Origin of the sequence: Paraburkholderia heleia NBRC 101817 (assembly GCF_000739775.1) — a bacterium.
In the GTDB taxonomy this organism is placed as follows: Bacteria; Pseudomonadota; Gammaproteobacteria; order Burkholderiales; family Burkholderiaceae; genus Paraburkholderia; species Paraburkholderia heleia.
On record NZ_BBJH01000008.1, the window covers coordinates 111,863 to 169,146 of the forward strand.

Sequence of the window (57,284 nt, forward strand, 5' to 3'; positions counted from 1 at the left end):
AGCGCGCAGCGTCGTGTTCCGATATCCAGCAGCAGGTAGCTCACGGTCCATGTGGCGGGATCGAAGAACCCTTCGACGGAAAATCTGCAGGCAGACATTGTGGTGATTCCTCGCAAATGACGGACGCTCGGTCCTGGCGAGGAAAGACAATCCAATAATCGTGCCAGCCTTGCTAGCCGCGGCGCTATTGATTGTTAAATCCATGATCTACATCCGCTTTTCGGTGCATGGCGATCGGCGCACGCGCCGCGTCGCGTGCGCATGCGTGCGACGCGAATGACAGCGGGGACTGCCAAATGGCAGTCAGTGGCATAATTGGCAGTCTGAAAATATCGGCTGCAAGAGCCGGGACCGACGACCATGACTTTGCCTGACCTGACACCGACCGGTTCGCCGTTGCCGGACATGGCGCCGGATGTCGGCGCGCTGGTGTCGTACCTGGAGTACGATCCGCTGCCCGCTATCGTGCTCGATCCGCAGTACCAGATTCTGGCCGCGAACCGGGCGTATCAGCGGCAATTCGGGGTGGAGGGGCAGGCGCACGTTGGCCGCCGGTGCTACCAGGTTTCCCATCATTACGATGTGCCCTGCGATCAGGCCGGTGAGCACTGCCCAATGAAGCGTGCGGCCGAGAGTCGCGGCGCGGACCGCGTGCTGCATATTCATCACACACCGCGCGGCCCGGAACACGTGGACGTCGAGTTGCGGCCGATTATCGATGCCCGCGGCGAGATCATCGCGTACGTCGAGCGGCTGGCGACCGTCCGGGGCGCATCGGCACGACCCAGTGCGGAAGGCCTGGTCGGTCGCGCGCCGGCGTTCAATGAGGCGATCTCCGCCCTGCAGCGCGTCGCGCCGTCGACGTTGCCGGTACTGCTGCTCGGCGAGTCCGGTACGGGCAAGGAACTGTTCGCCCATGCGCTTCACGAAGCGAGCGACCGGGCGCAACGGCCATTCGTTGTCGTCGACTGCTCGGGTATTACCGAAACGCTCTTCGAAAGCGAGTTGTTCGGGTTCGAGAAGGGGGCGTTCACGGGCGCCACCAGTCGAAAACCCGGGCTGGTTGAAACGGCCCAGGGCGGCACGCTGTTTCTCGATGAGATTGGCGATGTGCCTCTAGCGATGCAGGTGAAGCTGTTGCGCCTCATCGAAACCGGCACCTTCAGGCGTGTCGGCGGCACCGAGGTCCAGCGTGCCGATTTCCGGCTCGTCGCCGCCACACACAAGCCGCTCGAGCAGATGATCGCGGCGGGCCAGTTTCGCGCCGACCTCTATTTCCGGATCAGTGCTTTCCCCATTCATTTGCCTGCGGTGCGTGAGCGTGTGGAAGATATCGCGCTTCTCGCCGACTCCATTCTGGCGCGCATAGCCTCAGCGGGACACGGCTCGCCACGCAAAGCCCTGATTTCGCCGGACGCGCTTGCACTGCTGCGTGCGTATTCATGGCCGGGCAACATCCGCGAACTGCGCAACGTGCTCGAGCGGGCCAGCCTCCTCGCCGACGATGGGGTCATTCGGCCCGGCCATTTGCCGGAGTCACTCAGGCGCGAAACCACGGCGCCGCCCGAACGGTTGCCCGCAACGGCTTTCGTTCTGCCTCGCAAGGTGTCGGACGCGGAACTGGCGCGCGCTGCCGCGGAATCGGGCGGCAAGCGCAGTGAACTCGCTGCCCGGCTCGGGATGAGCGAGCGCACGCTGTACCGTCGGCTCAAGGCGCTCACGGACGCCGGCAAAGTCTGACGCCTGCGTTGTCGATCGGGCAACGACTCACGGGCGCAGACTCGCGCCCGCCTGCCTGCAAGCCTTGTGCGATTAGCTTGACGTCCGACTTACGTGTTGGTAGATCAAGCGCCTGGCTGCCGCGCCAACTCGATGCTGGAAAGCGCAATCCCATGACGTTCACGCGCCGTTTCACGCGTCGCGTCAATTTCCTGCAGCGCGCGTGCCGAATCCCATCCCAGCGCCTGTGCGGCAATGGCGGAGACTTCCAGCAACAAGGCGTGAGTCAGATGCCCTGAGATCGCGATGGTCGTGCGGCGGAAAATCAGGTCGGCGAGATGCGTCACCATATCGTGTTCGCACAGGTATCGGATCTCATGTGCCGTGTAGCCCGACTCGCCCGGGAGCGAATGATCCGCGCATGTGTCGCGCGCATGGGCGCAATATGCGGCGACTGCCACCGCCGCTGTGCCGTATCGGGTGAAAAGCGTCTCGGCCCTTGCGGCTGCAATCGCGTGGCGTTGTGCGAGCGCGCCGATCCACGCGGCCCGTTTGTCTGCATCGCGCGGATAATCCCGGCCGCCGCCAATCGGCTCGTGGCGCGTGCCGATCTTGCGTGCGCGTCCGAGGCGTCTGAGCGTATCGTCGGCGACGGATTCCGCGAATCCGCGAAAGGTCGTCCATTTGCCGCCCACCAGGGAAAGCACCGGGACCTGCGTCCCCGGCAGGTGATCGACGCGCACCGCATGATCGCGGCTCACATCGCCCGGATTCGCGGCGTCTGAATAAGGCAGCGGCCGCACGCCGCTATAGCGAAAGGCGATGTCCGATTGCTTGAGATCCACACCCGGAAAGACTTCGCGCAATACGTCGAGCATGTAGGCGACCTCGTCGTCGTCGCAGCGCACGCCGTCCGGATCGTCGACGCGGATATCGGTCGAGCCGATGAGCAGCTTGTCCATGAACGGATAGATGAGCGAGATGCGGCCGTCCTTCGAGCCGTAGTACACCATGCGGCCGCGCAATTGCGCATGGAGTTCGGGATGGTCGACGATCAAATGCGACCCCTTCGTTCCGCCGATGTATTTCCGCTCGATTCCAAGCGCACCGTTGACGCTGTCGATCCACGCGCCGCCCGCATTGACGACGACAGCAGGCGCTGTGGCAAGGCGTTCCTGCGTCACGAGATCACGCAGCCATACGACGCCGTTCTCCACCCGATCGACACTCACGTAATTGGCCGCGGCAGAATGCTCGCAGGCGGCGAGGCCGTCGGCGACGAGTTCGAAGTTCAAGCGTTCGGCTTGCGTCACTTTGGCGTCGTAATACGTGGCAGTCGCCTTGATCGTCGGATCGAGCAGCGGCAAGCTCTGCAGCGATCGCTTCCTGAGCGCGAAACGGTGCCGCGGCATCGTGCGGTCATGCCGGCCGAGAAAGTCATACATCGCCAGACCGATCTTCGAGATGACCGCGCCGCGATCGGCGAGCTTTGCCTTCATACCGAAGAAACGGCGCGCGGAAGCGATCGTGCCGCCGAACCAGGAATGTATCGGCAATACGGTTTCGAGCGGCCGCACATAATGCGGCGCGTTTTTCAGCAGCAGGTTGCGCTCCAGCGTGGATTCGGCCACGAGGCGAAACTCGCCGGTTTCGAGGTACTTCACGCCGCCGTGAATGAGCCGCGACGGCGCGCTGCTCGCGCCGGCGGCGAAATCCGTCTTGTCGATCAGCAGGCAGTCGACGCCTTGCAATGAGAGGTCGCGAAAAAGGCCCGCGCCGTTGATGCCGCCTCCGATAATCAACACGCTGACCTTTGGTTGCTGCCTCAAGCGGTCGAGAAAGAATTTGCGGTTTCGTTCTGGCATCGATGTTTTCCTCCTTCAGTGCGCGACGGCAGCATGGTCGAGCGCGGGCCACAAAGGCTGTATGGCTGCCGCGAGTCGCGACCAGAGCGCATACGCCTCGTCGAGTCGGCTATGTCGTTCGATGTCCGGAACATACGTGTGCGCGACCCGGCACGCGCGCGCGGTCGCATCGGCAAGGGAGGCGAAAGCGCCTACGCCGACACCGGCGCACAGCGCAGCGCCAAGCGCGCTGGCCTCCGGACTCTCGGGAATATCGATCGCAACGCCAAGGACATCGGCGAACAACTGCGCAAGCAGGGGGCTCGACGAGCCTCCGCCGGTCAGACCCGCCCGACGCGCAGGAAACGCGCTCGTCAACGCTTCGACATGCCAACGGTGATTGAACACCATGCCTTCGAGCACGGCACGCGCCAGATGGGCGCGACGATGCCACGAGCGCAGGCCGAAGAACGACGCGCTCGCCGGCTGCTCGAACGGCGAGCCGAACAGGAAGGGATGAAACATGACCGAACTCGGCTGCGTGAAGGCCGCCTGCACTTCGTCGCCGATCAGGTCGAACAACGAACAGCCACGCCGCGCGGCTTCCTGCGTTTCGTGCTGAAAGAGTTCGCGCAACGCCCAGTCGACGTTGCTGGACGACGCGGGCGAGATGGACATGTTCATCCACTGGCCGGGGCGCGTGCCATTGCGGCACGACCAGCGCGGATCCCGGCGCGGTCGATCGGACAGGATTTCGTTGATGCTGAACGTGCCCGCCGTAATCGAAACAACCCCCGCTTCGATGTTGCCCATGCCGAGGGCGCTCGACGTGACGTCGTGCAGCCCGCAGGCAACGGGTGTGCCTTCCTTGAGACCGGTCTGCGCTGCGGCCTGCGCGGTGACCCGGCCGGCCGCCGCCGCCGAAGCGGTGATCGCCGGCAGCGTACGGCCGATCGACGTCAGGCCGTAGAGCGCGAGGACATCGTCGCTGTAGGTCTGGGTGTCGACATCGGTGAAGGACGAACTCGCCTCGGTCGGGTCGGTGGCCGGCACGCCGGTCAGGCAGAGACGAAGCCAGTCCTTGCAAAAGAGCACATGGCCGATCCTCGCAAAGCGCTCCGGCTCGTTGAGCTGGATCCACTTGAGCAGGCTCACGGCTGCGTAGGGATAGGGCTGCTGACCCGTCCGCGCCAGCGCTTTTTCGAGCACGCCTGCCTCGCGCCAGTGTTCGGTGACGTCGAATGCGCGACTGTCGAGCGACAGGATGCCCGGCCCGAGCGGTGCGCCGGCGCTGTCGACGAGATAGAGCCCGTCACCGTGCCCGGTCACGCCCACGGCCGCAACCGAGTTAGCCGGAATCTTGCTCAACGCATCGCGGATGGCGCCGCAGGCCGCTTCCCAGACCTGTTGCATGTCGCGTTCGACGTGCCGCGCGCGAGGTTGACGTTGCTCGACGCGCCGGCTTCCTAGCGCGACGGTGTGTCCGGATGTATCAAAAACGACGGCCTTGGTGGCGGTCGACCCACTGTCGACGCCGAGTAGATAGCGTTCCATCGTGTCTCCATGCTTGTTTTGGTGCGTTGCAACAGATCCCTTCCGGCCCCTTGAACAGACGAAGCCATCCAGGGTTATCGCGGATAGCAGTCGCCGAAAGGAATGCTTACCTTGAGGTCACTGAAATAAATTTCATCGCACGAAAAAAATATCACTTTTCGTGTGTGTATGGAGACAACATGACGAAAATCGCCGGAAAGCGTGACGCCGAGGACAGTCTCGCGATACGCGCGGCCTGGCTGCACTACGCAGCCGGGCAGACCCAGGCCGACGTCGCGTCGCGACTCGGCGTGAGCAGCGTCAAGGCGCATCGGCTGATCACGCGCGCCAATCAGAGCGGTGCGATCAAGTTCACCATCGACGGCGATGTCGCCGAGTGCGTCGTGCTCGAAGCCGAACTGGCGCAGCGCTATGGGCTGAGCTATTGCGAAGTGGTGCCGGATCTGCACGAAGGCGACTTGCCGCTGCGTGCGCTGGGCGTCGCTGGGGCCTACTTCCTGCAACGCGAGATCGCGGCGCGCCAGGACGGCGTGATCGGCATCGGGCACGGGCGCACGCTCGCCGCCGCGGTAGCGAACATTCCGCGCATGGACGCGGGCACGGTGCGCTTCGTGTCGCTGCTGGGCGGCGTGACGCGCAAGTACACCGCGAATCCGTATGACGTCATTCACAAGCTCGCCGACCAGACGGGTGCGGTGTCGTACGTGCTGCCGCTGCCGTTTTTCGCCAATACCGCGGAGGATCGCGAGGTGCTGCTCTCGCAGCGTGGCGTGCGCGAAGTGTTCGATCTCGCGGCGCATGCGGACTTGATGGTCGTCGGCATCGGCTCGGTGGACGCGGACGCGCAGCTTGTCGCGTCGCAGATGATCGAGCCGGGCGAAATCGAAGAAGTGCGCAGCAAGGGTGGCAAAGGCGAACTGCTCGGCCATTTTTTCAGCGAAGCCGGCGACTCCGTCGAAACGTCGCTGGCGGCGCGCACGGTGGCGCCCCCGTTGGCCGATCTGACGAGCCGGCGCATCGTGGCCATTGCCGGAGGCGCGTCGAAGATCGCTGCCATCCGCGCGGTCCTGAAAAGCGGCCTCCTTAGCGGCCTGATCACCGACGAGGCCACGGCGCTCGCGCTGAGCAGGGATCCTGCCGCGCAGGAAGCGCCGTGATGGATAACGGCATGGGCGAAGTCAGGGGCACAGTCAATGGCAGCGCGGCCCGAGATCTCCTCGTCGGCATCGACGCGGGCACCTCGGTCATCAAGGCCGTGGCCTTCGATTTGTCAGGACGGCAGATTGCCGTGGCCTCGCTGCCCAACCGCTACACGACCAGCGCCGACGGCGCGGCGGTCCAGTCGCTCGCGCAAACCTGGGCCGATTGCGCGCAAGCCGTGCGCGATCTCGGCGTGAAGGTCGAAGGGCTCGCGCAGCGCACGCAGGCGCTGGCGGTCACGGGCCAGGGCGACGGCACGTGGCTCGTCGGCGCGGGCAACCAGCCCGCAAGCGACGCGTGGCTGTGGCTCGACGCGCGTGCCGCGAACACGGTGCGCGCCTTGCAGGAGGGCCCCGCGAGTCGCGCGCGCTTCGAGGCGACCGGCACCGGGCTTGCCGCATGCAGCCAGGGCGCGCAGATCGCCCATATGGCCGCGACGATGCCTGACGTGCTGGCGCGCGCCGAAGTCGCGCTGCATTGCAAGGACTGGCTGTATCTCAATCTCACCGGCGTGCGCGCGACCGATCCGTCGGAGGCCAGCTTTACCTACGGCAACTTCCGCACGCGCCGCTACGACGACGCGGTCATCGACGCGCTCGGCCTGAGCGCGCGGCGTGGCCTGCTGCCCGAGATCATCGACGGGACCGGGCTCACGCATCCGCTCTCCGCGCAGGCAGCGGCAGCGACGGGCCTGCTGGCCGGCACGCCCGTGTGCCTCGGCTTCGTCGATATCGTGCTGACGGCGCTGGGCGCGGGCATTCACACCGAAGGCGCGGCGGGTGCGAGCTGCTCTATCGTCGGTTCGACGGGCATGCACATGCGGGCCATGCGCAACGAAAACGTGCATCTGAACGCGCAAGGCACGGGCTATGTCATCGCGCTGCCGTTGCCGGGCATGTCGGCGCAGGTGCAGTCGAACATGGCGGCGACGCTGAACGTGGACTGGGTGCTCAATCTCGCGTGCGATCTGCTCACGCAGTTCGGCACGAGTCTTTCGCGCAGCGACCGCATCCAATGCATGGACGGCTGGCTGCAGGAGGGGCGGCCGGGCTCGCTGCTGTATCACCCCTATATCTCGGATGCGGGCGAACGCGGGCCGTTTGTCGAGCCCAACGCGCGTGCGGACTTCATTGGACTGACGAGCGAGAGCCGGTATCCGGACCTGGTTCGCGCGGTGGTCGAAGGGCTCGGGATGGCCGCACGCGACTGCTACACGTCGATGGGCATTCCGATGCCGGACGAACTGCGCCTGACCGGCGGCGCGACGCGTTCGCGCGCCTTGCGCGGCGTGCTCGGCGCCGTGGTCGGCGCGCCCACGCGGATCTCCACCCGCGAGGAAGCGGGCGCGGCCGGTGCGGCCATGATGGCTGCGGTTGCGCTCGGCGTGTACCCGGACATGAATGCGTGCATCGCCGAATGGGTCACGCCGCTGCTTGGGCAGCCCGAGTCGCCCGATGCGGAGCTGACCCGGTTGTATGCGCAACTTTTTCCCGCGTATCGCCAAGCGCGCGAGGCGCTGGTGCCGACGTGGGCGGAAACGGCCCGCTTGCTGAAATCGCAGCATCGGCATCGGCCCGAGGCGGTTTCCGCAAGCCTCAACGAACGTCGAACATGGAACGTGAGATGAGCGAGAAGGACATGGTGGACCTCTGTGTCGTCGGCGGCGGCATCAACGGCGCGGGTATCGCGCGCGATGCGGCGGGCCGCGGGCTGTCGGTAATCCTGTGCGAGAAGGACGATCTGGCGCAGGGTACCTCATCGCGTTCCGGCAAGCTGGTTCATGGCGGGCTGCGTTATCTGGAGTACTACGAATTCCGGCTCGTGCGCGAGGCGCTGATCGAGCGCGAAGTGTTGCTCAACGCCGCGCCGCACATCATCTGGCCGCTGCGTTTCGTACTGCCGCACAGTCCCGGTGATCGTCCTGCCTGGCTCGTGCGCACCGGCCTTTTCCTGTACGACCATCTCGGCGGCCGCAAGCGGCTGCCGGGCACGCGCGCGCTCGATCTGTGGCGCAACCCCGAAGGGGCGCCGATCAAGGACGAATATCGCAGGGGCTTCGAGTACTCCGACTGCTGGGTCGACGACGCGCGCCTCGTGGTGCTCAACGCCATGGACGCCGCCCGGCGCGGCGCCGAAGTGCTCACGCGCACCGCGTTTGTTTCGGCGCGGCGCGAAGGCGCAGCGTGGCGCGTGGAGTTGCGCGACGCGCGCAACGGCTCGACGCGGGTGGTGAGCGCGCGGGCGCTGATCAACGCGGCCGGCCCCTGGGTATCCGAAGTGATCGCGCGCGCGGGTGCGCAGTCGACGCGCAAGGTGCGGCTCGTCAAGGGCAGCCATCTCGTCACGCCGAAGTTCTGGGAAGGTCCGCATTCGTACCTCGTGCAGAACCACGACAAGCGCGTGATCTTCATCAACGCGTACGAAGGCGACAAGGCCCTCATCGGGACGACCGATGTCGCCTGGGACGGCGCCCCGGAAACGGTGGCGATCACGAACGACGAGATCGACTATCTGCTCTCCGCGGTGAATCGCTATTTCAAGCATCCGCTGCGCAGGCAGGACATCGTGGAGACGTTCTCGGGCGTGCGTCCGCTCTACGACGACGGCAACGGCAACCCGTCGGCGGTCACGCGCGATTACGTATTCGACCTGGACGTGACCGGCGGCGCGCCGCTATTGAACGTCTTCGGCGGCAAGATCACCACGTTCCGCAAGCTCGCCGAGCACGCGCTGCAAAAGCTGCAGCCGGCCTTCCCGAAGATGGGCGCGGACTGGACCGCAGCCGCGACGCTGCCGGGCGGCGACTTTGAAGGCGCCGACGTGCCGCGTTTCATGGCGAAACTCCAGGCGCAGTACGAGTGGCTGCCGCGCAATCTGTTGCGCCACTACGCCCAGACGCACGGCACGCTGACGTCCAGCGTGATCAACGGCGCGACCTCGCTTGCCGGTCTGGGCCAGCAGTTCGGGCCGACCTTTCATGAGGCGGAGGCACGTTATTTGATGGCTAACGAATGGGCCGAGTCGGCCGACGACATGCTCACGCGGCGCACCAAGCACGGCTTGCACATGAGCGCCGCGCAAAAGGCCGCCTTCGGAGTCTGGCTCGACGGCCTCGTGAGGAAATCCGCGTAAGCGGGGCGGACCCCGCCGCGCCCCATACGACACGAGACGAACATGGCATTCACACTCGCACTCAACACGAATCCGCTGGTGAACCGCTTTGCGGAGCCGGGCGACCTGGTCGACGCCATTGCGCACGACATGAAGATCCGCGACGTGCAGTTGACTCACGAGTTCATCAATCCGTCGTGGCCGGCAGCGACCACGCGCAGGCTCACGCGCGAGATGCGCGCGGCGATGACGCGAACCGGCGTGCGTATCACGTCCGGCATGACGGGGCCCTACGGGCGGCTGAACCACTTCGGCCATCCGGATGCCGATGTGCGCCGCTATTACGTCGACTGGTTCAAGACCTTCGCCGATATCATCGCCGACCTGGGCGGCGATTCCATCGGCACGCAGTTCGCCATCTTCACCTACAAGGATTTCGACGACCGGGCACGCCGCGACGCGCTGATCCGGACCGCGATCGATTGCTGGGCCGAAGTCGCCGGGCATGCGAAGGCGGCGGGGCTGAAATACGTGTTCTGGGAACCGATGTCGATCGGCCGCGAATTCGGCGAGACCATTGCCGCGTGCATGGCGCTTCAGGACAAGCTGAGTGCCGCGAACATGGCGATCCCCATGTGGATGATGGCCGATATCGACCATGGCGACGTCACCAGCCCCAATCCCGACGACTTCGACCCGTATGCGTGGGCGCGCGCCGTGCCGCGGGTGTCGCCGATCATTCACATCAAGCAGTCGCTGATGGACAAGGGCGGCCATCATCCTTTCACCGCCGAGTTCAACGCGCGAGGCCGTATTCAGCCCGAGCCGCTGATCAAGGCGCTGCACGAAGGCGGCGGACGCGACAACGAGATCTGCCTCGAGCTGTCGTTCAAGGAGCGCGAGCCGGCCGACCGGCAAGTCGTCGAGCAGATCGCCGAATCGGTGGCGTTCTGGGCGCCGCATTTCGATTCCGGCGTTGCCGATCTGAATATCTGAGGAGATCAGACGATGCACGGCACGAGGACACAGAAGCTGATCAACGACGGCGACGCCGCCGTCGACGAGATGCTGGAAGGCATCATGGCCGCCCACGGCGATCTGCTGACGCGCAACGACAGTGCGCCGCGCGCGATCGTCGCGCGCAACGGGCCGCGCGCCGGCAAGGTGGCGCTCGTGATCGGCGGCGGGTCGGGCCATGAGCCGACGTTTCTGGGCTTCGTCGGCAAGGGGCTGGCCGATGCGGCGGTGATCGGCAACGTCTTCGCGTCGCCGCCGCCGCAGCCGGCCGTGGACGCCGCGCTCGCCGCGCATGGCGGTGCGGGCGTGCTGTTCATGTACGGCAACTATGCCGGCGACGTGATGAATTTCGATATGGCCACGGAGATGCTCGAACTCGAGGGTGTCGAGGCGCGCACGGTGCTGACGACCGACGACATTGCCTCGGCGCCGCGCGGGAAGCGCGCGACGCGGCGCGGCGTGGCGGGCAATGTGTTCATCTTCAAGGCGGCGGGCGCCGCGGCCGATCTGATGATGCCGCTCGACGAGGTGGAGCGCGTCGCGCGCCATGCCAACGCGCGCACCTACACGCTGGGGGTAGCGCTCGCGCCATGCTCGCTGCCGCAAACGCGTCGTCCCAACTTCGGGATCGCGCCTGGTGAAATGGAAATCGGCATGGGCATTCATGGCGAGCCGGGCATGCGCCGCGAGGCGCTGCGCACGGCCGACGCCGTCAGCGACGAAATCATGGATGCCATCCTCGCCGAGATGGAGGCCGCAAAAGGCGATCGCGTCGCCGTGCTCGTGAACTCGCTCGGCGCCACGCCGCTCATGGAGCTGTACATCCTCAACCGCCGCGTTGCGCAGCGGCTGAGGCAAGCAGGGCTCACGGTGCATCGCACGCTGGTCGGGCCGTTTTGCACGTCGCTCGAAATGGCGGGCGCGTCGATCACCGTGATGCATCTGGACGACGAACTTCAGCGTCTCATCGATCACCCGTGCGAATGCGCGATGTTTCAGCAGAGGGCCGCATGATGCCCGCGCTGACGACTGCCGATACGGCACGCCTCTTTCGCGCACTCGCCGGCGCCGTCGCGGAGGCGCGCGACGAGCTTTGCCGGCTCGACGGCGAGATCGGCGACGCGGATCACGGTATCGCGATGGAGCAGGGCTTTTCTGCGGCCTCGAAAGCGATCGAGACGCTGCCGGCACAAGCCACCCTCGCGGATCAGTGGAACGCGGCGGCAAAGGGTTTCCTGAACGCGGTTGGCGCTTCGTCGGGTCCGCTGTATGCCACCGCATTCATGCGCGCGGCGAAGGTGGCCGGTGCGCGCCAGGCGCTACCGCTGAACGAGGCGCCGGGCCTGATCGTCGCGATGGCCGAAGGCATCCGCTCGCGCGGACGGGCTGAAGTCGGCGAAAAAACGATGGTCGACGCCTGGGCGCCCGCTGCGGCGGCGATCGAGCAAGGCATGCAGGAGGGCTTGCCGGTGGGCGAGATCATGACGCGCGCGGGCGAGGCGGCAACGGCGGGCGCCGAGTCCACGATAGCGATGGTCGCGACCAGGGGGCGGTCGTCGCGTCTTGGCGAGCGCAGCATCGGACACATGGATCCGGGCGCGGCGTCGGCCGCGATGGTGGTCAATGTGATCGCAGAAAACTGGAGGAGACATGGCACAGATTGAATGGGCAGACGAACGGCAATGCCGTCGTACCGACGCAAGCGAGGTGACCCAATGAGCGCCATGGCTCCCTCGACGAAACGTCAGTCCGGGCACAAGGCTCGCCTCGTGATCGAGGTGGGGTTGCTGGTGATTTTGCTGGTCGCGATGGCGACGAGCACGAAGGTCGTGCAGATCGGCTCCGGCGCGGACTCGCAAACTCAGGAATTCGAACCGGCCGCCTACGGCAAGAAGCAATTCCCGAAGACCCAGGCAGCCATCGAAAAGCGCGCGGTCGATGCCGCCACGCTGGCCGCGGCCATCGCCAAAGATCAGGACGCCGCGGGCAAGCAGTACGGTGTGGCGGGCGGCGGCGTGGGACCGGAGATGGCGGTGAAGTTCACCGGCGTGGCCGGCAAGGAAGATGCGGGCGTGTACGAAGTGAAGGTGCCGGGTTTGCCTGATTCGCTCGTCGTGCGTGTGCAAACGGGGCCGGCCATCAACGGCACGGATCTGCGCGATGCCACCGGCGACATCAGCTTCGGGCAGTTCACCAACCAGATCGACTATCAGAACGCCGGCTACGCGATCAATTCGGAAATGAAGAAAGCGGTCCTGTCGAAAATCGATACGACCAGACTGACGGGCAAGACCGTCTCGGTCGTCGGCGTGTTCCAGCTGATCAATCCGAACGGCTGGCTCGTCACGCCTGTGAAGCTGGACGTCAAATGAGCACCGCGACCCCCATCACGACGCCTGCCGCAACGAAGGACGGCGTACTGCTTTGCGCGCGCAACATCGTCAAGTCATACGGCGGCGTGCATGCCCTGAAGGGCGTGAACTTCGAGGTCCATCGCGGCAAGGTCACGACGCTGTTCGGCGAGAACGGTGCAGGCAAGTCGACCTTGATGAAGATTCTTTCCGGCGTGGAAAAGCCCACGTCGGGTGAGATCGAACTCGACGGCGAGCGCGTCGCCTTCGGCTCGTCGAGCGATGCGCGCGATCACGGCATCTCGATCATTCACCAGGAGTTGAGCCTCGCGCCCAATCTGAGCGTGCGCGACAACATCTTCATGGGCCGGGAACTGCGCACGCCGACCGGCGTGGACTTTGCCGAAGAGGCGCGCCAGACGCGGGCGCTGATGGCCGACCTCGAGGAAGAGATTGACCCGATGACGCTGGTCCAGGACCTGCGCCTCGGCCAGCAGCAGGTGGTCGAGATCGCACGCGCGCTCTCGGTCGATTCGCGCATTCTTATCATGGACGAGCCGACTTCCGCGCTGAGCGCCTCCGAGGTCGAGGTGCTCTTCAAGGTGATCCGCGACCTGACGAGCCGCGGCGTTTCGATCGTGTACATCTCGCATCATCTCGAAGAGGCGTTGCAGGTCACGGACTACGCCGTGGTCCTGCGCGACGGCAGGATCACCGCCACGGCGCAGCGCAAGGACATCGACCTGGGGTGGATCGTGCGCAACATGGTCGGCGAGAATTTCGATCTCGGCGCGCCGCCGACGGGCTACGCGTTCGGCGACGTCGCGCTCGACATCGACGACATCAGCGTCGCCGACGAATCGGGCGCGGGCGCGCCGGCGGTCGATCATCTGTCGCTCAAGGTGCGCGCCGGTGAAATCGTCTGCATCTACGGATTGATGGGCGCCGGCCGCACGGAGCTGCTCGAGGCCGTGGCCGGGCGCACGCACCTTCCCGTGACGGGCGGCAAGGTGCTGCTCGAAGGCGAGGACATGGCGTCGCTGAGCATCAGCGAACGCATCGCGAAAGGCCTCGTGCTGGTGCCGGAGGACCGGCAGCGCGATGGCCTCGTGCCGACCATGAGCGTGGGCTCGAACCTGTCGCTCGCGAGCATCCGCGCCTTTGTGAGGGGCTTCCTGATGTCGCCTGGCGCCGAGCGCGAGCTCGTGGGCGAATCGATCCGCAACGTGCACGTCAAGACCTCGGGCGCGGGTGCATCGATCCGCTCGCTGTCCGGCGGCAATCAGCAAAAGGTGGTGATCGGCAAGATGCTGGCGACCGGGCCGAAAGTCATCCTGCTCGACGAACCCAGCCGCGGCATCGACATCGGCGCGAAAGCGGAGGTGTTTCGCCTGCTCGCGGAGAACGCGAAGCGAGGTCTGGCCGTGGTCTATTCGACTTCGGAAGTCGGGGAATGTCTGAGCGTCGCGCATCGCATCATCGTGATGCGGCGCGGCAAGATATCCGCCGAATTCGCGCCGAACGCCAACAAGGACGACATCATGGCCGCCTCGGGCGAAGCCGTTGTCGTCTGATCGAAGCAATGCCAGGAGACATTCAACATGAACCATGCCGCCAAAACATCGGGATCCAGTCGCTTCGGCGGAGAAGGGCTTGACTTTGGCAAGATCCTGCTCGAAGGACGTGCGTTTTTCGCGCTGATCGCCATCGTCATTATCTTTTCCTTTCTGTCACCCAATTATTTCGCACTAGAAAATTTCCTGACAATGGCCTCGCACGTGGCCATTTACGGAATCCTTGCGATCGGCATGCTGCTCGTCATCATCAACGGCGGAATCGACCTCTCGGTCGGCTCCACGCTCGGACTCTCCGGTGTCGTCGCGGGGTTCTTCATGCAGGGCGTGACGCTGAACATGCTCGGCGTCGTGCTGTACCCGCCGGTGTGGGTGGTGGTCGTGCTGTGCTGTGCGCTCGGCGCGCTGATTGGCCTCGTCAACGGCATTCTCATCGCGCGCTTCAGGGTGCCGGCCTTCGTCGCCACACTCGGCGTCATGTATGTCGTGCGCGGGTTCGCGCTGCTGATGACCAACGGTCTCACCTACAACAACCTGGGTGGACAGGCCGACCTGGGCAATACCGGCTTCGACTGGCTTGGCTTCGACCGGCTGTTCAACGTACCGGTGGGCGTGTTGATCCTGGTGGTTATCGCGGTTCTTTGCAGCGTCGTGCTCAATCGCTCGGCATTCGGGCGCTGGCTTTACGCCTCGGGCGGCAATGCTCGCGCTGCAGAACTCTCCGGCGTGCCGGTAAAACACGTGCAGATCAGCGTGTACATGCTTTCGGGCGTCTGCGCGGCGATCGCCGGGCTGATTCTGTCCTCGCAGCTCACCTCCGCGGGTCCGACGGCCGGCACGAGCTACGAACTGACGGCCATCGCGGCCGTGGTGATCGGAGGCGCGTCGCTGATGGGCGGTACCGGCAATATCCGCGGCACGCTGCTCGGCGCGTTCGTGATCGGTTTTCTGTCCGACGGTCTCGTGATCATCGGCATCTCGTCTTACTGGCAAACCGTATTCACCGGCGCGGTCATCGTCCTCGCGGTGTTGCTGAACGCCATTCAATATCGCCGCCGCGTCAAGCGTCCCGCGCCGACCGGTGGACAACTGGCTTCTTCGCAAGGCGGCGGCAAGGCATGAGCCGTGCAGCCGGCAAGCGAGAAGTGAATTGAAGCGCTACACCATCATCCACTGAGGAGGAGACCTCTCATGACGTTCAAGACAAAGACCACGATCCTTGCGGCCCTGGCTTTGGCCGCACCGTTGTTCGCCGGACAGGCTCACGCAGCCGGCGGCCTCATCAGCATCATCGTCAACGATCCTGCGAACCCGTACTGGCTGGCCGAAGGCAACATTGCTTCTGCCGAAGCCAAAAAGCTCGGCTACACCGCCAATGTTTCCGCGTCGAAAGGCGACACGAATACCGAGAGTCAGCAGATCGACACGGCCATTACCAACAAGTCGGTCGCGATCATTCTCGACCCGGCCAACGCCAGCGGTTCGATTGGCGCCGTGAAGAAGGCGATCGCCGCAAAGATTCCGGTGTTCCTCGTCAACGCGGAAATCAATCAGCCGGGCCTTGCCAAGGCGCAGCTGGTGTCGAACAACGCCCAGGGCGCCGCGCTTGGCGCCCAGCAATGGGTCAAGGACGTCGGCTCGAAGGGCAATTACGTCGAGCTGCTCGGCGCGCCGTCCGACAACAACGCGGCGACGCGCTCGAACGGCTACAAATCGGTGCTGAGTCAGTATCCGGATCTGAAGATGGTGGGCTCGCAAGTGGCCAACTGGGATCGCACACAAGGTTTCAACGCCACGCAGAGCCTGTTGCAGGCGCATCCGGACGTAATCGGCGTAATCAGCGGCAACGACGAGATGGCGCTCGGCGCGATCGCCGCGCTCAAGCAGGCAGGCAAGCTCAAGAGCGTGAAGGTCGGCGGCTTCGACGGTTCGCCCGCGGCGGTCGAAGCGGTCAAGGCCGGCGAGTTGCAGTACACGGTGCTGCAGCCGGTGGCGGAGTTCTCCGCCAAGGCGGTGCAGGAGGCGGACCAGTACCTGAAGACCGGCAAGACGGGTGCATCGAGCGAGAAGCAGCTGTTCGACTGCGTGCTGATCACCAAAGCGAATGTGTCGAAGTACACCGCGCCGTTCGTGCTGTCGAAGTGAGCCGCCAGCCGTATTGACTCGTGCGCCGGAGCAGCGGTGCGAGCCGCTTCCGCGGGTTCCGGCGCGCCATGCGCTGCAAAGGATGAGCGCATATATGCAACAAGGTAACCATGAATGATTCGCTCTTTTGGGTCGGTACGAGCTGGAAGATGAACAAGACATTGGCGGAGGCGATCGCTTTTGCCGAGCGCATGCTTGCCAGCCCCGACGATCCGCGCATTCAGTGCTTCGTGATTCCGCCGTTCACCGCGATTCGGGAAGTCAAATCCATTCTCGCGGAGACCGGCGTCAAGGTCGGCGCGCAAAACATGCACTGGGCCGAGCACGGCGCCTGGACCGGCGAAATTGCTGCGCCGATGCTGGTCGATTGCGCAATGGACCTGGTCGAACTCGGCCATTCCGAACGGCGCGAGCATTTCGGCGAGACCGACGACACCGTTGGCCTCAAGGTCGAGGCGGCCGTGCGCCATGGGCTGACGCCGTTGATCTGTATCGGCGAGACGCTGACCGACAAGCAAAGCGGCCGCGCTGCAGAAGTGCTGGCTGCCCAGGTCCGTGGCGCGCTGGCAAGACTCGGTCCGCAACAGCGCGCTGCGCCGATTCTGCTCGCGTACGAGCCGGTGTGGGCGATCGGCGAACACGGCGTGCCTGCGAGCCCCGACTATGCCGACGCGCGCCAGGCGGAAATCAGTCAGGTCGCCCAGGCGATCCTCGGCCGCCGCGTACCGTGCCTTTACGGCGGCTCGGTCAACCCCGGCAACTGCGCCGAACTCACGGCCTGCCCGAATATCGACGGGCTCTTCATCGGTCGTTCGGCGTGGGAGGTGAGCGGGTATCTGGACATTCTGAAGCGTGTCGGGGCAGTCCTTTGACCTCGATGCGGGCTTGCAAACCCTTATTCTCAAGGAGATCGTCATGAAGGTGGCCATTGGAGGCGACAGCGCCGGAGTCGGTTTGGCCCGCGTGCTGGCCGACTATCTGAAAGATCGCTTCGACGTTTTTGAAGTGTCGAGCAACGAAGCGAATCCGCATGAGTTTTACGCGAATCTCTCGGACCGCGTGGCATCCGGCGTGATCAGCGGCACGTACGACCGCGCGATTCTCGTATGCGGCACCGGCATCGGCGTCAGCATATCGGCGAACAAGGTGCCGGGCATTCGCGCCGCGTTGTGCCACGATACCTACTCCGCGGAACGCGCGGCGCTTTCGAACAATGCGCAGATCATCACGATGGGTTCGCGCGTGATCGGACCGGAGGTGGCCAAGGCCATTGCCGACGCTTTTCTGGACAACACGTTCGACGAAAACGGGCGAAGCGCGGGCAACGTCGCGGCGATCAACGAGGTGGATTCGAAATATCACCACCGGTGACGTTGCCGTCGATGCCATGGATGCTTTAAGAGACGCTTTCGGCAAGGCCGACTCACGCGCGCCGCTTCACGCCCGGTAGCACGCACAACGCTTCGTATGCGAGATTGGCGGCAAGCAGGGCAGTGGTGCCGAACGGATCGTACGGCGGTGCGACTTCGACTACGTCTGCGCCCACGAGATCGAGCCCCCATGCGCCACGAATGATTTCGAGGGCTTGCGGGACCGTCAGGCCCGCGATCTCCGGCGTGCCGGTGCCGGGCGCGTAAGCCGGGTCGATGCCGTCGATATCGAAACTCAAATACACCGGTCCTGGGCCAACGCGCTCGCGCACCTCCGCCATTAGCGGTTCGAGCGAGCGGTTCCAGCACTCCTCGGCCTGCACCACGCGAAAACCCTGTTCGCGGCACCAGTCGAAGTCTTCCGCAGCGTAGCCGGTGCCGCGCAGACCGATCTGCACCACGCGCCGGCAGTCGAGCAGGCCTTCCTCGACCGACCGGCGAAACGGTGTGCCGTGCGCAATCTTCTCGCCCATCATCGTGTCGTTGACATCCGCGTGCGCGTCGACGTGTATCAGGCCGACTTTGCCGTGCTTGCGATGAATGGCACGCAGGACCGGCAGCGTGATCGTATGGTCGCCGCCTAGCGTGACCGGCGTTGCGCCGTAACCCAGGATGGCGTCGTAGGCAGTCTCGATCCGTGCGATCGAATCCGAGAGGTTGTACGGATTGATCGCGACGTCGCCGATATCCGCGACGCGCAGCGAATCGAACGGCGCGGCGCGTGTCGCCATGTTGTACGGGCGCAGCAACACCGACTCGCTGCGGATCTGGCGCGGCCCGAAGCGTGCACCGGTGCGATTCGATGTGCCCAGATCGAATGGCACGCCGACGAAGCATGCATCGAGCCCTTCGGCATTCTGCACGTTGGGCAGACGCATCATCGTCGCGATCCCGCCGCAGCGCGGCATCGCGTTGCCGCCCAGCGGCTGGAAGTACTCCATATCCATGATTCGCTCCAGTTTCATTCGGTTAGACGCCTAAAACCCGTCACTGAATGCATTTTCCGCGCGCGGGCGGCACACGAACAATCGAAAGAATTTCATGCCACGCATGTCTGCCAGTCATGGATCGGCGTAAACCCCAAGGCTTTCCTCTGGTCATGCAGGAAGCTCATACACCTCATGAAAACATATCGATTGTCCGCGCCGCGTGGCGCCGCCGAGAATGATCTGGACAACGACGCAACGGCGTGTGCATAGGTCAACCGGGCCGGCATCCGCATCGGGCGGCACCAACCAGGAACGCGAGCATCCATGAACTATCCGGAATTTACCGCCAGCTTCGAGGAAGCCGGCGCGCGGCCGATTCAATGGCCCCATCCCACGGGACTGACCTGCGGGGAGGCGCTCGTCACCCTGCTCGAAGGATACGGTGTCCAGTACGTTTTCGGGATCCCGGGCGTGCATACGGTCGAGCTTTATCGGGGTCTCGCCGCTTCGTCGATTCGCCACGTCACGCCGCGCCATGAGCAGGGTGCGGGCTTCATGGCGGACGGCTATGCGCGCGTGACCGGAAAGCCGGGTGTGTGCTTCATCATCACCGGGCCGGGCATGACGAACATCGCGACCGCGATGGCGCAGGCCTATGCCGACTCCATTCCGATGCTGGTGATATCGAGCGTGAATGCGCGCCGCGACCTCGGCAATGGAGACGGACGACTGCACGAACTGCCGTCGCAGCGCAACGTGTTCGCCGGGCTCACCGCGTTCTCGCATACGCTGCTCGACGCCGCGGAACTGCCCCAAGTGCTGGCCCGGGCATTTGCCGTTTTCGGCGGCGCGCGGCCGCGTCCCGTGCACATCGAGATTCCGCTGGACGTGATCGTCGCGCCCGCGCGCGGCGTGAACCTGACGCCAGCCGTGCTGCCAGCGAAGCCGGCGGGGTGCCCGGCCGCCCTTGCGGCGGCGGCAGACCTGCTTGCGACGGCGCGTCGGCCGCTGATCCTCGCAGGCGGTGGCGCGTTGCATGCCGCGGCCGAACTGCGGGAACTCGCCGAGCGTCTGCAGGCGCCGGTTGCACTGACGATCAACGCGAAGGGCCTGCTGCCGCCGGGACACCCGCTGCTGCTCGGCTCGACGCAATCGCTGCCGCCAACGCGGGCGCTGGCCCGCGAAGCAGACGTCGTGCTGGCAGTCGGCACCGAGTTGGGCGAAACCGACTACGACGTGGTGTTCGACGGCGGCTTTTCGATTGAAGGCCGACTGATCCGCATCGACATCGACCCGCAGCAACTGATGCGCAACTTCAGTCCCGACGTGGCCATCGCCGCCGATTCGCGGCAAGCGCTCGGCAGCCTGTCGACGCGGCTGCACGAATGCATCGCCCCGGCGCGTCAGCGCGATTGGGGCGCGCTGCGGGTCGAGCTCGCGAGGCAGGCAGTGGAGGCTGCCTACGATGCGCCGACGCGTTCGCAGAAGCGCCTTGTCGACACCCTCACCGCCGCGTTGCCACACGTCATCGTCGCGGGCGATTCGACCAGCCCCGTATATACGGGCAACTTCGTGCACGACGCACCGCAGCCGCGTTCATGGTTCAACTCGTCGACCGGCTACGGCACGCTGGGCTATGGGCTTCCCGCGGCGGTTGGCGCGAAGCTCGCCGCGCCCGATCGCTCCGTGGTTTGCCTGATCGGCGACGGCGGGCTGCAGTTCACGCTGCCGGAACTCGCCAGCGCGGTTGAAGCGAGGGTGCCCGTAGTGGTTCTCTTGTGGAACAACTTCGGCTATGGCGAGATACGGCGCTACATGACGGCGCGCGATATCGTGCCGGTCGGCGTCGATATCCACACGCCAGATTTTCTCGCGCTGGCGCGCGCGTTCGGCTGTGTCGCCGCTCGCGCGGATACGCCCGAGGCGCTTGCTGCCGAGCTGAGGCAGGCCGTATCGCGCGACATCCCCACCGTGATCGAAGTGAACGAGGCCGACTGGTTTGCAAGGGTGCCGGCATGAAACATGCATGATGGGTTCGAGCCGGGCGCGACCCTGCATACGCAGCTCTACATCGACGGCCTCTGGTGTGCGGGCGAGGGCGGCCACCGCCTGCCGGTCGTCAACCCATCGACAGAAGGGACGATTGCCCAGGTCGAGGCCGGCAACGCCACCGATGTCGATTGCGCGGTGCGTGCCGCCGCACGCGCTTTACGCAGCTGGAAGAAGACGACCGGCGCGCAGCGTGCAGCGCTGCTTCGTGCGATCGCGAGCGGCGTGAGCGACCGGCGCGAGCATCTGGCGGCGCTCCAGTCGCTCAACAACGGCAAGCCGCTGGACGAAGCGAGAAGCGACGTGAGCGATGTCGTCGCCACGTTCGAGTACTACGCGGGCCTCGCCGAACAATTCGACGCAAGCGGCGAATCCGCCGTCGCGATTCCCAGCGACGCCTATCAGGCGACCGTCCGGCGCGAGCCGGCAGGCGTGGTCGCGCTGATCGTGCCATGGAATTTCCCGATGGTCACCACGGCGTGGAAGCTCGCGCCCGCGCTTGCGGCCGGCTGCACGGTCATTCTCAAGCCATCCGAAATAACGCCGCTGCCCGAGCTGGAGCTCGCGGCGATCATCGCACACGCGGGTGTGCCGGGAGGCGTGGTCAATGTCGTGACGGGCACGGGCGCCGAAGTCGGAGCGCCATTGGCGGCGCACCCGCTCGTCGCGAAGGTTTCCTTTACCGGGAGCACGGCCGTCGGCGCGCAGGTCATGAAAACCGCTGCCGACACGATCAAGGGCGTGAGCCTGGAGCTGGGCGGAAAGTCCTCCATCATCGTGTTCGCCGATGCCGATCTCGATCTTGCCACCGATCTCGTTGCGGGCGGTGCGTTCTTCAATGGCGGCCAGATGTGCTCGGCCACTTCGCGTGTGCTGGTCGAGCGACCGCTAGCGGACGCACTCGCCGCGCGTCTTGCCGACCGGGCAAGGCGCACGGTCGTGGGCGATCCGTTCAGGCCCGGCGTGCAAATGGGGCCGCTCGCCAGCCGCGCGCAGTACGAACGCGTGCAGCGTTACATCGCGCGAGGCAAGGCGGACGGCGCGCGGCTCGTGATCGAAGGCGAGGCGCCAGCCGGTCCCGGCTACTTCGTGAAACCGACCATGTTCGTCGATATTCCGACCGAAGGCCCGCTGTGGCGCGAGGAAATCTTCGGCCCCGTGCTGTGCCTGCGCAGTTTCGATACCGAGGACGAGGCCATCGCAACGGCCAACGATACCGAGTTCGGCCTCGTCGCCACGGTCGTCACGCGCGATGCCGGGCGGGGCGGGCGAGTGGCGGCCGGGCTGGAAGCGGGCGTTGTCTGGATCAACGCGCCGCAGATCATCTTTCCTCAGACCTCATGGGGCGGCTACAAGCGCAGCAGCATCGGGCGCGAACTGGGTCCGTTCGGGCTCGCCGCCTTCCAGGAGATCAAGCAGGTGCTTATGCCTGCCGGGGCCGCCGGCACGGCGCACTGCATTCACGGTGCATGAGCTTTTGTCATGGCGCGCATGCAGAGATTTCGTTTGTTGCGGGTTTTTGACGCACGTAGAGTCCATTCACGCAGCACATTCGCGTGATTTCTGGTAATGGCAGCGCGCATTGGGCAGTGCCCATACGGTTCAATCAGGAGATGACCATGCAGGGGATCAAGCTGGGGAGAAGGCAGGCCATGAAGGCAATCGGCACCGCTCTGGCGGCATCGACGTTGCCCATGCCGTTCATCAGTACTGCCAGGGCACAGGAGAAAGGCCACGCGGGCAAGACCCTGCGGCTGCTCACCTGGTCCGACGATACCGGCGCGGCGGCCCTGCGCAACATCGCGGCCACGTTCAGCCAGAAGACCGGCGCGCAGGTCATCGCCGACCGCGCCGACGGCACCTCCGGCATGGTCGCGAAGCTCAAGGCTGCCGGCGACCGGCCGACCTACGATGTGATCACGCTTGCCGGGGTGGGTGCCTCCGGTCTCGCCGATGCGGGCCTGCTGATGAAGCCGGACCTGAACAGGCTGCCAAACCTGAAAGACGTCGCGCCGCAGTACCGCACGGGCGCCAACGGATTCGGCGTCGGCTACCTGCTGTGGTCGGACGGCCTCATCTACAACACGTCGACCGTCAGGACCGCGCCTTCGACGTACGAAGCCCTTTGGGATCCGAAGTATGCAGGACGCCTGTTCCTGCCGCCGCCCGAGTGGGCGGAGGCGGTCGATCTCGCGATCATCGCGGCGAAGATGGCGGGCGGCTCGCAGCAGAGTATCGATCCGGGGTTCAGGAAGCTCGCCCAGTTGAAGGACCGTGTGCTGACGCTCGGCGAAAACCCGAATCAGGTCGCCGATCTGTTCCGCACCGGCTCGCTCGACATCGGCGGCATCTATGCGCCGGCGTTCTTCCCGGAGCAGATCCGCAAGCCCGAGTACAAGATGGCCGTGACCTACGGCATGAAGGAGGGCTTCGCTACCCAACTGATGTTCACGGTGATTCCGAAGTCGCATCCCGGCGATACCGATCTCATCCACGCATTCATCAACCATTCGCTCGATGCCGGCGTGCAGGGCCGCATGGCTGCCGACGTGCTCAACGGTCCGGTGAATTCGCGCGCGGTCATTCCCGCCGAGAGCCGCGCCTTCGTGCCGTCGCCGCAGCAGATCGCCGAGAAGGCCGTGCTTCACGACGACAAAGCGCTCGCCGCGTTGCAGCCTGCGTGGATCAAGCGCTTTACCGAGATCTTTTCCGCGTGAGCGCCATGTCAGCCCTCTCTTCACGCCGCGCGGACGCGCCGGCGCCGGCCGGGGAATCGGCAGCCCAGCCCGGCACGGCAACTGCGCTGCCGCGCGTGCCGCCGTTACTGCTGCTCGCGCCGATCCTCGCGTTTCTTGCGGTGCTGATCGCGGCGGCGCTCGCGGTACTGCGCATGAGCTTCGGTGTCCAGGGCAACGAGTGGCATGCCTTCACGCTCCAGAACTACGTCGACCTCGGGGACGCCTACTTTCTGCGCTCGCTCTGGCTGACCTTGCGGCTTGCCTTTCAGAGCATGATCGCTGCCGTCGTGCTGGCGATTCCAGTGGCACTCGCGATGGCGCGTACCCAGTCGCGCACCGCGCGGCGCCTCCTGCTGGCCGGCGTACTGCTGCCGCTGCTGGTCAACCTGCTGCTGCAGGGCTACGGGTGGCTCGTGATACTGGGACCGGCTGGCCTCGTCAATCACACGCTCATGGCGGCCGGCCTGATCGGGCGTCCGGTGTTGTGGCTGTATCGCGAGAACGGCGTGCTGCTCGGACTGATTCAAACGGCTTTTCCGCTCGCCGTGCTTCCCATGTCGAGCGCGATGCGCGCGGTGTCGCGCTCGTACGAAGAGGCGGCGGCCACCCTCGGCGCAAGCCGCTGGCAGACGCTGCGCCACGTGATGCTGCCGCTGGCGATGCCAGGCGTCGTCTCAGGCGCGCTGCTCGTGTTCGCCTATAACGCGAGCGCGTTCGCGGTGCCATTGCTGCTGGGCGGACGCCGCGTGCCGATGCTCGCCGTGCTGGTGCACGACCAGGTCGCGCCGTTGCTGAACTGGCCCGCCGCGTCTGCCTCCGGAGTCGTTCTGATGGCCGCGACGCTTGCGGTGATGGCTGTCTCGCAACGGCTGGTGCGCAACCTGCAACGCCATGCGGAGTCCCGCTCATGAATGCCTTGCGTATTCCCCTGACGATGCCCAGCCGCCTCAGCCGCGTGACCGGATGGTTCGCGACCATCGTGCTGTTCCTCGCCGCGCTGCCGATCCTGACGATGATCACGATGTCGTTCGGCAATGCGGACACGCTCGAATTTCCGCCGCAAAGTTTCGGCTTGCACTGGTATCGGGCCGCATGGCACACCTTCGTGTCGCCCGATGCGAGCGACGTGCTGTCCATGGGCACCGCGCTCACGACGAGCCTCGTCGTGGCGGTTTCGACCATGTTCATCGCCACGGCCGTCTCCGTGCCCGCTGCCTATGCGCTCTCGCGCTACCGCTTTCGCGGCAAGGCAGTGATCGAGCAACTGGTCGCCTTGCCGCTCGTCTATCCGCTGGTGATGCTGGGGCTTTCGCTGCTGCTCGTTTTCAATGTCCTGCCGGTGGATCTGGGCGTGGGGCGGCTCGTCGTTGCACACGTCATCCTGGCGTTGCCGTTCACGGTGAAGAACTGCGCGGCATCGGTTGCGTCGATCGGACCGGAATTCGAGGAAGCCGCCTGCGTGATGGGCGCGAGTCCGCGGCGCGCGCTCGTTGACGTCGTGCTGCCGCTCATGCGCCCCGGGATTCTCGCCGGCATGCTCTTCGCGTTCATCATTTCGTTCAACGAGTTCACAGTGACGTTCTTTCTCTATGGCATCAACACGATGACGCTGCCGGTCTGGCTCTACAGCCGCACCGTTTCGTCGCTCGACCCAACCGTGTTTTCGTTCGCGGTCTTCATCGTGCTGATCGACTTTGCCTTGATCTGGCTGCTCGAAAAGCTCGTCGGCGACGAAGGCGTGGCGCTCTGATCGACCCTCTCACGCGGTCCCCGGGCACAAAGGAACTCTCATGACCCATCTGTCTTTGCAAGCCATCAGCCGGCGCTTTCACAATACGTTCGCGCTCGACCACGTCGACCTCGACGTTCCGGACGGCAAACTGGTGTGTTTTCTCGGGCCGTCCGGCTGTGGCAAGACAACCCTGCTGCGTATCATCGCGGGTCTGGAGACGCCGACGTCCGGATCGGTGATGTTCGCGGGGCGCGACCTCACGCATGTGCCGGCCAACCGGCGCGACTTCGGCATGGTGTTTCAGTCGCTCGCGCTCTTTCCGCATATGACCGTTGCGGCGAATGTCGCCTATGCGCTGCGCTTGCGCGGCGTCGACAAGAGCGCACAGGCGAAGCGCGTGGCCGAACTGCTCGAACTGATCCAGCTTCCGCACATGGCGAACCGGCCCGTTACGCAGCTTTCCGGCGGCCAGCGCCAGCGCGTGGCGATTGCGCGTGCGATTGCCTCGTCGCCGAAGCTGCTGCTGCTCGACGAGCCCCTTTCGGCGCTCGACGCCAAGCTGCGTGAAGCGATGCAGGTCGAGATTCGCCTGCTGCAACAGCGGCTTGGCATTACGACGATCATGGTCACGCATGACCAGCGCGAGGCGATGACGATGGCCGACGAGATCGTCGTGATGCAGAAAGGACGCATCGCTCAGGTCGGCAGGCCGCTCGATATCTATCGTGACCCTGTGAACGAATTCGTGGCGGACTTCATCGGCCTCGGCAACATCTTGCCCGTAACGCTCGCTGACGATGCCGGCATCGCGCTGCCGGGCGGTCAGCGGATCGCCGTCAATGCGGCGATGCGCGCGCCGCATTGCACGGGCGACATTCGCCTGCTGATTCGCCCGGAGGACGTGTGTGTGCGGCCAGCGACTGCGAATCCCGGTCCGAACGCCGTCGCCGGCACGGTGACGTTTGTCCGCGATGTGGGCGCGCAGATCGAAGCGACGATCGATTGCGACGGCTTTACGCTCACCGCCGCCACGACGCCGCGCGAGACGCCGGACCTCGAAGTGGGGCGGCCAGTGCTGGCCGAGATGCCGGCCCATGCGTGCAGGCTGATTCCGGCGCACACCACGCACTGACCTTCACCGTTGAAACCCTTTACCCCCATGTCAAGCAGCTGCAAGGAGATACCCGTCATGAACACCCCTCACGTCACCACGAACCCCATCCAGCGCCTTGCGGCTCGCACCGTCGCGGCCGTCGTGCTTGCCGGCGTGGCCGGCCTCAGCGCATTCGCACCGCTCGCGCATGCGGATGCCCTCGACACGATCACGAAATCGGGCGTCGTGCGTGTCGGCGTATTCGAGGACTATCCGCCGTTCGGATCGATCGGGCCCGACATGAAGCCGCAGGGTTACGACATCGACGTGGCCAATCTGATCGGCAAGGCCCTGAACGCGAAGGTCGAACTCGTGCAGGTGACGGGCGACAACCGCATGGCCTATCTGGCGGACCACAAGGCGGACCTGCTGCTCTCGGTTGGCCAGACACCCGAGCGCGCGAAGGTAATCGACTTCTCGCAGCCGTATGCGCCGTACTATCTCGCGGTATTCGGTCCGAAATCGCTGCCCGTGAAAAATGCGGGCGATCTGGCCGGCAAGACGGTTGCCGTCGCGCGCGGCACGCTCGAAGATCTCAGTGTGTCCAAGGTGGCGCCGCCCTCCGCGGTCATCAAGCGCTTCGACGATCCAAACGGCGCGATCTCCGCATTCCTGTCCGGTCAGGCCCAACTGCTCGTGGTTGGCAACGATGTCGGCGCGACCATCATGGCCCGTCATCCCGCCAACGATCCTGAGCAGAAGCTCTCGTTGTTCAGCTCTCCCGATCACGTGGGTCTGAACCAGAACGAGCCGCGCCTGAAGCAGAAGGTCGACGACGCCATCGCGGCCGCAAAGAAAGACGGCTCGATGAACGCCATCTCGCTCAAGTGGCTGCGTGCTCCGCTGCCGGCCAGTCTTTAATGCGCTGCGGTTCCCGCTTACCTGAACAACAGACGGCGCAGCGATGCCTTACACATTCGACTTTAGTGACTTCGGTCTTTACGCGGGCATGCTTGCGCGCGGCGTGGAAGTGACGCTAGGCCTGACGGCGGTCTCCACGGTGCTGGGCGGCCTGCTCGGCATTGCCGGCGCGAGCCTTGCCGTCGCGGGCCCGAGGTGGGTGCGCGCGCTGGTTGCGTCCTACGTCGAACTGATCCGCAATACGCCATTTCTCGTGCAGCTCTTTTTCGTGTTTTTCGGGCTGCCGGGTCTGGGCGTGCAGATCGGAGAGATGCAGGCGGCGGTATTGGCCATGACCGTGAATCTGGGTGCGTATGCGACCGAGATCGTGCGCGCCGGCATCGACTCGATCCCCCGCGGCCAGCGCCAGGCGGCAATGGCGCTCGGCTTGCAGGAGCGGCAGGTATTCCGCCATGTCGTGCTGCCCCAGGCGCTCGCCAACGTCTTTCCGGCGCTGCTGGGCCAGGTGCTGATCGTGATGCTCGGCTCAGCCGTCGTCTCGCAGGTTTCCGTGCCCGACCTGACGTACGCAGCCAACTTCATCCAGTCGCGCAACTTCCGTTCGTTCGAGAGCTACGTGATCGTCACGGTGATCTATCTCCTGCTGTCGATCGTGCTGCGGCTCTTTATCAACCGGCTCGGCAAGGGCCTCTTTGCCGGACGTACGGCGCGCGGCGCCGGCGCCGCGCGCACGCCACTGGGCTCGTGGTTTTCCGGTCGCGCCCGCATGGCGGCATCCAGCCTTTCGAAGGAGCGTTCGTAATGGTCGAGTTCACGCTTTGGGATATCGCGCGCAATCTGCTGCTCGCCGCGCGCTGGACCGCTCTGCTCTCGCTTTGCGCGTTCGTTGGAGGCGGCATCGCGGGCCTCGTGCTGCTGGCAATGCGCGTGTCGCCAGTCGCCTGGCTGCGTCGCATCGCCGTGCTGTACGTCGAGCTGTTTCAGGGCACGCCACTGCTGATGCAACTCTTTCTCGCGTTCTTCGGGCTGCCGCTCGTGGGCGTCGAAGTTTCGCCGTGGCTGGCCGCAACGGTGACGCTCACCCTGTACACGAGCGCCTACCTGGCCGACATCTGGCGCGGGTGCGTCGAAGCCGTGCCACGAGGGCAGTGGAGCGCCGCGGCCAGTCTCGGCATGGCATGGCCTCAGCAACTGCGTTACGTCGTCTGGCCGCAGGCATGGAAGATCGCCGTGCCGCCTACAGTCGGCTTCCTCGTGCAGGTGGTCAAGAGTACGGCGCTCACGTCGATCATCGGCCTGACCGAGCTGACCAAGACCGGAACCATGATCACGAACGCCGTGTTTCGTCCGTTCCCGATCTACGCAATGGTCGCTCTGCTGTACTTCGCGATGTGCTTTCCGCTCACGTGGTATGCGCGTGTGCTCGAAAGCCGCTACCAGCGCGCCCGTCACCGCTGAACGCATGAATATCAACGCTCTTCAGAAGCAGGTCTCGACATGATTGGCATTAGCAACGTATCGAAGTGGTACGGGCAGTTCCAGGTGCTCACCGACTGCACGACGACAGTGAAAAAAGGTGAGGTCGTCGTGGTGTGCGGCCCGTCGGGCTCGGGAAAATCGACGCTCATCAAGACGGTCAACGGCCTCGAACCGTTTCAGAACGGCGAGATCAGGATCAACGGCGAGTCGGTTGGCGACAGGAAGACCAATCTGTCGAAGCTGCGCTCGAAAGTGGGCATGGTTTTTCAGCATTTCGAACTATTCCCGCATATGTCGATTACGGAAAACCTCACGCTCGCGCAAGTGAAGGTGCTTGGCCGGCACAAGGACGAGGCCGCCCAGAAAGCCCTGGGGCTGCTGCAGCGCGTCGGCCTGCGCGCGCACGCGGACAAGTTTCCCGGCCAGCTCTCCGGCGGTCAGCAGCAGCGTGTTGCGATTGCCCGGGCGTTGTCGATGGACCCGATCGCGATGCTGTTCGACGAGCCGACCTCGGCACTCGATCCGGAGATGATCAACGAGGTGCTGGACGTCATGGTCGAACTCGCCCAGGAAGGCATGACGATGATGTGCGTCACGCATGAGATGGGCTTCGCGAAGAAGGTGGCGAATCGTGTGATTTTCATGGATCAGGGGTGTATCGTCGAAGACGATCTCAAGGAGGCGTTTTTTGCGCAGCCGAAGTCCAGCCGCGCGAAAGACTTCCTTTCAAAGATCCTTCATTAGCCTGGACACGCGAGTCCGGACACGCGAATCCCATGCGACGCCTTCCTCCACTCAACGCACTGCAGGTATTCGAAGTGGTGGCCCGCCACCGCAGCTTCACCTGCGCTGCGGAGCATCTGTGTCTCACGCAGGGAGCGGTGAGCCGGCAGATCCTCTCGCTGGAGGACTACTACAAGTTTCCGCTTTTCATCAGAGGAAAGAAGGGGCTCACCCTGACGACCGAAGGCGAGATGTTGCTGCCCGTCGTGAGGGAGGGGCTCGGGCGCATTGAAGAGATGTCGCTGCGCCTGACGCGGCAGCGCACGGATCTCGCAATGAAGGTGCCGACCTGCATCATGCGCTGGATGCTGCCGAGAATCATGCGGTTTCAGGCGGAGCACCCCGATTTGCTGGTGCAGATCACGGCCACCTGGCAGCATGACGTCGACTTCCAGGTCGAGCTGTTCGACGCCGCGATTATCTACGGTTCGTCCCCAGGGGCCGACGTTCACGCGGTGCCGCTCTTCGACGAGCGGATCACGCCGGTCTGCGCGCCGGAACTGCTGAACAGCAAGCCGCTCGCACAGTTCGACGATCTCTCGCAATTCACGCTGCTGCACCCGACGCGAGACCATCGTGACTGGAGGCAATGGCTCGATCAGGTCGGCGCGACCCAGGTGGATGCGAACATGGGGCCGAGTTTCGAAACACTCGATCTGGCGACGAACGCGGCCATGCAGGGCTTCGGCATCGCGATCGGCGACCGGACGCTGGTCGATGACGATCTCGTCGCGAAGCGGCTTGTCATGCCGTTCGACAAGGTGATCGAAACGGGCGCGCGCTATTACTTTGTCTATCCCGAGTGCGTGGCGCATCAGCCGAAGGTGAAACGCTTCAGCGAGTGGATGGCCCAGAATCGCCAGCGACAACCGGCGCTTGCGCCCGTATGAGAACCGCCTGGCGAGCGCCGCTGACTCGGCTCCTCAGGCCCGCCTCGCCGCTTCATGCGCCTTGTCGCGTGCCAGCAGCGGATAGGCGAGCGCGCAAATGTGCGACTGGATGCGCACGAGATCGCGCAGCACGTCGAGGTTCAGCCAACTCGAGGCCATGCTGTCCGGCTGGCCGTCGCGCAGCCGTTCGAGGTGGCGCTCGATGTGCTCATGACGTTGCCGCCGTGTATGCCGCAGTCACTCCCATGGCATGGACCAGGTTCTGACGTTGGTGTAGCTCTTCATCGCCTCGACCATGCCTTCCTTGTAGCCGTTGCCGGAGTCCTTGATGCCGCCGAACGGCGACATCTCGGTGCGGTAGCCCGGCACTTCCCAGACGTTCACGGTGCCGACCTCCAGTTCGTTGACGAACTTCGTGGTGTAGTCGAGCCGGTTCGTGCAGACGCCCGAGGAGAGGCCGTAGGCGGTCGAGTTCGAGATGCGGATGACTTCCTGTATCTGGTCAGGAACGCGAATGATCGGGATCACCGGGCCGAAGGTCTCTTCGTGCACGAGTTCGCAGTCGTAGGGCACGTGATCGACGACAGTGGGGGCGAACAGCGCGCCCTGGCGCGGGGCGCCGTAGAGCACGCGTGCGCCGTGCGCTTCGGCGTCGGCCACGCGGCGCTCGAACAGTTGCGCGGCCGCTTCGTTGATGACCGTCCCCACGTCGACGCTCGGGTCCATCGGGTCGCCGCACTTGAGTTTCTTCGCGTGCACGAGCACACGCTCGACGAAGGCGTCCGCCACGCTTTGCACTACGAGAATGCGCTTGACGGCCGTGCAGCGCTGGCCGGAGTTTTTCGTCGCGCCCGTCACCGCGAGCAGCGCGGCACGGTCGAGGTCGGCGTCTTCCATGACGATGAGCGGGTCATTGCCGCCCAGTTCCAGCACGGTGCGGCGGTAGCCCGCGTGCTGCGCAATGTACTTGCCCACGCGTACCGAGCCGGTGAACGTGACCAGGTCGCAGTGCGGGTCCGTGATCATGCTGTCGCCCATCGTGCGCGGATTGCCGGTGACGACGCTCAGCATCTCGGGCGGCAGGCCCGCTTCGTAGAGGACGTCGGCGAGCGCGAGCGCGGTGAGCGGCGTGAGTTCGGTGGGCTTGAGCACCACCCGGTTGTTGGTCGCAATGGCCGGCGCGAGCTTGTGGCTCACCATGTTCAGCGGATGGTTGAACGGCGTGATGGCGGAAATCACCCCGAGCAGCGGCAGACGCGTCGTGAAGATCTTGCGGTTCTTCCCGTTCGGGCTGATGTCGCACGAATAGACTTCGCCATCGTCCTTGATGGTGAGCTGCGCGGCAAACGACCAGACATCATAGGCGCGGCTTGCTTCGTAGAGCGAATCTTTCCAGCACAGACCCGACTCCGCGGTGATGAGGCGCGCGAAGTCCTCCTTGCGCTCGCGCAGCGCTTCGGCCGTGGTCTGGAGGATGCGCTGACGCTCGAAGCGCGTGAGGTGCGCTCGCGCGGCGTGGGCTTTGGCGAACGCTTCCTGCACGTGTTCGGGGCGGCCCGCGGGCACGGTGCCGACCACTTCGTTCGTATAGGGGTTGAAGACTTCGATCACTTCGTCGGTCGAGACCTGCCGGCCGGCGATGCGCATGGACTCCTGCCTGAATGCGGGTTTGGTCATGACGTTCATCGCATACCTCGTTCCATGATCCGGTTAGGTACGCCCCGCGCGCGAATGCGAGCGGCGGCGTGCGGGAGTATTCGTGTTGATACGGGTGTCAAGCGGCGGCGGCTTGTGCGACGTGGTTCAGCGCGACGTCGAAGATGTCGAAATTGCGCAGCGGGCGTCCCTGCGGCCAGTCGATCTTGCGGTTGACGATGAGCGGCACGTCCTGCTCCGAGATCCCGCCATGCGAGCGCAACGGCTCAGTCAGGCCGGAGAAGTCGTGGCGCGCGGCGCTGGTGCCGAACACCTTGGCGCGCGTGCCGACCACGACGATGTCGCCGATCCGGTCGGGCGGCAACTCGAAGCGCTCGCATGCCGCATCGCTCGTCAGCGCGAGTTGCACGCCTTCGGTGTTGCGCAGCTTGTCGAGCAGCGTCGCCGCGGCAGCCGCGTCGGTGCCCTCGGGCAGGTAGACGGTGGCGAACGAGCCGAGCGCCCCGTGGTGCGCGACGTAGGGGTCGGTGATCGGCAGGATCACGCGCGCACGGCCCTTGCCGGTCCACTCGTCGAACAGATCCTCCAGGTAGAGCACGTCGGGCTCGCCGCCCGCGCGGTGCTTGTCGTTCATGCCGTGGTCCGCCGTGATCGCGAGCACGCAGCCGGCGGCGTCGAGCTCGCCCACGTAATGGTCGAACATCGCGTAGAAGTCGTTGGCCTTCGGCGCTCCCGGCGCGGCCTTGTGCTGCACGTAATCGGTTGTCGAGAGATACATCAGGTCCGGGCGGAACGTATCGAGAAGCTTCACCCCCGCGGCGAACACGAACTCGGAGAGATCGGCGGAGTAGACGTCGGGCAACGGCTTGCCGACGAACGCGAGCACGTCGCCGAGGCCGTTTTGCTCGCGTGTCGCCTGATCGGCCTTTTCGGCCGAGAACGCGATGGCGCGGCCGCTCGCGAAGTCGAGGCCCTTGCCGAGCAGCGTGCGCAGTTTGTCCTTCGCGGTGACGACTGCCACCTTCGCGCCGGCGTCGTGGAACGCCGCGAAGATCGTCGGGGCGCGCAGGAAGCGCGCGTCGTTCATCATGACTTCTTCGCCGCTCGCGCGGTCGTAGAAGTAATTGCCCGCGATGCCGTGTACTTTCGGCGGGCGGCCCGTGAGAATCGAGAGATTGTTCGGGTTGGTGAAGCTCGGAATCACGCACTGTGCAATGCGGCTCGTGCCGGTGCGCAGCAATTTCGCCAGATGCGGCGTGCGTCCTGCCTTGACGGCCTCCTCGATATATGCCGGCTCTGAGCCGTCGAGGCAGATCACGACGACGGGCGCGGCGGGAAAGCGGTATTCGCGGCCGTTCACGGCCACTGCGGTGTCATTCAGCGTGCTCATTGCGTCTCCGTTCAGGCGGTCTTTTCGATCGGGTCGTGTACACCGATGCCGGTTGCGCCCATTTCCTGAAGCACCTCGCCGATTGCGGCGAGTGCGGCGCGGATTTCCTTTTCGCCGATCCGGCCAATACAGCCGATGCGGAACGAGTCGGCCACGGTGAGCTTGCCCGGATAGATCACGAAGCCGCGCGCCTTCAAACTTTCGTAGAACCGGGCAAAGACGAAGCGTGGGTTCTCGGGCATGTGGAACGTGACGATGATCGGCGCCTGCAGCGCGTGCGCGAGCAGCGGCCTGAAGCCGAGCGCGCGCATGCCTTCGAGCAGGATCCGGCAGTTGTTGCGATAGCGTCCCCCGCGGCCGGCAACGCCGCCTTCGGCATCGAACTCGTCGAGCGCCTGGTGGAACGCAGCGATCACGTGCGTGGGCGGCGTGAACCGGTACTGGCTCGTCTTCTCCATGTTCAGCCACTGGTCGTGCAGGTCGAGCACGAGCGTGGTGGCGTTGCCCTGGGTGCGCTTGAGCGCCTCGATCCGGCAGATCACGAAGCCCAGACCCGGTACGCCTTCGATGCACTTGTTGGACGATGCGGCGAGCGCATCGATGTGCATGGCCCGCACGTCGATGGGCAACGCGCCGAAAGCACTCATCGAATCGACGAGATAACCCTTGCCGTACCGGGCCGCGAGTGCGCCGATCTGCGCAATGGGGTTGAGAATGCCGGAGGTCGTCTCGCAGTGAACGGCGAACACGTGCGTGATGGACGGGTTGCTCGCCAGCAGCGCCTCGACCGCGGCGAGGTCCGGCGGCGTGTCCTCGGCGGTTTCGTGCACCACCGTCTTGCGCCCGGCGATGTCGAGAATGCACTTCGCCCGCTTGCCATAGGCGCCATTGATCAGCACGAGGACTTCGCCATCGGCGGGCACGAGGGTCGTGAGCATTGCCTCCACGGCGAATGTGCCCGAGCCTTGCATGGGCACGCTCGCCCAGTCGTCCGATCCATTCGCAATCCTGACGAGTCGCGTGAGTACCGAGCGGTTGATTTCGATGAAGTTCGCATCGCGCGACCCCCAATCGTGAACCATGGCGGCTTTGACGGTGCGCGACGTGGTGAGTGGGCCGGGTGTGAGCAGCAGCGGATCGCCGGTTTCTGAAGCCGCAGGGGAGGAGGCCGTGGAAGATGCCGTCATGGGGTGTCTCCGTGATGGTCTGTTTTGACGGGGTGGCTGCGCGTTGAACTCACTTTAGGTTGCGCAACAAAAACAGTCAATATGCCACTATTTGCCACAATACCGGGAGATACACGCAGATGCTGGCAGTGACTGCGTGGCTTACCATCTCGCGAAACTCGGCTGGAGCGACATCGTCCTGCTCGAACCGATGACCGTCCGAACCTCCTGGGAGCACGCTTTGGAACCGACCCCGTATCAACCTGACTTCGGGCTCGAAAGTTGCTGCACCACAGCGCGGATTCGCCGGGCTAACAACCGGGCGCACATGGGCGGGCAACAATGGACTCAAACGTAACAGACGGCATCTGTCATGAAACGCGCAGCATGAAAGAACGAGCAACTGTGGTGTGCTGGCAGCGAGGACGGATTCTCCTCGTCGAACGGGGACGATCGAGATGGTCGTTGCCCGGCGGCACGATTCGGCGCGCAGAGTCGCCGGCGGACGCTGCCGCGCGCGAACTCAGCGAAGAAACGACGCTCGAGGGCTGCGAGCTGGGGTACCTGTTCCAGTTCGGCGGGCTCAACAAGCGGCACCACGTCTTTTTCTCCGTGCTGCATGACGACGCGCGCCCTGCGCCGGATAACGAGATTCTAAGGTGCCGGTGGTTTCGTCCCCAGAAGGTCTCTACACTGATCACCAGCGTGCCGACCCGGGAAATCGTCAGACTCCTGTTCAGTCACGAAGTGACGCAACCCGCTCTCGTGGGCGCGTAAAGCGCTCTGCCGCCGGGCGGCCTCGCTCCGAGCAGCCCGGTCCAGCCTCGAATCCAGATGCCATTTCCATGCGCGCCGCCCGCAACTATCGGGTGGGCTGATGAATGAGATCGCAAATTGCGAGTTTTCCTATTTGCCGCTCATTTATACGATATTCATTGTCCGCACAGAGTTTGTGCCGTTGCACCGCAAGCGCATCTGGAGAATGGAGCGATGGATCATCAGCCCCGCACGCAGAACGAACAGCTCGAGGTCAAGACCACGACATGCTACATGTGCGCGTGCCGCTGCGGCATACGCGTGCACCTTCGCGACGGCGAGGTTCGTTATATCGACGGCAATCCCGAGCATCCGCTCAATCAGGGTGTGATCTGCGCCAAAGGCTCGTCGGGCATCATGAAGCAGTATTCGCCGGCGCGCCTCACGCAGCCTCTCCTGCGCAAACCGGACGCCCTGCGCGGCACCGCCCAGTTCGAGCCTGTCTCCTGGGAAGTCGCGTTCGACATGCTGGAAAAGCGCCTCGCGCATTTGCGCGCGACCGACCCGAGGCAATTCGCACTCTTCACGGGCCGCGACCAGATGCAGGCGCTGACGGGTTTGTTCGCCAAACAGTTCGGCACCCCGAATTATGCGGCGCACGGCGGCTTCTGCTCGGCGAACATGGCGGCCGGCATGATCTATACGATGGGCGGCTCGTTCTGGGAGTTCGGCGGACCGGACCTCGACCGCGCCAGGCTGTTCTTCATGATCGGCACTGCGGAGGACCATCACTCGAATCCGCTGAAGATTGCGATCTCGAAGTTCAAGCGCGCGGGTGGGCGCTTCATCGCCATCAATCCGATCCGCACGGGCTACGCGGCAATTGCCGACGAGTGGGTGCCGATCCGCCCCGGCACGGATGGCGCGCTGTTCATGGCACTCATGCGTGAGCTTATCGAAGGTAACGCGTATGACCGCGAGTTCGTCGAGCGCTATACGAATGCGGGCGAACTGCTCGATATGCGCGCCGACAGCGACACCTACGGCCTGTTCGTGCAGGACCCGGCGGTCGACGTGCGCAACCCGCTCTTTCCGCAGAATCACATGTGGTGGGACGCCGCGAGCCAGCGCGAAGTGCCGCATCACGCGCCGGGCGTGCGTCCCGCGCTGGAAGGGCGCTATACGCTCGCAGACGGTACACCCGTCGCCCCATCGTTCGAGTTGCTGCGTGAGCAGGTTGCCGGCTGCACGCCGGAGTGGGCGGCGCAGATCACCGGCATTCCCGCAGCCACGATCCGCCGGCTGGCTCAGGAAATGGCCGATGTCGCGCGCGATCAAAAGGTCACGTTGCCGATTCAGTGGACCGACGCCTGGGGCGAGACGCACGAAACCGTGACGGGCGCGCCCATTGCGTTTCACGCCATGCGCGGGCTCGCCGCTCACTCGAACGGCTTTCAGTCGATACGCGGGCTTGCCGTGCTGATGTCGCTGCTCGGCACCATCGACCGGCCTGGCGGCTTTCGGCACAAGTCGCCTTATCCGCGTGCCGTGCCGCCCTCGGCGAAGCCGCCCAACAGCCCCGACGACGTGAAGCCGAACACCCCGCTCGCAAACGGTCCACTGGGCTGGCCCGCCGCGCCCGAAGATCTGTTCGTCGACGCCAACGGCGCTCCCGTGCGCATCGACAAGGCGTTTTCGTGGGAGTATCCGCTCGCCGTGCATGGTTTGATGCACAGCGTCATTACGAACGCGTGGCGGGGCGATCCGTATCCCATCGATACGCTGTTGATCTTCATGGCCAACATGGCGTGGAATTCGTCGATGAACACGGTGGAAGTCCGCAAGATGCTCGCGGACAAGCACGAGAACGGCGACTACAAGATTCCGTTCATCGTGGTGTGCGATGCGTTCCAGTCGGAGATGACGGCATTCGCCGACCTGATTCTGCCCGACACGACCTATCTCGAACGCTACGACGCGATGTCGATGCTCGACCGGCCCATTTCCGAATTCGACGGTCCGGTGGACTCCGTGCGCGTGCCCGTCGTCCCGCCGACGGGCGAATGCAAGCCGTTCCAGGAAGTGCTCGTCGAACTGGCAAGCCGCCTGAAACTGCCGGCTTTCACGACGCCCGAAGGCACGCGCAAATACCGCGACTATCCGGACTTCATCATCAATCACCAGACGGCGCCCGGCTCGGGCGTGGGCTTCCTGATCGGCTGGCGCGGCAAGGACGGCGACAAGGCGCTGGTTGGCGAACCGAACCCGCGGCAGTGGGAGGAGTACGCGAAGCACAACTGCGTCTACCACTACACGCTGCCCGAGCCGCTGCAGTACATGCGCAACTGCAACGGGCCTTACCTGCAGTTCGCCGTCGAAAAAGGTTTTCGCAAGTTCAGCGAGCCGATCGTCATCGCGCTTTACTCGGACGTGATGCAGAAGTTCCGGCTCGCCGCGCAGGGCAAGACGAAGGGCCGGCAGCCGCCCGAGCATTTGCGCGCGCGCATCGAGCAGTATTTCGATCCGCTGCCGTTCTGGCATCCGCCGCTCGAGCACGACGCGACCGATCACGCGCAGTATCCGCTCGCGGCCGTCACGCAGCGTCCCATGGCGATGTACCACTCGTGGGACTCGCAGAACGCCTGGCTGCGGCAGATTCATGGCGAGAACTATCTGTACATGAATCCGCGCACGGCGGCGGCGCAGGGCATCGAGGACGGCGGCTGGATCTACGTGGAATCGCAATGGGGCAAGGTGCGCTGCCTCGCGCGCTACAGCGAAGCCGTCGAGCCGGGCACGGTCTGGACGTGGAACGCCATCGGCAAGTCGGCGGGTGCGTGGAATCTCGGACCCGACGCCAACGAGTCGCAGCGCGGCTTCCTGCTGAACCACCTGATCGCCGACGAGATTCCAGTCAAGCGCGCCGATCATGCGCGCACGTCGAACTCCGATCCGGTCACGGGGCAAGCCGCGTGGTACGACGTGCGCGTGCGCATCTATCCGGCAGAGGCTCACGCCGACCACACGCTGCCGCAGTTTGCCCCCATGCCCGCGCTGCCCGGCTCCGTCGGCACGAACGGCGCGGGGGGCTTCATCCATCGCGTCGTGCAGACGTATTTCGCCGGGCGAGGCGAGTTTGCCGCGCGTCTTGTGAAAGCCGCGCAACGCAAGTGAACCGGAGAGCATGCGATGACACAGATGGCGCTCGTAATCGATCTGAACGTCTGCGTGGGCTGCCACGCGTGCGTGACGAGCTGCAAGGAATGGAACACGTCGGGCGAGGCGGGCAGTCTTGCCGACTTTCGCCCGTATGACGCCGATCCGTCGGGCACATTCTTCAACCGCGTGCAGACGTTCGAAGCCGGCGAATTTCCGCTTGCCGACACCATTCATTTCCCCAAGTCCTGCCTGCACTGCGAGGACCCGCCGTGCGTGCCGGTGTGTCCGACCGGGGCAAGCTACAAGCGCAAGGAAGACGGCCTCGTGCTGGTCGACTACGACCGCTGCATCGGCTGCAAATACTGCGCGTGGGCCTGCCCCTACGGCGCGCGGGAAATCGACGAAGCACGCAAGGAAATGACCAAGTGCACGCTGTGTTCCGACCGCATCTACAACGAAGCGCTGCCGGAGCGCGACCGCAAGCCCGCGTGCGTGCTGGCGTGCCCGACCTCGGCGCGCCTGTTCGGCGACATTCACGATCCTGAGTCGGTCGTGTCGAAGGCGATCCGCGAACGGGGCGGCTATCAGCTGATGCCCGAATGGGGCACCCGGCCGTCGAATCACTATTTGCCGCGTCAACCGGTGACGTCCTGCGGCAGCGGCTCGTGTTCGTGCAAGACATCGGGCGCGGGAGCGGCCGATACCCTGGAAGCGCAGGTCGAGCACGGCGCACTCAATCTCGCGTCGATCGCTACGCGCACGTGAACACGCCAGCGCGCCCGCATGGCGCGCCCCGAATCGAAGTGTGGAGAACGGTATGAATCCGGCATTTTCAGTGGTGTTTCTCACCACGCTGAGCGGTGCGGGCCAGGGCCTGCTGATCGCGCTCGTCGGCGTGGAGTTGGCGCAACGGCTCGGCTTCGGCGAGGTGGCGGCGGTTCCGGCGATGTTCTATGTCGTCGGTGCGGCGCTTTCGTGCGCACTGGGCACGCTGGGGCTCGTCGCGTCGTTCTTTCATCTCGGCCATCCCGAGCGGGCATGGCGCGCCATCGCGATGTGGCGCACCTCGTGGCTTTCGCGCGAATGCCTTTGTCTTCCCGCGTTTCTGGCCTGCACGTTCGCTTATGGCCTCGCCCACCTGCTGGGGGCCTCGTTTTCGCTGGCAATCGGCGGCGTGGCGGTCGTCGCGAGCCTGCTGCTCTTCCTGTGCACCGCGATGATCTACGCGTGCCTGCGCTTTCTCCAGGAATGGGCGACGCCGCTCACGCTGGTCAATTTCGTCCTGCTCGGCTGCGCGTCCGGCTTCACGCTCGCGACCGCATGCGCTGCGAGATTCGCACCGGCCATGACGGTGCCGCTTGCCGTCTGCGCATGCGTGTTGACGCTGGCGGGCTGTGCGTCGCGCACGGCTTCGCTTGTCCGCAATGCACGCCTGCGCCCGAAATCGACAGTGCAAAGCGCGACCGGTATTCGCGCGGCACGCGTCGAGCAGAAGTCGCGCGGATTTACGGCGGGCGCCTTCAATCTGCGCGAGTTCTTTCACGGCAAGACACCCCGCGCGCTCAAACGCATCAAGTGGACGTTCCTGATCGCGGCGTTCCTCGCACCTTTCTGCCTCGTCGCGATCGGAGGCGGCATGCGACCGGTCGGGCTATCGTTCGCGGTGCTGTGCCTGGCGGCTGTGATCCAGTACGCGGGTCTCGTGGCGGAGCGCTGGTTCTTCTTTGCCGAGGCACGGCATCCGCAGAATCTCTACTATCAGCGTTCCTAGGTTTTAGTTCCTGGTTCCAGGCAGGAGGTCGCTGGCCTCGAGGCGTTGCCGGCGGCTGCACGCCGCCTTACTCGCGGAACGTCTTCGCGGTTTCGGTCGCGGCGTGCCTCAGGTCGGGCACGAAGGCGAGCAGGTCGTCGAGCGCGAGGCGCCCGACCGGCGCCTGGACGGCGATTGCCGCGCAGGCGCGGTTGCGGTCCAGCATGACGGGCACGGCGATCGCGATCAAGCCCTGTAAATGCTCCTGATTATTGATCGCGAGCTGCCGCCGGCGTGTCACCGCCAGCTCCTTGCGCAACGCTTCGCGGTCGGTGATCGTTTGTTCCGAATGCGCGCGCAGCGGCAATGTGTCGATCATGCGGTCGCGCCGCTCCTTGGGCAGAAAGCTCAGCAGCAGCTTGCCGCTTGCCGAACAGTGCAGCGGCACGTGCGAGCCCGGCTGCAGATGCATGCGCAGCGGCCATTCGGTCTCCACGCGGTCGACATAGACCACGTCGTTGCCGGCGAGCATGGTGAGATTGCAGGTCTCGCCAATCTTTTCGACGAGCTGTTCGAGCAGCAGGTGCCGCGCCGCCGCCGGCCCCGCATGCATCAGCACGTTCACCGCCATCATTCTCACGCGTGCCGAACACTCGTACAGCTTGTCGTTCGCGCCGCGCGTGACGAGCCACGCGTCGGTGAGCTGGGCCAGGATACGGTGTACGGTCTGCTTGGGCAAACCGAGTGCATCCACCAGATCCATCATCGCTAAAGGACGGCCCGCCTGGGCTAGCGTTTCCAGCACGCGGAACGCGCGGACTGCCGCCGCATTCGATTGGTTCGATGTGGACACGCTTGTCTCCTGCGTCGGTTGCTTTGTGCGGTCGACGCTAGCTTTCCCGTTATTGTGCATCTCCCGGCGCGATTTTCGGGACTGGTGAAAGTCCCGAAAATCGCCAATTCCGCTCCTTCGTAGCCGGGTGTCGCCGATTGCGCGGGAATCGGGACTCGCATTCACGCGCCGATGAATAGATTGGCAGTACAGCCAATTATCTGATCGGAGCGCACGGATGAATGTGAGAGAGACCGTTGCCCATGCCGTTGGTGCGGGCAACCCCGAGGCGCCCGCGCCGCAGATCGCCGCGCTCGTGGCGCGTTCGCGTGCGGCGCAGCAAGCGTTCGAGTTCGCCGGGCAGGCAACCCTGGATGACGCCGCAGCGGCTGCGGCGTGGGCGATCATGGAGCCCGGCCGCAACCGCGAACTTGCCGGGCTGGCGGTGCATGACACGGGACTCGGGAACGCCGAAGACAAGTTCCGCAAGAACTACCGCAAGACACTCGGGTTGCTGCGCGACCTGCATGGCAAAAAGACCTGTGGCGTGATTGCGCGAGACGAGGCCACGGGCATTGTCGAGATCGCGCGCGCGGTCGGGGTGGTCGCGGCGATCACGCCATCCACCAATCCGGCCGCGACGCCGGCCAACAAGATCATCAACGCGCTCAAATGCGGCAATGCGGTGATCGTCGCGCCCTCGCCGAAGGGTTACGGCGCGTGCGAGGCGCTCATCGGTTTCATCCATGCGCAGTTCGCCAGGGCGGGCCTCGACCCGGCGCTCGTGCAGATGCTGCCCGCGCCGGTGGACAAAGCCGCCACCGCCGCGCTGATGCGCGAGGCCGACCTCGTGGTCGCGACCGGCTCGCAGGCCAATGTGCGCATGGCCTACGCCAGCGGCACGCCGGCCTTCGGCGTGGGGGCCGGCAACGTGGCGTCGATCGTCACGCGCACGGCGAACCTTCGCGATGCGGCGCACAAGATCGCCGCTTCGAAGACCTTCGACTATGCGACGAGCTGCTCGTCGGAGAACAGCGTTGTGATCGACGAGGCAGTCTACGACGCGATGCTGCACGAACTCGCCGCATGTGGCGGCGTGCTGCTCGACGTGCAGCAAAAGGCGCAATTGCAGGCGGCGATGTGGACCGACGGCAAGCTCTCGCCGCGTTGCACCGCAAAATCCGCGGCGCAGATCGCGCGCGGCGCCGGCCTCGACGAAATCGCAGAGAAGGCGTCGCGCGAGAGCGCGTTCCTGATGGTCGAGGAGAGCGGCTTCGGGGCGGGCCATCCGTTTTCGGGCGAAAAGCTCGCGCCGGTGCTCACGGTCTACCGCGCGCGCGATTTCGGCGCGGCGGCGGATATCGTGCGCAGCCTCTACGCCTATATGGGCGCGGGTCACTCGGTCGGCCTGCACACGGACGACCCTGACGAAGCCGTGGCGCTGGGTTCGACGCTGCCGGTCGCGCGCGTGATCGTCAACCAGGCGCATTGCTTCGCGACGGGCGGCAACTTCGACAACGGTCTGCCGTTCTCGCTCTCGATGGGCTGCGGGACCTGGGGGCGCAACAACTTTTCGGAGAATCTCGGCTTTCGCCAGTACCTGAACATCACGCGCGTGGCGTACCCGATCGCGGAGCGCGTTCCCGAGCTCGACACCTTGCTCGGCGACTATTTCCGGAGGTTCGGCCAATGAGCGCGCCCGCCACGATCCGCGCGCTGATCGAAGCCCGCGCCGCACAGTACCCGGACAAGCCCTTTCTGCTGGCGGCACCCGACGAACTCATCACGGAAGACGCCGGCGCAGTCGCCGAAAGCGACACGGCGGGCGCGACGCTGACCTTCGGCGCGCTGCTCGAGCGTTGCCGCGCGCTCGAGAGCCGTTTTCGCGACGCAGGCCTGAAGCCGGGCGACGTCGTTTCGGTCCTGATGGGCAACGGCATCCAGACCGCCACGCTGCTGCTCGGCGCGATGTACAGCGGACTGATCGCGCATCCGCTCAACCTGCTTTGCCAGGCGTCCCAGCTTGCCTATATCGTCGAGCATTCGGATACGCGGATGATCTTTGCGAGCGCGCAGACGAGCGGCGCGCTCGCGGCGGCCCTCGCCGCGCTGCGCAAGCAGGGCGTCTCGCGCAACATCGCGCTCGTGCGCACGGAACCGGATGCTGTCGCCTTGCCGGTGTTGCCCGCGCTCGAAACGGCGGCAGCCGATGTGGCGAGCGGCATGCCGGCTTCGAGCCTCGCGGGCCTCCCGGTCCTTCCGGGCCCGGAATCGCTGCCCGTGGAAACCCGCTGCGGTCCCGACGCTGCCGACATCGCCCTGCTGATGTACACCTCGGGCACGACCGGCGCGCCGAAGGGCGTGCTGCTCAGCCACGCAAGCCTCCAGGCGAACGCGCGCAACATCAGCCTCGAGCACCGCCTCGCCGACGATGACCGCGTGCTGGCATCGCTGCCGCTCTATCACATCAACGGCCTCGTCGTGACCTTGCTTGCACCGCTGTGGCACGCGGGGTCGGTCGTGCTGACGGCGCGTTTCTCCGCGCGCACGTTCTGGCGCGATGCCGCCAGCTACGGCTGCACATGGATCAACGTGGTGCCGACCATCGTCGCCTATCTCCTCAACGGCGACGAACCGCGCGGGCTCGATCTCTCCGCGCTCAAGTTCTGCCGCAGCGCGTCTGCCGCGCTGCCCGCCGACCATCATCGCGCATTCGAGGCGCGCTTCGGCATCGGCGTCATCGAGACCATGGGGATGACCGAGACCGCCGCGCCAGTCTTTAGCAATCCATACGATGCATCGCGGCGCCGGATCGGCAGCATCGGCCTGCCTTCGGGCGGCGAAGCGCGCGTGATCGATCGTGACGGCCGTGAATGCGGACCGAACGAGTGCGGCGAGATCGTGCTGCGCGGCGCCCAGGTCATGAACGGCTACTACAAGCGCAGCGAGGACACGGCGAAGGCGTTTACCGCCGACGGCTGGCTGCGCTCCGGCGACCTCGGCTATCGCGACGACGAGGGCTACTTCTATATCAACGGCCGCTCGAAGGAACTGATCATCAAGGGCGGCGAGAACATCGCGCCGCGCGAGATCGACGAGGCGCTGCTGCGCCATCCGGGCGTGCTGGACGCGGCGGCCGTCGGCGTGCCCGATCCCGCCTATGGACAGGAGATCGTCGCGTTCGTGGTGGCGCGCGATGCCCACTGGCAGGGCGCGCCCGATGCGGACGATCTGCGCGCGCACTGCCTGCGCGAACTGGGGCGCTACAAGACGCCGAAAGAGTTCCGTTTCGTGAACGAACTGCCGCGCGGCCCCTCGGGCAAGGTCCAGCGACTCAAGCTCGTGACGCCCTCGGGCTGATACGCGGCTACGCGCATCCGACCCGGCGACACATAAGAGAGACTCAGGAGACGACAACATGAAGCAGCACGCGCAGCGCGTCAAGACGCGCCACATCATTCTCGCGGTCATGTGCCTGATGTATTTCATCTCGTACATCGACCGCGTCAACATCGCGGTCGCGGGACCGCTGATCCGCCACGAAATGGGCCTGAGCGCGGTGCAGCTCGGCCTGGTATTCTCCGCGTTCGCCTATCCTTATGCGCTCATGCAGATCATCGGCGGCTGGCTTTCGGACAAGTTCGGTCCGAAGCTCGTGCTCACCGTGCTCTCGTTGATCTGGGGCGCGGCGACGCTCGCCACGGGCTTTGCCGGCAGTGTCGCGATGCTGGTCGGGCTGCGCTTCGCGCTTGGCGTGGGCGAGGGCGGGGCTTTCCCCACGGCCACCCGCGCCTTCACGTACTGGATGCCGGTGGGCGAACGCGGCTTCGCGCAGGGCATCACGCACAGCTTCGCGCGCCTCGGCGGCGCGGTCACGCCGCCGCTCGTGCTCGCGGTGGTCGTGGCAGGCGGCTGGCGCGACGCATTCATCCTGCTCGGCATCGCGAGCCTCATGTGGACGGTGCTCTATCTCTTCGTGTTTACGAACTCGCCGGAACAGAACCGGCGCGTCACGCCCGAAGAGACCGCCGAGATCGGCTATTGCAAGGGCGACTGCGACCGCGCGAAGCGCGCGGCGACGCCGTGGCGCAAGCTCGTGCGGCGCATGTGGCTCGTCACGTTCGTCGACTTCTGCTATGGCTGGCTGTTGTGGGTCTATCTCACGTGGCTGCCGTCGTATCTGAAGGAGTCGCGCGGCTTCGACCTCAAGCAGCTCGCGCTCTTCACCGCGCTGCCGCTGCTCGCAGGCGTGGTGGGCGACACGCTTGGCGGCGTGGTTTCCGACCGCCTCTACAAGTGGACGGGCCGGCTACGCTTCGCGCGCTGCGCGGTGCTCGTGACCGGCATGGGCGGCTCGCTCGCCTTCCTGCTGCCCATGGTGTCCGTCTCGAACCCGATGGCCGCGGTGCTCTTCCTTTCCGCTTCGTTCTTCTTCCTCGAGATCACGAACCCGGTGCTGTGGACGCTGCCGCTCGATATCGCCGGCAAGTACGCGGGTACGGCGGGCGGCATGATGAACACGGGCTTCGGCATTGCGGGGATGGTGTCGCCGGTGGTGTTCGGCTACCTGATCCAGCACACCGGCAGCTACAACGTACCGTTCATGATCTCCGCCGGTTTGCTGGCGGTGGGCATCGTGGCGGCGCTCTTCATCGATACCGCGCGCACAGTCGAAGCGGACGAAGAACGCGAGCGGCGCATGGGCCCGGAAGAGGCGGGGGCCTTCGCGTTCCTCGACAGCATGCCGACGGTGCGGCTCGAACGTCACATGCTGCGGCGCCCGCTGCGCTGGTGGCGCTGAGCCTCGCGGGGCGCGGGCATGAGGCACGCCATGCGGCGGCACTGAAGGCTTCCGGGAGCTTCCGGGGGCCGCCGCCCAGCTACGCCTTATGCGCCGCGGTCGAGCTTGCGCAGGCGCCAGATGAGGCTCGACGTGTCGAAGCGGCTGCCGCCCAGGCGCTGCACGTCGCCGTAGAACTGGTCGACGAGCGCCGTGACCGGCAGCGCCGCACCGTTGCGCTTCGCTTCGTCCAGGCAGAAGCCGAGGTCCTTGCGCATCCAGTCCACGGCGAAACCGAAGTCGAACTGGTTGGCCATCATGGTCTTGCCGCGGTTGTCCATCTGCCAGCTCGCGGCGGCGCCCTTGCCGATCACGTCGAGCACGAGCGCCATGTCGAGCCCGGCGCGCTCGCCGAAGTTGATCGCCTCGGAAAGCCCCTGCACGAGGCCCGCGATGCAGATCTGATTGACCATCTTGGCGAGCTGGCCGGCGCCCGCCGCGCCCACCAGCGTCACGGCCGCCCCGTAGTGGGCGAGCGTGGGCTTTGCGCGCTCGAAGGCTGCGGCTTCGCCGCCGCACATGATCGTGAGCTTGCCGTTCTGGGCACCGGCCTGGCCGCCCGACACGGGCGCGTCGATGAAGTGCAGGCCATGCTCGGCGGCTTGCGCCGAAAGCTCGCGCGCCACGTTGGCGGAGGCGGTCGTGTGGTCGGCGAACACGGCGTCGCGTGCCATGCCGGCGAAGGCGCCGTCCGCGCCGAGCGTGATGCTGCGCAGGTCGTCGTCGTTGCCGACGCAGGCGAGCACCAGATCGGCGCCCTGGGCCGCTTCGCGCGGCGTGGCAGCCGCGCGGCCGCCGTATTCGGCGACCCATTGCGCAGCCTTTGCGGCGGTGCGGTTGTAGACCGTGACGTCGAGCCCGGCTTTGGCGAGATGACCGGCCATGGGATGGCCCATCACGCCGAGACCCAGGAACGCGACACGGCGTACCGGATTGGGGGCGGACGAGGATGCGGATTGGCTCACAGTGGCTCCTTGGGGTGGGGTTTGAGGCTGGGGCGGTCTCATTATCTCAGCTATCGGCGCGGCGCCTGGGCGGCGCCGGCAGGAGGCGGCGCCGGCCCGGGCTCAGCCCGGACGCAACGATAGGGCGCGTCTGGCACTAGCCGCGCGCGTTTTTGTCAGCCGATACCCCGTACAACAAGACGGCCTGGCCGGCCTTGCTCGCGACGGGAGCAGGGTGCCCAGGCCCCCAAAAAGGAGACAAGGCGAGACAAGGAGGCTCAGGTATCTGATCGGAGTCGGCCTCCCTTTTCCGGGCTTCATCGATACGCGAACCGAAGCGATGTTGCGCGATGGGCGGCACGCGTGCGTGTTGCATGCGTGCCGCCGCGTAGTGGCGCATGGCATGCCGCGCGCGAAGCGCGGCGAGTCATTCAACGCACACTGCCCATGGCAAGATGCCGCGTGTGATGGCGGCGGCCCACCCAGGCGGCCGAGAGCGCGCTCACGAGCCCCGCGAACATCGTGTAGAGGCAGATGAGCCACGGATCGCCGCCGTTGCGCTGCAAAAGCCAGGTCGCGATGATCGGGCTGATGCCGCTCGCGAAGATGCCGGAGAACTGATAGACGAACGAGATGCCGGAGTAGCGCACGTTGGCGTCGAACAGCTCCGCGAAGAGCGCGGCCTCGGGCCCGTAGACCGACGCGTAAACGACCCCGAGCGGAATGATCACGGCGATCCACAGGAACACCGGCGAGCCGCCGCTGTGCTTCATGAGCCAGAAGCCGAAGAACGACGACAAGCCCGTGAAGAGCGAGCCCCAGAAGTAGATGCGGGTTCTGCCGATGCGGTCCGAAAGGCGGCCGAAAAACGGAATCGTGAAGATCATCGTGAACGCGGCGGCCATCACGGCGAACAGGGCGTCGGTGCGCGAGAGCTTGAGCGTTTGCGTGAGGTAGGCGATCGTGAAAACGGCGAAGACGTTGAAGAACACGCCGTCGATGAAGCGTGCGCCCATGCCGGCGAGCACGTTGCCGGGATAGCGGGCGAGCACCTCGGCGATCGGCACGCGGACCTCGGCGCCCTGTTGCTTCACGCGCTCGAACTCGGGGGTTTCCAGTACGCGCAGGCGGATATACATGCCGATCGCGACGAGCGCGAAGGACAGGAAGAACGCCACGCGCCAGCCCCAGGCAAGAAACTGCGCATTGCTGAGCACGGAGGAGAGCAGGGCGACCACGCCCGAGGCGAGGCAAAGCCCGATCGCGAGGCCGATCTGCGGAATGCTCGCATAGAGGCCGCGCCGGCCTTCGGGCGCGTATTCGAATGCCATCAGCACGGCGCCGCCCCATTCGCCGCCCAGGCCCAGGCCCTGCGCGACGCGCAGGATGAGCAGCAGCGCGGGCGCCCACAGGCCGATCTGCGCATAGGTCGGCACGGTGCCGATCAACACGGTGGCGACGCCCATGATCGAGAGCGTCATGATCAGCATGCTTTTGCGGCCGAGCCGGTCGCCGAAGTGACCGAAGACAATGCCGCCGAGCGGGCGGCTCAGGAAGCCCACCGCGAAGGTGCCGTAGGCGAGCATCGTCGAAATGAGGGGGTCGCCGCCCGGGAAATAAAGCTTGTTGAAGACGATGCCGGCGACGACGCCGTACAGGAAGAAGTCGTACCACTCGATGGTCGCGCCGATCAGGCTCGCGACGACCACGCGCCTCATCTGCCGGGCGTCGGTGCGGGGCAATGCGTTCATGGCTGTCTCCTTTTTGGGACGCACCTCGTACGGTGCGGCTCCTTGAAAAGCAGGTATTTTCGTAAGGGATCCTTTGTTTGCTGCGTGTCGCTCGGTGCTGCATGTACTACGCGAGTCCCGTGCCTCGTTAGGGGTAGGCCTCGGCGTGCTCCCGTTGCACCCGGGAAAGGCTCGCGTGGTCCTCGAGAATCATGTCGGCGGCTTTTTCCGCGATCATGATGACGGGGGCGTTGGTATTGCCGGAGACGAGCTCGGGCATGATCGACGCATCGACGACGCGCAGCGCGGCGAGGCCGTGCACGCGCAGGCGTTCGTCGACGACCGCCGTCGCGTCGCGGCCCATCTTGCAGGTGCCCGCGGGGTGGTAGATCGACTGGCTGAACTGGCGCGCCGCATCCAGCAACTCCGCATCGCTCTGATATCGTTCGCCGGGCACGAACTCGGACACGATGTGCGGCGCAAGCGACGGCGCGGCGGCGATGCGGCGCGCCACCCGTATGCCGCCAATCACGACGGGATGGTCGCGCGGGTCGGACAGATAATTGGCGCGAATGGCGGGGTACTGGAGCGGGTCGGCGGAGCGGATTTCAACGCTGCCGCGGCTATGGGGCCGCAACTGGCAGACGGAAGCCGTGAACGCCGAGAAAGGATGCGCGCCCTGGCCGGGCTTGTCGGCGCTCAGCGGCTGCATGTGGAACTGGATGTCGGGGCGCTCGACCGCGGGGCTCGATCGCGTGAAAACCGCCACCTGGCTGGCCGCCAGTGTGAGCGGCCCGGTGCGCCAGAGCGCGTATTGCAGGCCGATCCAGGCCTTGCGCAACGGATGGTTGACCTCGTCGTTGAGCGTGCGTTCGCGCGTGCGGAACACGAGCCGCACCTGAAGATGGTCCTGCAGGTTCTGGCCGACGCCCGGCAGGTCGAGCAGCACGGCAACGCCCGCGTTGCGCAACACGTGCGCAGGGCCAACTCCGGAGTGCTGCAGAATCTGCGGCGAGCCAATCGCGCCCGAGGCGAGAATGACCTCGACGCGCGCCCGCGCGCGCTTCTTTACGCCGTCCTGCAGATACTCCACGCCGACTGCGCGGCGCCCTTCGAACAGGATCCGGCACGCCTGCGCCCGCGTCTGAACGATCAGGTTGCTGCGTTTGCGCGCGGGTTTGAGAAAGCCCTTCGCGGTGCTCCAGCGAAAGCCGTTATAGGCCGTCTGCTGAAAATAGCCGACCCCTTCCTGAACCTCGCCGTTGTAGTCCTCATTGGCCGGGATGCCGATTTCCTGTGCGGCGGCGATGAAGTGATCGGCAATGGGCCGACGCAGGCGCAAGTCGGAGACCTTCAGCGGTCCGCCTGTGCCGTGCCAGGCGTTCGCGCCGCGCTCCTGATCCTCGGACTTCCTGAAATACGGCAGAACGTCGGCATAACTCCAGCCGCGATTGCCGAGCGCCGCCCAACGATCGTAATCCTCGCGTTGTCCGCGCACGTAGAGCAGGCCGTTGAGCGAACTCGATCCGCCGAGCACCTTGCCGCGCGGCCAGTCGATCTGGCGGCCGGCCACGCCTTCGTCCGGCTCCGTGCGGTAGCACCAGTCGAGCGCGGGATTGTGCATGGTCTTGAAGTAGCCGACCGGCACATGGATCCACGGACTGCTGTCCTCGCCGCCGGCTTCGAGCAGCAGCACGGCGTTGCGCGCGTCGGCACTCAGCCGGTGGGCGAGCACGCAACCGGCCGATCCGGCGCCGACGATCAGGTAGTCGACTTCATGGTCCATGAATCCCGTCTCCTCGAAATCCAGGGGCGGCGTGACGTGCCGCGTTTTCGGATCAATGTCGGGGAAGGGGATGCCGACCGCAAGCGGCGATCGTGCGCAGGGGCGGAAAGTGAAACGGAAACTGCCGAAACGGCATCAGAAAGCCGCGGCGAAGCGCGCCCGTTTTGCCGCCGAAGCGGCGACGCGCCGGCGCCCGCTCAGGCGAGCGAGAGCCCCTGGAGCAGCGGCGCGAGTCGGCTCGCCGTCTGCTTCATGCGAGCCACAGACTCCAGCAGTTCCTCGAGGGTCGCGCGCGCGGTCGGGGCATGCACAGCGAGCGCGGCGAGCACGTGTTTGCTCCCGGGGTCGCGCACCGGCACCGCAATCGCCACCATGCCGCGTACGAACTCTTCGTTGTCGATGCCGATGCCGCGCACCGCAAGCTGTTCGAGCTCGGCCGCGAGCGCCTTGGGGGCGGTCAGCGTGCGGGGCGTCATCTTTGTCAGCACGAGGCGTTCGAGCAGCGCGTTGCGCTCGAGCACCGACATCTGCGAGAGAAAGAGTTTGCCGCTCGCGGTGCAGTGCAGCGGAACGTGCATGCCCGGGTGCATTTCCATGCGCAACGGCTCCGTTGTCTCGACACGCTCGATGTAGAGGACGCGGTCGCCGTCGAGCGCGGTGAGATTGCAGGTTTCGCCGAGCGCTTCCACGAGTGTGCGCAGCAGCACGCGGCACGAGCGCGTGAAGGTGTTGTTGGCGAGCGTGGCGAGCGCAAGGTGCGCCGCGCGCGGGCCCAGCGCGAGGCTGCGGTCGTGCCCGCGCGAGTCGGGCATATGAATGACGTAGCCGCGCGCTTCCAGCGAATCGATGAGGCGCAGCAGCGTCGCCTTGGGAATATGCAGCCGGGCGGACAACTGCGAGAGCGTGTACGGCTGGCCCGCGGACGCCAGTTGCTCCAGCACCACGAGCGCGCGCAGCACGCGAGCGTCGTCCGCCGACGCTGCTTCGCGCAACGCGGGGGCGTGGTCTTGCGCCCTGTTTTGCGGCGGATTTTGCTTCGTCTCTCGCGCCATGTCGCGCATCGGGCTCCTCCTGAAGGGCGTGGAATTGAAACGAATTGTTCGAGTTTCCGGGCACATTTCAGTATGAGCGCAAAGTTCACCGGGTTACGTAGCGGATTACCCCGATACGTCATGCAAATGATTCCCGCGCTGCACCAGGCAACGGCACCAGGCCGCTGTACCAGGCGATACCGGGCCACTGGCTCTACCTGTGTAATTCTGGTCTGCCTAGAATTTTTCCCAACAGAGCGCCGAAGCGCCGGCTCAATTCGACAGGAGACAGGCATGACGAACAGGCAGTCGGCAGGAACCGCTCTCGCAGCGGAGCGTGCAAGTGTCTTCACGAAGCCTGTGGAGCATTGATCATGGGATACAGCACAGTCGATTCCGCCGCCGGCTTTGCCGCGAGCGATGCCGGCTCCACGAAGTACGACCCCACGTACGATCCGCTCGTCTCGCCGGGCCCGGGCGCCGGCAAGGATTACGCGCCGACCTACTGGGTCGCGACGGCGGGCAGCCCGCCCCCCGATGACGGCCCCGTCACGAAAGATCTCGACGTGGATGTCGCGATCATCGGTGCGGGCTACACGGGGCTCGCCACGGCGCTCTGCCTCGCGCGCGAGCATGGCATCAAGGCCGTGGTGCTAGAGGCGAACCGCACGAGCTGGGGCTGCAGCAGCCGCAATGGCGGACAGGGGCAGAATGCCTCGGGCCGCCTCTCGCGCTCGCAATGGATCGAGCGCTGGGGCAAGGACGTCGCCCTGAAAATGCACGACGAGATCCAGCAGGGCTTCGATCATTTCAAGGAACTCGTTGCCGAGATCGATTGCGATCCGCAGCCAGGTGGCCACTTCCTGATCGCGCACCGGCCGCGCATCATGGCGAAGCTCGCCGCCGAGGCGAAGGTCTGGAAGGACGTATTCGGGTACCCCTCGGAGCTTTTGAGCGCGCAGACATTTCGCCGCGAATTCATCGACGACCACGAGGCGGCCGGCGCGCTGCACGAGCCCGAAGGAATCGGCATCCACGCGTTGAAGCTCGCGTTCGGGTATCTGCGTCTCGCGCGTACCGCAGGCGCCAGAGTCCACACCAGCAGTCCGGTGACGGGATGGGAAACCGTCAACGGCGTGCATCATCTGCGCACGCCGGGGGGCGTCGTGCGCGCGCGCGCGGTGGGCATCGCGACGGGGGCGTACACGGCGCAGACGCTGCATCCCACGCTGCGCAGCAAAATCATGCCGATCCTCTCGAACTCCATGGTCACGCGCCCGCTCACCGAAGCCGAGATCGCCGCGTGCGGCTTTCGCACGACCCAGGTGCTCACGGACACGCGCACGTTGCGCTTTTACTATCGATTCCTGCCCGACGGCCGGCTGCAGATTGGCAGCCGCAGCGCGATCACCGGCGAGGATGCGCCCAATCCGCGCCATCTCGATCTGCTCAGGGAAGGCATGGCGCGCAAGTTTCCGGCGCTGCGCGGCGTGCAGATCGACTATTCGTGGTGGGGGTGGGTGGATGTGAGCCACGACATGATGCCTCGGGTGTGCCAGCCCGATCCGCGGCAATCGGTGTTTTATGCGCTCGGCTATGGGGGTAACGGGGTCTCTTATTCGCAGCAAGCGGGAAGGCGGCTTGCTGAACGGATCGCCGGTAAGGGTGGGCAGCAGACGCTGCCGATTTTTACCACGCCGCTGCCTGGGCATCCGTTTGCGCCGTTCAGGCGCATTGGGCAGCGCATGCTTTATTTGCAGTACTTCAGGCGGGATGAGAAGGCTTGAGGCGGGTGTGTTTTTCTGTGTTCGCAGTGGTATGCAGGCAAACCTGAAAAACCGCGTTGCGCCGGTCACACGGCACGGGCCGCATCGAAAAATGAAGCCGCAACCTGCATGCAGTCATGAAAGCGATAAGGAAAACGCGATGACCACGGAATGCGCAATGGAGGGTCCGGATCGCATGGTGTCGGTGCGCGAGCGCTTCGGCTTCGATTCGAACCTGAGGGTGCCGGCCTTCAGCGAGCGCGACGCCCACGTGCCGGACGTGGATGAGGCCTATCGCTTCAACCCCGAAGTCACGCTCGCCATACTCGCCGGCTTTACGCGCAACCGGCGGGTGATGGTGCAGGGGCTGCACGGCACGGGCAAGTCCACGCATATCGAGCAGGTCGCGGCGCGCCTGAACTGGCCGTGCGTGCGCGTGAATCTCGACGGCCATATCAGCCGGCTCGATCTCGTCGGCAAGGACGCGATCGTGGTGCGCGACGGCCGCCAGGTCACGGAGTTCCAGGAGGGGATCGTGCCATGGGCGCTGCAGCGGCCAGTCGCGCTGATCTTCGACGAATACGATGCGGGCCGCCCCGACGTGATGTTCGTGATCCAGCGCATTCTCGAGCGCGACGGCAGTTTCACGCTGCTCGACCAGAATCGCGTGATCCGCCCGCACGCCCACTTCCGCCTCTTCGCGACCACCAATACGATCGGCCTCGGCAATCTCAACGGCCTGTATCACGGCACGCAGATGCTGAACCATGCGCAAATGGACCGCTGGAACGTGGTCGCCACGCTCAACTACCTGCCGCGCGAGGAAGAGGCCGGCATCGTGCTCGCCCGCGTGCCCGAGATGTCCGACGACGCAGGGCGGCAACTCGTCGATTCGATGATCAGCATGGCGGCGATGACGCGCAAGGGCTTCGCGACCGGCGATCTCTCCACGCTGATGTCGCCGCGCACCGTCATCGACTGGGCCGAGAACTGCCAGATTTTCCGCGATCCCGCACTCGCGTTCCGGCTCACGTTCCTGAACAAGTGCGACGAGGCTGAGCGGCCGATCGTCGCCGAGTATTACCAGCGCTGCTTCGGCGTCGAGCTGGACGCCGCGCCCGCCGCGAAGGGCGGCGAAGGCGGCGCGCCGCGGGAGCCGCGCGCGTGAGCTCCACGCCTGCGCCCGAGGCCGTGCGCACCGCGCTGCGGCGCGAGGCGCTATGCGCGGCCGCCGTGCGCGCGCTCACGGGCGACGCCGCGCTCCATTATCGCGGCGGCAGGCTTTGCCGCGAGTCGCGGCCCTTGCCGCTGCATGCGCCGCATCTGCGCAGCGATGTCTACGAGGACGAGTTCGCCTCGCTGCGCGGCGCCGCCGACGCCGCCGCGCAGCGGCTCCTCCATTCCGACGCGGCGTTGCACCGGCAGCTGGCTCCCGAAGCGCCGATCGAGCGCCTGCTGTTTGAGTGGTTCGAGCAGATGCGCTGCGAGGCGCAACTGCCGCCCGGCATGCCGGGACTCGCGCACAACCTGCGACACCGGTTCGAAACCTGGTCACGCGCTTATTGCCGGGCGGGCTTGACCGAAGGCCATCTCGGCATTCTGCTCTATACGGTGACGCAGATTGTCTGGTCGCGCGTGAGCGGCTGGCCCGTGCTCGACGAGACCGAGGATCTGATCGAGGCGACGCGCGCCGGCATTGCGCCTGCGATCGGCGTGCAGCTTGCGGGGCTGCGTGCAACTTGCGCAGACCAGCGCGCCTATGCGGCGCATGCCCGCGAGCTGGCGCGCCGCGTCGCGACGATGCTCGACGACGCGCGCGCGGCAAGCGCCGTAGACGACGCCGGGCAAGCGCGCGCACCCGACGACGCATTGACGTCGTTCTCGCTGTGGGTCGATTTCGACGAAACGACGGTCGAACTGCCCGCGCTCGCGCCGACCGGCGTGAGCCGCGTGCTCGCCGAAGCGGCGAATGGCTATCGCGCCTACACGACAGCGTACGACCGCGAGTTCCGGCCCGCCGCGCGCGTGCGCGAAACGCTGCTGCGCGAGTATCGCGAGCGGCTCGACGAGCGCATCGCCGCGAGTGGCGTCAACGTCGCGCGCCTCGCGCGCGCGCTGCAGATGGCGATTGCGGTGCCGCAGCGCGATGGCTGGCTCTTTGGCGAGGAGGACGGCCGCATCGACGGCAGGCGCCTCGCGCAGGTCGTCAGCTCGCCCGCCGAGCGGCGCGTGTTCAGGCGCGAGCGATACGAGCCGCGCAGCGATTGCGTGGTGGGCTTCCTGATCGATTGCTCGGGATCGATGAAGGCGCATATCGAGTCCGTTGCGACGATGGTCGATCTGCTCGCGCGCGCGTGCGAGCAGGCGGGCATCGCGAGCGAAGTGCTCGGCTTCACGACGCTCGCCTGGAACGGCGGCCGCGCGAGGGCTGACTGGTTCGCAGGCGGGCGTCCGCCGCATCCGGGGCGCCTCAACGAGACCTGTCACATGGTATTCAAGTCCGCCGACGAGAACTGGCGGCGCGCGCGCCCGGCCATTGCCGCGCTTTTGAAGGCGGACCTCTTTCGCGAGGGCGTGGACGGGGAAGCCGTCGAATGGGCGTGCGCCCGGCTCGCGGGCCGCAGCGAGGCGCGGCGCATTCTCGTCGCGATCTCGGACGGCAGCCCGATGGACACGGCCACGGCGCAGACGAACGACGCTTTCTATCTCGACAATCACCTGAAGGAGGTGGTAGCGCGCCACGAGGCAATGCGCGATGTCGACGTGATCGGGTTAGGTGTCGGGCTGGACCTCAGTCCGTACTACCGGCATTGCGTCGCGATCGACTCCGGCGAGCCGCTCGATATGGCGCGGCTGATCGCGCTCGCAGGATGGGTCGGGGCGCCGCGTTAGCGCAATGTCGGCGGCCTGTGCGCAGATATCGATTCCTGCGCGGGCCATCATCCCCAGGTCACATCAAACCGTCAGCCGGGACCTTCTCATGCGTCATGCCGCGTGGGGCTCCAACGAGTGAGTGACGTCGCGTTGGCGGGCCGTCTGCGCCTGGACCGCCGTGGTCGCGATCACGTAATAGATGTCCTCGGGGCAGCAGCCGCGCGAAAGATCGTTGGCGGGCCGGTTCAGACCCTGCATCAACGGGCCGATGGCCTTGGCGCCGCCAAGGCGTTCCGCGAGCTTGTAGCCGATATTGCCCGCGTCGAGATTCGGGAAGACCAGCACGTTCGCGTGGCCGCCGCACTGAGAATGCTCGATCTTGCGCTCGGCGATCTCCGCAACGAGCGCCGCGTCGAGCTGCACGTCGCCGTCCACGCACAGGGCGGGGCGCTGCTCGTGCACGCGCCGCGTCGCCTCGATCACCTTGTCCACGCTCGCATGGTGGGCGCTGCCGCTCGTCGAGAACGACAGCATCGCAACGCGCGGCTCTTCCATCAGCAGGCTGCGCGCGCTGTCGGCGGCGGCCATGGCGATTTCGGCGAGCTGCGCGGCGTCGGGGTCCACCACGAGCGCGCAGTCGGAGAAGATCAGGGCGCCTTTATAGCGATGAAACGGCTCGCACAGCATCATCAGGAAGAAGCTCGAGACGAGCTTGAACGACGGCTCGACGCCGATCAGCTGGATGGCCGTGCGCACCACGTCGGCGCTCGTGTGAACGGCGCCCGCCACCGAACCGTCCGCGTGGCCGAGACGCACCATCAGGTTGGCAAAGACGAGCGGTTTCGCGGCTTCCTCCCACGCAAGCTCAGGTGTCATGCCCCTGGCACGGCGAAGCGTGACCAGTTCGTCGGCGAAGGCCGCGCGCCAGGCGCTGTCTTGCGGGTCGATCAGCGTGATCTCGCCGAGGTCGACCGACTCGCGCGCGGCGGCCGCGCGGATGGCGCCCGGGTCGCCCACGAGCAGGATGCGCGCGATGCCCTCCTGG

At 65.5% G+C, this 57,284-nt stretch carries 48 protein-coding genes (2 of these 48 running past the window's edge); 34 read left to right on the top strand and 14 right to left on the bottom strand.

Going from position 1 to position 57,284, the window contains the following annotated elements; translation table 11 throughout:
- Window positions 1-98, bottom strand: the start of a protein-coding gene (locus BHE01S_RS09320) for an MBL fold metallo-hydrolase (RefSeq protein ID WP_042263041.1). It extends 784 nt beyond the left edge of the window; only the first 98 of its 882 coding nucleotides appear in the window; the start codon lies at window positions 96-98; its stop codon lies beyond the left edge, outside the window.
- 262 nt (window positions 99-360) lie between these two features.
- On the opposite strand from BHE01S_RS09320, the gene BHE01S_RS09325 reads away from it, so the two are divergent.
- The gene (locus tag BHE01S_RS09325; RefSeq protein ID WP_042263042.1) at window positions 361-1,740 is read left to right on the top strand and encodes a sigma-54 interaction domain-containing protein; all 1,380 of its coding nucleotides are present in this window, start codon (window positions 361-363) and stop codon (window positions 1,738-1,740) included.
- A gap of 104 nt (window positions 1,741-1,844) precedes the next feature.
- On the opposite strand, the gene BHE01S_RS09330 is transcribed toward BHE01S_RS09325, so the two are convergent.
- Window positions 1,845-3,584 carry a glycerol-3-phosphate dehydrogenase/oxidase gene (locus tag BHE01S_RS09330; protein ID WP_042263044.1) on the bottom strand — a complete coding sequence of 580 codons (1,740 nt, stop codon included), beginning with the start codon at window positions 3,582-3,584 and terminating at the stop codon, window positions 1,845-1,847.
- 15 nt (window positions 3,585-3,599) lie between these two features.
- A complete protein-coding gene (locus BHE01S_RS09335; RefSeq protein ID WP_042263047.1) occupies window positions 3,600-5,117 on the bottom strand; it encodes an FGGY-family carbohydrate kinase in 1,518 nt (505 codons plus the stop codon).
- Window positions 5,118-5,296: 179 nt separating this feature from the next.
- Here BHE01S_RS09335 and BHE01S_RS09340 point away from each other — a divergent pair, with 179 nt between their 5' ends.
- From BHE01S_RS09340 to derI, 12 genes are all read left to right on the top strand, one after another.
- Window positions 5,297-6,274 (top strand): sugar-binding transcriptional regulator, encoded by a 978-nt coding sequence (locus BHE01S_RS09340; RefSeq protein WP_042263049.1) that lies wholly within the window; start codon window positions 5,297-5,299, stop codon window positions 6,272-6,274.
- Window positions 6,275-6,285: 11 nt separating this feature from the next.
- Complete coding sequence (locus BHE01S_RS09345; protein WP_042263288.1) at window positions 6,286-7,944, top strand: FGGY-family carbohydrate kinase; 1,659 nt, start codon at window positions 6,286-6,288, stop codon at window positions 7,942-7,944.
- Window positions 7,941-9,449: a glycerol-3-phosphate dehydrogenase gene (locus tag BHE01S_RS09350; protein ID WP_042263052.1), complete on the top strand. Its 1,509-nt coding sequence runs from the start codon at window positions 7,941-7,943 to the stop codon at window positions 9,447-9,449. The genes BHE01S_RS09345 and BHE01S_RS09350 overlap by 4 nt, the downstream gene beginning before the upstream one ends.
- Before the next feature lie 42 nt (window positions 9,450-9,491).
- Window positions 9,492-10,424: a sugar phosphate isomerase/epimerase family protein gene (locus tag BHE01S_RS09355; protein WP_042263053.1), complete on the top strand. Its 933-nt coding sequence runs from the start codon at window positions 9,492-9,494 to the stop codon at window positions 10,422-10,424.
- A gap of 12 nt (window positions 10,425-10,436) precedes the next feature.
- Window positions 10,437-11,459 (top strand): dihydroxyacetone kinase subunit DhaK, encoded by a 1,023-nt coding sequence (locus tag BHE01S_RS09360; protein ID WP_042263056.1) that lies wholly within the window; start codon window positions 10,437-10,439, stop codon window positions 11,457-11,459.
- Window positions 11,456-12,109, top strand: coding sequence for a dihydroxyacetone kinase subunit DhaL (gene dhaL / locus BHE01S_RS09365; RefSeq protein WP_084068699.1), 654 nt, complete (start codon window positions 11,456-11,458; stop codon window positions 12,107-12,109). Before BHE01S_RS09360 ends, dhaL begins: the two co-directional genes overlap by 4 nt.
- A 51-nt stretch (window positions 12,110-12,160) precedes the next feature.
- Window positions 12,161-12,817 (top strand): DUF2291 family protein, encoded by a 657-nt coding sequence (locus tag BHE01S_RS09370; protein ID WP_042263059.1) that lies wholly within the window; start codon window positions 12,161-12,163, stop codon window positions 12,815-12,817.
- Entirely contained in the window at window positions 12,814-14,370 is a 1,557-nt protein-coding gene (locus BHE01S_RS09375) for a sugar ABC transporter ATP-binding protein (RefSeq protein ID WP_042263062.1), read from the top strand. Before BHE01S_RS09370 ends, BHE01S_RS09375 begins: the two co-directional genes overlap by 4 nt.
- A 27-nt stretch (window positions 14,371-14,397) precedes the next feature.
- Window positions 14,398-15,492, top strand: a complete 1,095-nt coding sequence (locus BHE01S_RS09380) for an ABC transporter permease (protein ID WP_042263064.1) — start codon at window positions 14,398-14,400, stop codon at window positions 15,490-15,492.
- A 69-nt stretch (window positions 15,493-15,561) separates the two neighbouring features.
- Entirely contained in the window at window positions 15,562-16,515 is a 954-nt protein-coding gene (locus tag BHE01S_RS09385; RefSeq protein WP_042263067.1) for a D-ribose ABC transporter substrate-binding protein, read from the top strand.
- A gap of 110 nt (window positions 16,516-16,625) precedes the next feature.
- Complete coding sequence (locus tag BHE01S_RS09390; protein WP_042263070.1) at window positions 16,626-17,387, top strand: triose-phosphate isomerase; 762 nt, start codon at window positions 16,626-16,628, stop codon at window positions 17,385-17,387.
- Between the two features lie 43 nt (window positions 17,388-17,430).
- Window positions 17,431-17,886 carry a D-erythrulose-4-phosphate isomerase gene (gene derI / locus BHE01S_RS09395; protein WP_042263293.1) on the top strand — a complete coding sequence of 152 codons (456 nt, stop codon included), beginning with the start codon at window positions 17,431-17,433 and terminating at the stop codon, window positions 17,884-17,886.
- 52 nt (window positions 17,887-17,938) lie between these two features.
- On the opposite strand, the gene speB is transcribed toward derI, so the two are convergent.
- The gene (gene speB, locus BHE01S_RS09400) at window positions 17,939-18,892 is read right to left on the bottom strand and encodes an agmatinase (protein WP_042263294.1); all 954 of its coding nucleotides are present in this window, start codon (window positions 18,890-18,892) and stop codon (window positions 17,939-17,941) included.
- Between the two features lie 306 nt (window positions 18,893-19,198).
- Here speB and BHE01S_RS09405 point away from each other — a divergent pair, with 306 nt between their 5' ends.
- The 11 genes from BHE01S_RS09405 (at window position 19,199) to BHE01S_RS09455 (ending at window position 30,559) form a co-directional block, all read left to right on the top strand.
- Window positions 19,199-20,893, top strand: coding sequence for a 5-guanidino-2-oxopentanoate decarboxylase (locus BHE01S_RS09405; protein ID WP_084068701.1), 1,695 nt, complete (start codon window positions 19,199-19,201; stop codon window positions 20,891-20,893).
- A 3-nt stretch (window positions 20,894-20,896) separates the two neighbouring features.
- The gene (locus BHE01S_RS09410) at window positions 20,897-22,396 is read left to right on the top strand and encodes an aldehyde dehydrogenase family protein (protein ID WP_042263071.1); all 1,500 of its coding nucleotides are present in this window, start codon (window positions 20,897-20,899) and stop codon (window positions 22,394-22,396) included.
- A 146-nt stretch (window positions 22,397-22,542) separates the two neighbouring features.
- On the top strand, window positions 22,543-23,640 hold the full coding sequence (locus BHE01S_RS09415; protein WP_042263299.1) for an ABC transporter substrate-binding protein: 1,098 nt from the start codon (window positions 22,543-22,545) through the stop codon (window positions 23,638-23,640).
- Between the two features lie 5 nt (window positions 23,641-23,645).
- Window positions 23,646-24,572 carry an ABC transporter permease gene (locus BHE01S_RS09420; RefSeq protein WP_042263074.1) on the top strand — a complete coding sequence of 309 codons (927 nt, stop codon included), beginning with the start codon at window positions 23,646-23,648 and terminating at the stop codon, window positions 24,570-24,572.
- On the top strand, window positions 24,569-25,411 hold the full coding sequence (locus BHE01S_RS09425) for an ABC transporter permease (protein WP_042263076.1): 843 nt from the start codon (window positions 24,569-24,571) through the stop codon (window positions 25,409-25,411). The genes BHE01S_RS09420 and BHE01S_RS09425 overlap by 4 nt, the downstream gene beginning before the upstream one ends.
- A 40-nt stretch (window positions 25,412-25,451) precedes the next feature.
- Window positions 25,452-26,525: an ABC transporter ATP-binding protein gene (locus BHE01S_RS09430; RefSeq protein WP_042263077.1), complete on the top strand. Its 1,074-nt coding sequence runs from the start codon at window positions 25,452-25,454 to the stop codon at window positions 26,523-26,525.
- A 57-nt stretch (window positions 26,526-26,582) separates the two neighbouring features.
- Entirely contained in the window at window positions 26,583-27,407 is an 825-nt protein-coding gene (locus tag BHE01S_RS09435; protein WP_042263079.1) for a transporter substrate-binding domain-containing protein, read from the top strand.
- Between the two features lie 43 nt (window positions 27,408-27,450).
- Complete coding sequence (locus BHE01S_RS09440) at window positions 27,451-28,209, top strand: amino acid ABC transporter permease (protein ID WP_042263082.1); 759 nt, start codon at window positions 27,451-27,453, stop codon at window positions 28,207-28,209.
- Window positions 28,209-28,865: an amino acid ABC transporter permease gene (locus tag BHE01S_RS09445; RefSeq protein ID WP_042263083.1), complete on the top strand. Its 657-nt coding sequence runs from the start codon at window positions 28,209-28,211 to the stop codon at window positions 28,863-28,865. Before BHE01S_RS09440 ends, BHE01S_RS09445 begins: the two co-directional genes overlap by 1 nt.
- A gap of 39 nt (window positions 28,866-28,904) precedes the next feature.
- Entirely contained in the window at window positions 28,905-29,630 is a 726-nt protein-coding gene (locus tag BHE01S_RS09450; RefSeq protein ID WP_042263086.1) for an amino acid ABC transporter ATP-binding protein, read from the top strand.
- Between the two features lie 32 nt (window positions 29,631-29,662).
- Window positions 29,663-30,559, top strand: coding sequence for a LysR substrate-binding domain-containing protein (locus tag BHE01S_RS09455; RefSeq protein ID WP_042263090.1), 897 nt, complete (start codon window positions 29,663-29,665; stop codon window positions 30,557-30,559).
- Window positions 30,560-30,592: 33 nt separating this feature from the next.
- On the opposite strand, the gene BHE01S_RS39520 is transcribed toward BHE01S_RS09455, so the two are convergent.
- The 4 genes from BHE01S_RS39520 to BHE01S_RS09470 form a co-directional block, all read right to left on the bottom strand.
- Window positions 30,593-30,718 (bottom strand): hypothetical protein, encoded by a 126-nt coding sequence (locus tag BHE01S_RS39520; RefSeq protein WP_281177750.1) that lies wholly within the window; start codon window positions 30,716-30,718, stop codon window positions 30,593-30,595.
- Window positions 30,719-30,796: 78 nt separating this feature from the next.
- Window positions 30,797-32,245, bottom strand: coding sequence for a phosphonoacetaldehyde dehydrogenase (phnY, locus tag BHE01S_RS09460; RefSeq protein ID WP_042263093.1), 1,449 nt, complete (start codon window positions 32,243-32,245; stop codon window positions 30,797-30,799).
- Window positions 32,246-32,333: 88 nt separating this feature from the next.
- Window positions 32,334-33,605, bottom strand: a complete 1,272-nt coding sequence (gene phnA / locus BHE01S_RS09465) for a phosphonoacetate hydrolase (RefSeq protein WP_042263095.1) — start codon at window positions 33,603-33,605, stop codon at window positions 32,334-32,336.
- A gap of 11 nt (window positions 33,606-33,616) precedes the next feature.
- Window positions 33,617-34,792, bottom strand: coding sequence for a 2-aminoethylphosphonate--pyruvate transaminase (locus BHE01S_RS09470; protein ID WP_042263096.1), 1,176 nt, complete (start codon window positions 34,790-34,792; stop codon window positions 33,617-33,619).
- Between the two features lie 366 nt (window positions 34,793-35,158).
- Between BHE01S_RS09470 and BHE01S_RS09475 the strand changes: the two genes are divergently transcribed.
- The 4 genes from BHE01S_RS09475 (at window position 35,159) to BHE01S_RS09490 (ending at window position 40,457) form a co-directional block, all read left to right on the top strand.
- Window positions 35,159-35,548, top strand: a complete 390-nt coding sequence (locus tag BHE01S_RS09475) for an NUDIX hydrolase (RefSeq protein ID WP_084068702.1) — start codon at window positions 35,159-35,161, stop codon at window positions 35,546-35,548.
- A 213-nt stretch (window positions 35,549-35,761) separates the two neighbouring features.
- Window positions 35,762-38,701 carry a molybdopterin oxidoreductase family protein gene (locus tag BHE01S_RS09480; protein WP_042263101.1) on the top strand — a complete coding sequence of 980 codons (2,940 nt, stop codon included), beginning with the start codon at window positions 35,762-35,764 and terminating at the stop codon, window positions 38,699-38,701.
- Between the two features lie 15 nt (window positions 38,702-38,716).
- Window positions 38,717-39,451: a 4Fe-4S dicluster domain-containing protein gene (locus BHE01S_RS09485; RefSeq protein WP_042263104.1), complete on the top strand. Its 735-nt coding sequence runs from the start codon at window positions 38,717-38,719 to the stop codon at window positions 39,449-39,451.
- 52 nt (window positions 39,452-39,503) lie between these two features.
- A complete protein-coding gene (locus tag BHE01S_RS09490; RefSeq protein WP_042263106.1) occupies window positions 39,504-40,457 on the top strand; it encodes a dimethyl sulfoxide reductase anchor subunit family protein in 954 nt (317 codons plus the stop codon).
- 67 nt (window positions 40,458-40,524) lie between these two features.
- On the opposite strand, the gene BHE01S_RS09495 is transcribed toward BHE01S_RS09490, so the two are convergent.
- Window positions 40,525-41,289, bottom strand: coding sequence for an IclR family transcriptional regulator (locus tag BHE01S_RS09495; RefSeq protein WP_042263301.1), 765 nt, complete (start codon window positions 41,287-41,289; stop codon window positions 40,525-40,527).
- Between the two features lie 217 nt (window positions 41,290-41,506).
- Here BHE01S_RS09495 and sauS point away from each other — a divergent pair, with 217 nt between their 5' ends.
- From sauS to BHE01S_RS09510, 3 genes are read left to right on the top strand one after another with little or no spacing between them, the layout of a single operon-like run.
- Window positions 41,507-42,961, top strand: coding sequence for an acylating sulfoacetaldehyde dehydrogenase (gene sauS / locus BHE01S_RS09500; RefSeq protein ID WP_042263108.1), 1,455 nt, complete (start codon window positions 41,507-41,509; stop codon window positions 42,959-42,961).
- Window positions 42,958-44,628: an AMP-binding protein gene (locus BHE01S_RS09505; protein WP_042263110.1), complete on the top strand. Its 1,671-nt coding sequence runs from the start codon at window positions 42,958-42,960 to the stop codon at window positions 44,626-44,628. The genes sauS and BHE01S_RS09505 overlap by 4 nt, the downstream gene beginning before the upstream one ends.
- A gap of 58 nt (window positions 44,629-44,686) precedes the next feature.
- Window positions 44,687-46,069 (top strand): MFS transporter, encoded by a 1,383-nt coding sequence (locus BHE01S_RS09510; RefSeq protein ID WP_042263112.1) that lies wholly within the window; start codon window positions 44,687-44,689, stop codon window positions 46,067-46,069.
- Window positions 46,070-46,155: 86 nt separating this feature from the next.
- Here the strand turns inward: BHE01S_RS09510 and BHE01S_RS09515 are convergent, their stop codons facing one another.
- The 4 genes from BHE01S_RS09515 to BHE01S_RS09530 all read right to left on the bottom strand — a co-directional run bounded on the left by BHE01S_RS09515 (window position 46,156) and on the right by BHE01S_RS09530 (window position 51,629).
- Window positions 46,156-47,073 (bottom strand): NAD(P)-dependent oxidoreductase, encoded by a 918-nt coding sequence (locus BHE01S_RS09515; protein ID WP_245639683.1) that lies wholly within the window; start codon window positions 47,071-47,073, stop codon window positions 46,156-46,158.
- A 410-nt stretch (window positions 47,074-47,483) separates the two neighbouring features.
- On the bottom strand, window positions 47,484-48,803 hold the full coding sequence (locus BHE01S_RS09520) for an MFS transporter (RefSeq protein ID WP_042263118.1): 1,320 nt from the start codon (window positions 48,801-48,803) through the stop codon (window positions 47,484-47,486).
- A 127-nt stretch (window positions 48,804-48,930) separates the two neighbouring features.
- Complete coding sequence (locus BHE01S_RS09525; RefSeq protein ID WP_042263121.1) at window positions 48,931-50,568, bottom strand: GMC family oxidoreductase; 1,638 nt, start codon at window positions 50,566-50,568, stop codon at window positions 48,931-48,933.
- Between the two features lie 197 nt (window positions 50,569-50,765).
- Window positions 50,766-51,629 (bottom strand): IclR family transcriptional regulator, encoded by an 864-nt coding sequence (locus BHE01S_RS09530; protein ID WP_245639684.1) that lies wholly within the window; start codon window positions 51,627-51,629, stop codon window positions 50,766-50,768.
- A 344-nt stretch (window positions 51,630-51,973) separates the two neighbouring features.
- On the opposite strand from BHE01S_RS09530, the gene BHE01S_RS09535 reads away from it, so the two are divergent.
- The 3 genes from BHE01S_RS09535 to BHE01S_RS09545 all read left to right on the top strand — a co-directional run bounded on the left by BHE01S_RS09535 (window position 51,974) and on the right by BHE01S_RS09545 (window position 56,257).
- The gene (locus BHE01S_RS09535; RefSeq protein WP_042263122.1) at window positions 51,974-53,386 is read left to right on the top strand and encodes an NAD(P)/FAD-dependent oxidoreductase; all 1,413 of its coding nucleotides are present in this window, start codon (window positions 51,974-51,976) and stop codon (window positions 53,384-53,386) included.
- Between the two features lie 139 nt (window positions 53,387-53,525).
- A complete protein-coding gene (locus BHE01S_RS09540) occupies window positions 53,526-54,533 on the top strand; it encodes an AAA family ATPase (RefSeq protein ID WP_407669488.1) in 1,008 nt (335 codons plus the stop codon).
- A complete protein-coding gene (locus tag BHE01S_RS09545) occupies window positions 54,530-56,257 on the top strand; it encodes a cobaltochelatase CobT-related protein (RefSeq protein WP_042263124.1) in 1,728 nt (575 codons plus the stop codon). Before BHE01S_RS09540 ends, BHE01S_RS09545 begins: the two co-directional genes overlap by 4 nt.
- A 93-nt stretch (window positions 56,258-56,350) precedes the next feature.
- Here BHE01S_RS09545 and pta read toward each other — a convergent pair whose 3' ends face one another.
- Window positions 56,351-57,284: the 3' portion of a phosphate acetyltransferase gene (pta, locus tag BHE01S_RS09550; RefSeq protein ID WP_042263126.1), read on the bottom strand. 107 nt of this gene lie beyond the right edge of the window; the window shows 934 of its 1,041 coding nt (coding positions 108-1,041); its start codon lies off the right edge, out of view; it ends in the stop codon at window positions 56,351-56,353.

Excerpts from the sequence above, each read along its gene's own strand:
- BHE01S_RS09330 (WP_042263044.1), bottom strand. The coding sequence starts at position 3,584 with ATGCCAGAACGAAACCGCAAATTCTTTCTCGACCGCTTGAGGCAGCAA.
- BHE01S_RS09370 (WP_042263059.1), top strand. The coding sequence starts at position 12,161 with ATGAGCGCCATGGCTCCCTCGACGAAACGTCAGTCCGGGCACAAGGCT.
- BHE01S_RS09410 (WP_042263071.1), top strand. The coding sequence starts at position 20,897 with ATGCATGATGGGTTCGAGCCGGGCGCGACCCTGCATACGCAGCTCTAC.
- BHE01S_RS09470 (WP_042263096.1), bottom strand. The coding sequence starts at position 34,792 with ATGACGGCATCTTCCACGGCCTCCTCCCCTGCGGCTTCAGAAACCGGC.
- BHE01S_RS09375 (WP_042263062.1), top strand. The coding sequence starts at position 12,814 with ATGAGCACCGCGACCCCCATCACGACGCCTGCCGCAACGAAGGACGGC.
- BHE01S_RS09440 (WP_042263082.1), top strand. The coding sequence starts at position 27,451 with ATGCCTTACACATTCGACTTTAGTGACTTCGGTCTTTACGCGGGCATG.
- sauS (WP_042263108.1), top strand. The coding sequence starts at position 41,507 with ATGAATGTGAGAGAGACCGTTGCCCATGCCGTTGGTGCGGGCAACCCC.
- BHE01S_RS09350 (WP_042263052.1), top strand. The coding sequence starts at position 7,941 with ATGAGCGAGAAGGACATGGTGGACCTCTGTGTCGTCGGCGGCGGCATC.
- BHE01S_RS09430 (WP_042263077.1), top strand. The coding sequence starts at position 25,452 with ATGACCCATCTGTCTTTGCAAGCCATCAGCCGGCGCTTTCACAATACG.
- phnY (WP_042263093.1), bottom strand. The coding sequence starts at position 32,245 with ATGAACGTCATGACCAAACCCGCATTCAGGCAGGAGTCCATGCGCATC.
- BHE01S_RS09360 (WP_042263056.1), top strand. The coding sequence starts at position 10,437 with ATGCACGGCACGAGGACACAGAAGCTGATCAACGACGGCGACGCCGCC.
- derI (WP_042263293.1), top strand. The coding sequence starts at position 17,431 with ATGAAGGTGGCCATTGGAGGCGACAGCGCCGGAGTCGGTTTGGCCCGC.
- dhaL (WP_084068699.1), top strand. The coding sequence starts at position 11,456 with ATGATGCCCGCGCTGACGACTGCCGATACGGCACGCCTCTTTCGCGCA.
- BHE01S_RS09505 (WP_042263110.1), top strand. The coding sequence starts at position 42,958 with ATGAGCGCGCCCGCCACGATCCGCGCGCTGATCGAAGCCCGCGCCGCA.
- BHE01S_RS09325 (WP_042263042.1), top strand. The coding sequence starts at position 361 with ATGACTTTGCCTGACCTGACACCGACCGGTTCGCCGTTGCCGGACATG.
- BHE01S_RS09455 (WP_042263090.1), top strand. The coding sequence starts at position 29,663 with ATGCGACGCCTTCCTCCACTCAACGCACTGCAGGTATTCGAAGTGGTG.
- BHE01S_RS09420 (WP_042263074.1), top strand. The coding sequence starts at position 23,646 with ATGTCAGCCCTCTCTTCACGCCGCGCGGACGCGCCGGCGCCGGCCGGG.
- BHE01S_RS09520 (WP_042263118.1), bottom strand. The coding sequence starts at position 48,803 with ATGAACGCATTGCCCCGCACCGACGCCCGGCAGATGAGGCGCGTGGTC.
- BHE01S_RS39520 (WP_281177750.1), bottom strand. The coding sequence starts at position 30,718 with ATGGCCTCGAGTTGGCTGAACCTCGACGTGCTGCGCGATCTCGTGCGC.
- BHE01S_RS09540 (WP_407669488.1), top strand. The coding sequence starts at position 53,526 with ATGACCACGGAATGCGCAATGGAGGGTCCGGATCGCATGGTGTCGGTG.
- BHE01S_RS09385 (WP_042263067.1), top strand. The coding sequence starts at position 15,562 with ATGACGTTCAAGACAAAGACCACGATCCTTGCGGCCCTGGCTTTGGCC.
- BHE01S_RS09490 (WP_042263106.1), top strand. The coding sequence starts at position 39,504 with ATGAATCCGGCATTTTCAGTGGTGTTTCTCACCACGCTGAGCGGTGCG.
- BHE01S_RS09475 (WP_084068702.1), top strand. The coding sequence starts at position 35,159 with ATGAAAGAACGAGCAACTGTGGTGTGCTGGCAGCGAGGACGGATTCTC.
- BHE01S_RS09345 (WP_042263288.1), top strand. The coding sequence starts at position 6,286 with ATGGGCGAAGTCAGGGGCACAGTCAATGGCAGCGCGGCCCGAGATCTC.
- speB (WP_042263294.1), bottom strand. The coding sequence starts at position 18,892 with ATGGATATGGAGTACTTCCAGCCGCTGGGCGGCAACGCGATGCCGCGC.
- BHE01S_RS09485 (WP_042263104.1), top strand. The coding sequence starts at position 38,717 with ATGACACAGATGGCGCTCGTAATCGATCTGAACGTCTGCGTGGGCTGC.
- BHE01S_RS09340 (WP_042263049.1), top strand. The coding sequence starts at position 5,297 with ATGACGAAAATCGCCGGAAAGCGTGACGCCGAGGACAGTCTCGCGATA.
- phnA (WP_042263095.1), bottom strand. The coding sequence starts at position 33,605 with ATGAGCACGCTGAATGACACCGCAGTGGCCGTGAACGGCCGCGAATAC.
- BHE01S_RS09335 (WP_042263047.1), bottom strand. The coding sequence starts at position 5,117 with ATGGAACGCTATCTACTCGGCGTCGACAGTGGGTCGACCGCCACCAAG.
- BHE01S_RS09480 (WP_042263101.1), top strand. The coding sequence starts at position 35,762 with ATGGATCATCAGCCCCGCACGCAGAACGAACAGCTCGAGGTCAAGACC.
- BHE01S_RS09390 (WP_042263070.1), top strand. The coding sequence starts at position 16,626 with ATGAATGATTCGCTCTTTTGGGTCGGTACGAGCTGGAAGATGAACAAG.
- BHE01S_RS09355 (WP_042263053.1), top strand. The coding sequence starts at position 9,492 with ATGGCATTCACACTCGCACTCAACACGAATCCGCTGGTGAACCGCTTT.
- BHE01S_RS09445 (WP_042263083.1), top strand. The coding sequence starts at position 28,209 with ATGGTCGAGTTCACGCTTTGGGATATCGCGCGCAATCTGCTGCTCGCC.
- BHE01S_RS09450 (WP_042263086.1), top strand. The coding sequence starts at position 28,905 with ATGATTGGCATTAGCAACGTATCGAAGTGGTACGGGCAGTTCCAGGTG.
- BHE01S_RS09415 (WP_042263299.1), top strand. The coding sequence starts at position 22,543 with ATGCAGGGGATCAAGCTGGGGAGAAGGCAGGCCATGAAGGCAATCGGC.
- BHE01S_RS09380 (WP_042263064.1), top strand. The coding sequence starts at position 14,398 with ATGAACCATGCCGCCAAAACATCGGGATCCAGTCGCTTCGGCGGAGAA.
- BHE01S_RS09535 (WP_042263122.1), top strand. The coding sequence starts at position 51,974 with ATGGGATACAGCACAGTCGATTCCGCCGCCGGCTTTGCCGCGAGCGAT.
- BHE01S_RS09405 (WP_084068701.1), top strand. The coding sequence starts at position 19,199 with ATGAACTATCCGGAATTTACCGCCAGCTTCGAGGAAGCCGGCGCGCGG.
- BHE01S_RS09525 (WP_042263121.1), bottom strand. The coding sequence starts at position 50,568 with ATGGACCATGAAGTCGACTACCTGATCGTCGGCGCCGGATCGGCCGGT.
- BHE01S_RS09510 (WP_042263112.1), top strand. The coding sequence starts at position 44,687 with ATGAAGCAGCACGCGCAGCGCGTCAAGACGCGCCACATCATTCTCGCG.
- BHE01S_RS09435 (WP_042263079.1), top strand. The coding sequence starts at position 26,583 with ATGAACACCCCTCACGTCACCACGAACCCCATCCAGCGCCTTGCGGCT.
- BHE01S_RS09530 (WP_245639684.1), bottom strand. The coding sequence starts at position 51,629 with ATGCGCGACATGGCGCGAGAGACGAAGCAAAATCCGCCGCAAAACAGG.
- BHE01S_RS09425 (WP_042263076.1), top strand. The coding sequence starts at position 24,569 with ATGAATGCCTTGCGTATTCCCCTGACGATGCCCAGCCGCCTCAGCCGC.